Genomic DNA, 57,671 nt, shown 5'->3' with positions numbered 1-57,671 from the left:
TTACTTTGTCCAATAATTGAAAAGATTATTCATAGCATCTTTAGTATAAGATCTTCCATTAACTCCCGAGGGATATTTTTCCATTAAATAATTTTTTAATCCATTCAAACTAGATGAATTAAACACCCCCTTTTCTAGTTCAGTAATTTCAAACCCTTTCACCGCATCACCACTGGACACAACTCCATTTTTCTTTTTATAGTCTTTATCACCATCAATAAGATCTCCGAATATAGCAGTATATGTCTTATCATAATTATTATTCGCTGGCGAGCCATATTTTTTTTGAGTGAAAAAGTCCTCTACCCCCCTTGTATAGGTATTTCTAAACCCACTGGGTAATTTAAAAAAACTCCATAACGACTTCGATGTATTCCAATAATGAGAGGAATGGGCAACCTCATGTATCGTCGTTGAATATATCTGCTTTGACGTTTGTCCATACGCAAGAATACAAATATCCTCCACTCCCAAAGTCCCGTCATAGTTTCCTACGGAAGACTCTCCTCCATCAACAAGATTATCATAGTAATCTTTTTTATTCCTATAATACACCTCAATATCCAAACTCCAATTCGTCGCTGTATTCTGCCTCGGTCGTTTTAGGCCATAATTATCCCCGTACCAATACTGGTATGCGGCAGTCCAAACAACACACCATTTGGCAGTATCTCCTTTAAACGTTTGGTTCCAATCAGAATGCTTGCCATTCTTCTCAACCTCTAAATCTTCTCCGTAGAATGAATGTCCATCTTCAAGCAAAAACTCATCAGAATCAAAATTTGCTTCATAATCAATGTCAAAGCTCCACTTTTCCGGAATCGAGAAATGGCCATTTGCATCAGTATGGGCTTCGCGCCAATAATAGGAATATCCACCCGTTACACGAACACCAACCAAAGGCTGCTCTCCAAGATAATCATCCTGAAATTTCAGCGTTCCACCTAATTTTTTTGCACTGCTGAATAGAGACCACGCAGATTTCGTTTTTTCACCTATCATACTTTCATCGTTAAGGGATTTGAGGCGCTCGGCAAGATTACCAGTCATTTCCAAAGAATTCCATTCAACTTCGTGAAGAGATATTCCTAATTCATCCATCTTGGCAGAAGTTTTCTTTGCAAGTCCCTTCACAGCATTATCGCCCTGCACTTCGTCGGGTTCTACAAGAAAAAGTTCCTTAATAATTTCATATTTAGTTGGTCCAAATTCATAATCTACCGGAACAGTAGCAAAATAAGGAATAATAGAATCGGGCAGCGAGGGATCCTTATAAACGACAGGTTTCTTAATGGGTTTATAGTCCAAAGGATGCTTAAACAATACCAAGGAAGAGTCATACTTTTTTAATTCGTATGCGCCTTTCTTGCCTTCCGAAAGAAATCTTACATACAGATAATTCGGTTCAAAAGATAGTTGACTCGCTTCTGCCGAATCAGTAGCACTACGACTCTTTGTCAAGGCGGTCTTGCGTAGAGCCTCACTCATGTTTTCCACGGAATAAGGATCCTGGGCAGGATTACTGACTATAGTGGAAGAAATTACATTAACAGAAGAGTAACCCTCATCTCCCTCGGAATAGGAAACCTGAGGATTGGACATTTCAGAACAGGCGCAGAGCATCAAAGATGCTGCGCCAAGGCAGAATATATTTTTCAACGGATCCTCCTAACGGACCAATATACTTTGTATAAACTATCTCATACAAGTTATCTAGCAATATAAAAAAAAAAAGACCAAATGTCAATATAGAATGAAAATACCTTTATAAAAAAGAAAAAGCGTCCGAGTAAAACCGGACGCTTTATTCTTTAATGTAATACCATGTATTACTGTGCTTGAACTGCAGTCAGGGCGATGGTATAGACGATGTCTTCCACCAAGGCGCCACGGGACAGGTCGTTCACGGGCTTTGCGAGGCCCTGGAGCATGGGGCCAATAGCGATGGTGCCCTGAGCGGAACGCTGCACAGCCTTATAGCCGATGTTACCGGCAGAAAGATCCGGAAACACAAACACGGTTGCCTTGCCAGCCACAGCGGAACCCGGAGCCTTCAGGGAGCCCACGCTGGGAGTGGTTGCTGCATCGTACTGCAGCGGGCCATCCAGAGCCATGTCGGGGCGAGCAGCCTTAGCGATAGCGGTAGCTTCCTTCACGAGATCTGCGTCGGGACCCTTACCGGAATTGATGGTGCTGTAGGAGAGCATTGCCACGCGGCTGGGAAGTCCGAAAGCCTTTGCGGTATCATCGCACTGGAGGGCGATACCTGCAAGTTCTTCTGCGGTGGGGTTCAGATTAATAGCGCAGTCACCGTACACATAAGTCTGGCCGGGGAGGCACATAAAGAATACGGAGCTCACGGACTTAACGCCAGGAGCGCACTTGATGATCTGAAGAGCCGGGCGGAGAGTGTCTGCGGTAGAGTGGATGGCACCAGAAACGAGACCGTCCACTTCACCCATCTTTAACATCATGGTAGCAAGCATCACGTTGTCCTTAAGGGCTGCGCGGGCCTGTTCTTCGGTCATGCCCTTGGACTTACGGAGTTCCACCAGAGTGGGGACGTACTTTTCGGCAAGAGCATCGGAAGGTTCGATAATTTCGATGTTAGCGGGAAGCTTTACGCCCTTTTCTGCGGCGACGGCTTCGATTTCAGCCTTTGCGCCAATGAGGACGGGAACAGCAATGTTACGTTCTACGGCGATGGCTGCAGCCTGAACGGTACGAGGTTCAGAACCTTCGGGAAGAACGATGCGCTTGACAGCCTTGGAAGCCTTCTGGAGAAGACCTGCGCGGAACATAGCCTGAGAAGTCTTACGTTCGGCGGCGGGTTCCTTCAGGCTCTTGACGAAACAATCTACGCACTTCAGGAGGCGGGTGCAGCAGTAAAGGTCAGCATCTTCGTCCTTGCAGAAGATCTTTGCGTCCAGGGCGGTGGCCAGCTTGTCGTTGTACTTGTAGGCGGCAGCGTCACTCATGTCCTGAGCGCCTTCCACGATGACAACATCCACTGCGTTAAAATCCTGCTTGAGGAAGTCTGCAGCGATCTTTTCCATAAGGACAGCGCTGTTGCCGGACTTTAACATTTCCACGGCAGCGGCGCCATTCACGGACGGCTTGTAGGTTGCGGTCTTGAGGCCTACGGCGACAACTGCGTCACTAGCTTCCTTAACCTTTGCGGACATGTCCTTAGCGGCCACGAGATATACACGATTCATTTCTTAGCTCCTTGTTTAATCACTAGCTTATTCTGCCTGATTAATCAATTAATAACTTCGTGGTAAAAATTAGGATTTTACCTCGCCAAAGCAACCAAAGCCTTCACTTTTTAAACAAAAATTTACATAAGTTCAGAACATACAAATTTATCACGATGAAAAACCATAACTTCTTGACTGTAAACAAAATATTTCTATTTTTGCGCTCGGTGTTTCTGGAAATGTCTGGTCAACAGGAGAGAACGGATGAGGTATTCAAACCTATTCCGGGGCTTGGGATTATTCCTAGCTCTGTTTGTGTCTTGCGCTTATGCGCAGACAGTCGCAATCGCACACGTCATTTACGATGGCGATAATCTTTATTATGCCGATAATGAAGAGAATTTAAAGTTTCAGGCTCTGGAGAAAGAGCACGACGGCACCTACACAATCAAATTCAAGAACGAACGCTTTAAAACCGATAGAAGGTTGCGCTTCGGCCTGAATTGTACAGAAAACTCAAGCAACTGCGATACTTACCTCTACACCGCAGAAGAACAGCTTTCCTTCCTGAAGGACATCTTCCCGGGTTATGTCTATATCAAGGACGGCGAGAAGGATACCATCAATACCTCCGTCCCCGAAGTATGGATTGAATTGACCAACTCCGGCTACAAGGTGCTGGACAAGATTCCCGACGAGTACGTTCTCCCCGATTCCATTACCGCAATCGTGAGAGTTCTCCCGCCCTGGAACAACACTTCCGTACTGATGTATGTGGACGGCAACAAGTATTCCATGGCTCCCATTCGCGAAACTTACTGCGGCTGGTTCGTGGACACTCTTAGAATCATCCCGAAGAACGCATACGTTTCCTTTAAGCAGAGCATCGGCGATACCTACCTTGGCAAGGACGGCATTTCCCATTCTGAACTTTCCATCTCCGAAGAAATCAACCTGGACTCCATCCTGGCCATCAGTAACGAAGTATGGATTTCCGCAAAGTACGGCTATCCGGAACTTTACACCTCTTACCCAGGCGACCTGGGCGATTGCCCTGTAAAGAAGCTTCCGGTGATGATGTTCGACTGGCTTCACGGTAACGGCAACGGCGATAAGGATTACAGAATGCGCGACGCCGGTGGACCGGACTCTCTCAACGACGACAGAATCAACGAAATTACCCAGGCGGGAACCACCAGCCAGGATTTCGGAACAAGTGGCTGTGTAGCTCTTGCCAAGGGTATGGTGGAAGAGACTCTGGGCGCTAACGGCGTTCCCGTACGTGCAAAGAACTTCCCCGAAAACTGCAAGCTTTCCGAACACATCAACGACTGGTTCCTTCCGGAAGTGGTCGCCAAGGATGCCAACGGCAAGGAATACACCAACGTCACTTGCCGCACCCTGGATCTGGAATTGGACAACAAGGGCTTCTGGCTGGGCCAGAAGAATAAGCGCAGTCCCGAAAAAGGTCTGTTCTTCCTGGATGACTTTGAATATTTGGACAGCGCAAAGACCGTCAAGAACCCTTACTTCGACTGGATTAGCGGTGGCAGTTCCATTGGAACTCACAACTACGGCTTTACCATGAAGATCCAGGCCCAGTTTGAATACGTGAAGGGTCAGTACTTTGAATTCCTGGGCGATGACGACGTGTGGGTGTTCATCAACAACAAGCTGGTGGTGGATATCGGCGGCCAGCACGGAGAACAGACCGGCACCGTCGACCTGGACGATCTGGGTCTGACAGAAGGTGAGACTTATCCGTTCCACATCTTCTATGCAGAACGTCACAAGGACGAATCCAACTTCAAGATGCGTACCTCCATCGACCTGCGTACAGACGCAAGCATGTTCCTTACGGAACTCTCTGCCGACACCACCGTGAAGAAGATCAAGGACGTGTGGCAGATCGTTCGCGAACGCGAACTGGCTTGCGACTTCTCCAGCAGTCCGGAAAAGGAAACCACCGAACACGGTCCGTCCAACTTTACCCTCTTCGGTAAGGGCGTTGCCAAGGGCGGCGTTGCCCTGAAGACTCTGGACTCCGCCTACTATGCAGGCATTACCGTTAGCGAAAACTACACTCGCCTGACCATCGACATCGAGACCCTGAGCAAGGCCATGCTCCTGCCTCCGGGAACTTACTACGTTCGAGTGGCCCTCAAGAGCAATCCCGATGAATACATCGACGTTTACTTCACCGTGGATCCTCACGAACTTCCCACCTTGGCTTTCGGCAAGTACGTAAAGGATTCCAGCTACTATAACATTGGCTACAACATCGAAGACACCTTGTACTTCGACCAGTACTGGAGCCCCTTCGGTAACGAAATCACTCGCAACATTTCTAGCGACACCTTGCCCATCAGCCAGGACAAGAGCGAGAAGATGTGGGCCGGACGTTCCTACCCGGTTTACGTGATGTACGCCGAAGAATGGGCAACCATGTACAGCGGCATTCCTGTAACCATCACTACCAACAACCCCATGCTCCAGCCCTGCGACTCCATGGGCGATCCCATCAGCGAAATCCTGCTGGAACAGGGCCGAGCAAGCTTCTTCGTGAAGGGTCTTGGCGAAGTGGTGAACGGAACACTGACCGTATCTAGCCCCGGCGCAGAAAACAAGAGCGTGGATTGGATTAAAATCAACATGGCCGTCCCGCCTGTCCCGCAGATTGAAACCGCCTACATTTACGACCGCACCGGTGATGGTCGCGCAGACAGTATCTGGGTTCAATTCACCAAGCCTCTTGGCGTAAGGGATCCCAACGATTCTGGCATCAGTATTCTTGACTCCGCAAAATTCATCTTCGGTGCAAACTTCGATAGATCCTACAAGGCCGTATACGAAGCTGGCAGTACCACCGCATCCATCTTTACGGACGAACCGGGCTTTGGCTCATCTATCTTTACAGGTGGAACGGGCAAGGCTTACTCGGGAAAGATAACAGTCTACTACACCTATACGGATGACGCTGGCAAGGTGACCTTGTTCCCTGTGGAAGGCGCCCTGACAGACCATGTAGGCCCCGTGATTATCGCAGCCGAAGTGGAATACCTGAACGACGGCAACACCCAGCTGAAACTTTCCTTCAGTGAAGGTCTGGATTACACTCAGGCTAATACGGAAATGTTCCGATTCCATTGCTGGAGAAACAATGTTCTGGATTCCATCGTGAAGCCGGCCAGCGACATCGGAACCATTCCCTTCGACCAGTGGACTCTCGTATTCCCCAAGGGCAGCGACCTGGATCTGATTCCCGCAGTAGGCGACTCCGTCCGCTTCACTCCGCCTTCCCAGAATGGCGAAGCAAGGGACCTGCTTGGAATCGGCCCCCACGAAAACAACCCCTGGGTTCGCGTCACTGGCGAACAACGTATTACGGTCACAAGCCCTGCCGTGGTAACTCTTACTCCTGGTTCCGAGGCCTTTGAAAAGTCCAAGGAAATTGTACGAAGCGACAGCGCAACCGTTCCCAAGATCCTTACTGGCGGAAACATTTCTGCAGAAGCCGCTGCAGCAGAATTCGGCACCCAGGGCCACTTCCTGGGAGACCTGGATATGGCTGAACTGGTGGAAAACGAAATTGCAGAAATCGTCAAGGAAGTTCAAGGCACCTCCATCTATCACGACAAGGACGCCGTGAAGAAGGATAGCACCAGCGCCGCAGCTCTTGCAAGCTACACTCTGGAAGAAATCCTCAACAAAGTTGCCGCAGGTGAAATTTCCATCGAAAAGGCCCAGAAGAAGTATGGCGTCAGCGAAACCATCGTCGATGCCTACAAGAACGGACTCCTGACCAAGGAAAACCTGAAGAACTACGCTCACGGCACCGAAGCTGATATCAAGGACATCGTTTCCGCCGTGGCAGACCGAACTGAACTGCGCTACAAGACCACTTACTACACCAGCCTGGGCCACTTCGTCAATGAGGAATCCGGCTCGATCAACTGCAACGCTGATATCTACAAGGTGGGCGGTGCGGAAAATTGCCTGGGTAGCGAAGGTCGCCTGTTCCTGGCATGGAATATGCGTTCCGCCGGCGGTAGACTGGCTGCAACCGGCGTCTACATTGCCCGTATCCAGATCATGGTGAAGGTCAACACCAAGGTCATTACCGACCGTACCCAGGACTTCCTGTGGGGTGTCCGTCGCGGTCAGGTCAATGCGGTAGATTTCGGTCTCTAACCCATTCTCTCCCATAGTTTTAGGGGTATTTCATCTTTTTGGGGTGAAATACCCCTTTTTGCATGTTTTCGGGGCAAAAATTCCCTTTGTAAACCACAAATTAACGTCCATACGAAAGGCGGGGTATTGAATTTTTAAGCAAAAAAAGGTATTTCTAGGGAGTATTATCAAGGATCTAGGAAACCCGTAGGTTGGTTTGGGTCGTTTTTGAACGCGTTTTCTAGAAGGAGATTCGGATGAGGTGTGGAAATATCTTTAGGAGCGCTGTACGCGCTCTGACTTTGGGCGTCTTCATGTGCGCCACTTCTGCTATTGCTGCAACATATACCGCAAACGTCACTTATGAGGGCAATGGCACCTTATACTATAAGGTGGTTTCTTCCAATGGCGGAAGCCAGAGTCAGTCCTGCAGGGCGGCAACACCAAGCCTATCATACACCAACAGCACGATCAACACCCGTAATTTCGTGTTCTATACAGATAAGGACTGTAAGAAAAGAGCCCTTGCCGAAGTGAAGGGAAGTGTTTTGTTCTCTCAAGGCGAAAGCGTTACCATCACCATGAAGGCTGATGGTACATGGCAGTATAGTGCGGCAAAGCCCGGTGCAGAACAGCAGCCAGGAACTCAGCAGCCCGGCAAGCAAGATCAGGTGGCTGCAGGCAAGAAGGTCATCGCCTTCTTTACCCCCTGGTCCAACACCAACGCAGTCCTTTACATGAACGGCGACTCCGTTGCCACCATGACCGCCATGAAAAACTATTGCGGCTGGTTCAGGGCCGTGGTAACTCCTCCCTCCAGCAACTTTACCGTCTACTTTAAGCAGACCGTGGGTCTGAACTACGTGACCGCCGAAGGCCTCGTCAATAAGGAACCCACCATCGCAACAGAAATTTCTCTGGACTCCGTAGCATCTCTCGGTTCTGACACCATCTGGATCCAGGGTTACAAGAACGACGTTCCTTCCGTATTCTCCAGCTATCCCAAGGTATTGGGTGACTGCCCCTTGAAAAAGTTCCCCGTAACCGTGTTTGACTGGCTTCACGGCAACAAGGGTGACGGAGAAAAAGGTAACGGCAATCCCGAAAACGGTGTTAGTGCAGACTTCGGTTCCGGTGGCTGCGGTGGCAGCAATAATAACAAGGGTTTCATGGAAGGCATGGTGGAATACAACCTGGGCGCCAATGGCGTGCCTGTCCCCGCCACTCCGTTCCCCGAAAAATGCCAGCTGACCACTCACCTTGCAGACTGGTTCCTGCCCGAAGTGGTAGCCAAGGATGCCGCAGGTAACGAATACACCAACATGACCTGCCGCGACTTGTACATTTCCATGGATGATGCCGGTTTCTGGCTGGCAGAAGTTTCCAGCAACAAGATTTCCGAAGGCAACGAAGCCAACAAGGGCGGCATGTTCCTGGTGGATGACTTCAAGTACCTGGATGACGCCCAGACAATTCTCAATCCCTACTACGATAATTTGAACGGTAGCGGCGGCTACCACAACTTCGGCTTCGCCGTGAAGATCCAGGCTACCTTCGAATACGTTCCTGGCCAGTACTTCGACTTCTACGGCGATGATGATGTTTGGGTCTTTATCGACAACCGCCTGGCAGTGGATATCGGTGGTCAGCACGGTCAGGTAGCCGGTGCAGTGGACCTGGATACCATCGGTCAGAACAACGGCAAGAAGCTGGTTCCTGGCGAAACCTATAACTTCCATATTTTCTATGTGGAACGCCATGTCAGTTCCTCCAACTTCCGTATGCGTACCTCCATTGACCTGCAGGTGGACGCTTCCATCTTCCTCACCTCTGACAAGCGCGGCACTGTAACCAGCTACGACGTCTGGCAGGTCTCCAAGAAGAACAAGCTGTCCTGCGGCTACGATGCCTCCAATACAGAAGTGGATACCACTGGCGGTGCATCCAAGTTCAAACTCACAGGCGGTAACATTGACCAGGAACTTACTCCGGGCAAGACTTACTACGAAGGCCTGAAGATCTTGACCGACTCTACCTTCAGCATTGACTCCGCACTGATTGTTGACAAGGCAACTCTCCCGCCGGGACACTACTTCCTGGAAATCACCTTGAAGTCCGATCCTTCCCAGATGACCAAGGTTGAAATTGTGGTTCCCACTTATGCAGTTCCCAGAGTAGCTTTTGCCAAGGATGACTGGACCATCCTGGGTACAGAAGTTTCTGGCGATACCCTGCAGATTGGTGAATTCGCCTACGCCACCTACAAGGTGAACATTTCCTTCTTCGAAGACTTTGCCGTAGTCACCAACTACAATAAGAGAGTCGGTCTATCCTTCGATAATCCCAACGTGGATGTGCAGGATTCTACCGGCAGAAAGATTTCCTATGTGAACCTGGACGAAAAGGGCCGCGCTACCTTCTACATTCATGCAAATGCAGCCGTTCAGGGCGTAACCCTGATTGCCAAGGGTTCCGCAGCAACACCCACGATCTGGACAAACTTGAACTTCAAGGATCCTCCCATTCCCCATGTGAAGAATGCTATCATCGTGGACCGCAATGGCGATGGCCGCGCAGACAGTATGTACGTTCAGTATGACGCAGCCTTGAATGGTGAAAGCAAGCTAGACTCCATCCAGTTTACCTTTGGAGAAAGCTTCGCTACCACAACCAAATACAAGATTGTCAATAACACCGACTTGATTGTTACCGCAGAATCTACCGGCAAGCCCTGCAGCGATGAAAACTGCGGATTCGGCAGCAGACAGATTACGGGTGGCAACAAGGATGTGTATTTCGGACAGTTGAACTCCTGGTTTACCTACACGAAGAACGGCAAGTCCACTCAGTTCAATACCGAAAAAGAAAAGATTACCGACGGCGTTGGCCCCATCGTGCTGAAGGCCGTAAAGACCAAGCTGAAAGACGGCAACCGCGAACTTGAAATCACTATGAGTGAAGCCATCTCCGATGAGTCCCGTAAGAACTTTGCAAACATCTTTGATCTGATGTGCGTACGCAACAGCATTCCTGCCACTCCCGAAAATCCGGTGCAGGTTGCAGGTAGCGGCAACACTCTGATTCTGATCTACAGCCCTGCCGACGACGACGCAGTCCTGCCGGATAACGGTGACCAGATTCGCTTCCTCTACAAGGATGTAAAGACCGTAGACCTGTCCGGAAATGCCCCCCACTGGAACAACCCCTGGGTAACCATCACCGGCGACCAGGAAGTAAGTAACGAAGCTCCCGGCGTTGTGGCTCTTGGCGAAGACCCTTACGGAATCATCTCCAATCCGGAAACCACACAGCCCACCTTGATTACCAACATCAATCAGGATGTTCAGAGCATCGGTGACTCCCTGGGCGTGCAGGGTCACTTGATTGACTTCGACATTTCCAAGATCATGCAGGAAGAAACTCAGAACGACATCGACGCTCTTGAAGCCTTCATCGAGACTCGCCTGGGTAGCACCACAACTTATGATACCGTAATTACCGCCATGACGAATGACGAAGCTCTGGCCGAAATCTTCAGCGATATTAAGAACGGCATCATCGGCGATAACTACATGATCAGCGAAGAAACGGTGGCTGGTGTCATGAACGGAACCATTACCGCTTCTAACTACACTTCCAAGATGAGCAAATCCGAAGTCGCAACCATCAAGGAACTGGTGAACAACAGTGTGGAAGCAAGCCGCGACACCGCCATCACCATCAGCAACATCTCTACCACCACTCAGGCAGACATGTTCGACCAGATTCGCAGCGGCGCTCTGGATGAAAAGCTGAAGAAGGCTGGCGTCAGCGCCAACATGATTGAAGCCATCAAGAACGGCACCTTGAACGAAAGCAACATTGAAGACTACCGCAGCGGCGCCAAGACCCTGGTGGCAGACACCGCCGTGGTTCTCCACTACCAGACCCGCTACTACAGCCAGTTTGGCGAATACGTTGGCGGCGCCTCCAAGACCATCAAGTGTTCCGACGAAAGCGTATACGGAGCTGGTGGCTGCTTGGCAAACAAGGGCAAGCTGTTCCTGGCCTGGAACATGCGTTCTGACAGCGGTCGCCTGGTAGGTACCGGCGTTTACATCGCCCGACTCCAGATGAAGATCAAGGTGAACGGCAAGACCACTCTGGACCAGACCCGCGACAAGCTCATGGGTGTCCGCCGCGGTTCTACCGCAGGTCTGGATCTGAATTTCTAGCCTCTAGAAAATCCTTTTTCAAAACTTTTGTAGCGCTCTTCGGAGCGCTACTTTTTTTACACGGAAAGCACATTTTCTAACACGCATAAAAAGGCCCCAGAAGGCGTTTTGCGTCTTTTTCTCCAGATTATAGATACCTTTGGATAAAACCAGATATTTTGGGAGACGATAGAATGTGGTGTGACAAAAAAATCCTGGCAGCCTTGGTTGGTTTCCCCCTTATTTCAGCAGGCGTGTTTGCAGCAGATTATGCAGGCAACATCAATTACGATGGCGAGAGCCTGTACTTCAAGGTAGATGGCGGACAGCAGTCCGGCTGTAGCAATGCCGGAAGCAAGGGATCCTACTCCTACGAGTTCAACACCAGCAAGCCCGCCCAGCGAACCATTGCCTTCTTTAGCGATGAAAGCTGCACCAAGTCCGTTTCCGACGAACAAACCGTAGCCGACCTTCTCGGGGCTACCGGCGGCACCTTTGACATTACGATCTCCAAAAGCGGAAGCCTGAGCGTAGGTTCCCCTAGCGCCCAAAGTTCCAGTTCATCCAAGACGAATTCTTCCAGCAGCGCCGTCAAAGTATCGGGCAGCAAGGTCCTGCGTTTTTTGGCACCCTGGACCAACACCAACGCCATTCTCTATTTGAACGGGGATTCCACGGGAATCATGACCTCCGTGAACAATTACTGCGGCTGGTACGAAAAGAAGATTACCAAGCCCGCAGGCGAGTTCAGCGTGTATTTTAAACAGACCGTGGGCAACAAGTTCTACGGCATGGAAGGAGTGGTCTTAAACCAGGTTTCCGCAGAAAGTGAAATCGCCCTGGACAGCATCGCAGCTCTCAGTGACACCCTCTGGATTCGCGCCTACAACGGGGATGCCCCCAGCCTCTATACGGAATATCCGGGTATCCTCAGCGATTGCCCCACCAAGAAACTGCCCGTCATGATGTTCGACTGGTACGACGGTTCCTACGATAACGTCGCCAAGTACAATCCCAAGACCCGTGCAGACTCCTTAGGCGGTAAAACTGCCCGCGGGGGTGACGGTATCAGTTCTGACTTTGGCGGAGACAACAACAATCTCTGCTGGCCCAACTCCACTCCCACAGGGGCCAAGGGAACCAGCGTTACGGAAACGGGAAACTGCAAGAACGATGGAACCTCCGTGATTCACGGCATGGTGGAAACGACCTTAGGAAAAAATGGCGTACCCGTCCGTAACGAACTCTTTGACTGGGAAGGCCAATGCCAGAATGCGGAATATCTCAACCACTGGTTTATTCCCGATACCATTACTGTTAAGAACGGCAAGGCCTATACCAACGCCACCTGCCGCGACCTGACCTTGGTCATGGACGATGACGGAATCTGGCGCGGACAGATGGATAGTAAATCCGCGGAATCCACAGGGGAAGCTCGTGGCGGCATGTTCCTGCTGGATGACTTCCAGTACCTGGATGATGAAAAGACCATTCCCAACCCTTATTACGATTCCATTCCCTCGGGCTTCTCTGGCATTGACGGAAGCGGAAAAACTTCCAGCAAGGCATACCATAACTACGGCATGTCCATGAAGGTGCAGGCCAAGTTCGAATATGTCCGCGGTCAGGAATTTGAATTCCTGGGCGATGACGATGTATGGGTTTTCATCGACAACAAATTGGTAGTAGACATCGGCGGAGTTCATGACCGCAGAAGCGCCTCCGTCAATCTGGACACCTTGGGACTTACCGAAGGCCAGGAATACAACTTCTACATCTTCTACACGGAACGCTATAGGGTGCAAGGCAATTTCAAGATGCGCACGTCCATCGATCTCAAGACGGATGCCAGCATGTTTGTTTCCGCCGACCAGAAGGGAACCGTAAAATCATATGAAGTCTGGCAGGTCACCAAGAAGGATGCGCTCAGTTGCGACTTTTCCGCCAAGGCCAAGACCACTATGGACACCACCGGAGGTGCTTCCACCTTCAAACTCACAGGAGGCAACCTGGGCGCCGAAGGAGAATCCTTCCCTAAGGTTGGTACCTACTACGAAGGTATTGAAATCACAAGCGATTCCACCTTCACCATCGATTCCGCAAAGATTGTAGACAACTACACCTTGGCTCCGGGACACTACTTCCTGGAAATCACCTTGAAGTCCGATCCCAGCCAGGTGACAAAAATCGAAATCATTATTCCTTCCTACGCCATTCCCAGCATCGCCTTTGCCGACAGCAGCTGGAAAATTCTGGGAAAGGAAGTTTCCGGCGATACGTTGCAAATTGGCAAGTGGGCCAACAAGGATTACGACGTCTACATTACCTTCTTTGAAGAATGGGCCCAGGTTTCCAACTATAACCGTAAAGTCAATCTTTCCATTGTAGGTGGCGACATCGACATTCTTGATACCAACGGAAACTCCATCACCTCCATCAACCTAGACGAAAACGCCCAGGCCCATTTCAAGGTCCATGCCAACGGCGCTGTAGAAGGCGCTACCCTCATTGCAAAGGGCTCTGCGGCAACGGCCTCCTACTGGACAAATCTTGTATTTATTGAATCTCCGGAACCCAAGGTAATCGCAGCCTCCATCTACGATCGCAATGGCGATGGACGTGCCGATCGACTTTACGCCAAGTTTGACAAGGCCATCAATTCCACCAACATCTTGAACAGCCTGCAAATCAGCTTTGGAGAAGACTTCCCCAGCACAAGCAAGTTCGACCAGATTAGCGATACGGAAATTGAATATCTCGCAGCGGACTGCAGTGACGAAACCTGCGGATTTGGCTCCAAGGTATTTACCGGCGGGGAAAGCGAACCTTACACAGGATCCATCCACACCTGGTTTACCCACAAGGAAGGTAAAGTCGAGGAACATTTCGACTCTCAATACCAGATGGTAGCGGATAGCGTAGGCCCTGTCATGAAGAAGGCGGTAAAGAGCAAGAACAGCGATGGCAACCGCCAGCTGGAACTGACCTTTAGCGAAGCCCTCTCTGACGAATCCCGAAAGAACTTCAAGAGCATTTTCAACTACACCTGCATGAGAAACGGCGAGGCCGCAGATCCCGAGAAACCCGTGTTGCAAAGCGGTAACGGAAACACAATGATTCTCGTGTTCAGTCCCTCCACAGAGAACGCGGTTCTTCCGGATAACGGCGACAGGATACAGCTGGCCTACAACATCCCCGAGCCGGCAACGGACCTTTCCGGAAATAAGCCCCACAAGGACAATCCCTGGATTACCATTACCGGACAGCAGGAAGTATCCAACGAAAGCCCCAACCTGGTCACCGTCGGAGAAGACCCCTTCGGAATCATTGCCAATACCCAGGCAACCACACAGTCCATTCTTGAAAAAGATGCCTCCCTCTCTGTGGAAGAGATGGGCAGCAAGTATGGCGTTCAGGGTAGCGTAATCGACTATAGCATCGCGGACATCCTGACGCAAGAAACCCAGAACCAGGTGGATCTGCTGGACGCCTTCATCGAAACGAAACTTGGTAAGACCACCACCTACGACACCACCATCACTGCCCTTACCGAGGACCAGGCATTGGCCCAGCTGTTCGTAGACATTGCAACAGACGTAGTTGGAGAAGCCTATTTTGAAGGGGCCGATAGTGCAAGTATCGCAAGTTTTATTGAAGGCGTTAAGGACGGATCCATCACAACCGAGAATTACGAATCAAAAACATCCAAGACTATACTCACCGCGGTGAATAAACTGACCCAGGACAACATCGAGATGAGTCGCGACACAAGCATCACCGTGAAGGAAGTGACCACCACGACGTCTGCCGATGTATTCGAATCCATCAGGAACGGACAATATGATGAAGTCCTGAAGGAAGCGGGTATTACAGGCGCCACCCTGGAAGCCCTCCACAACGGGGATCTGAACCAGTACAGCATCGAAGAATATCGAGGCGGCACAAAGACGCTCCTTTCCGAGGATGCGGTAGTCATGACTTATCAAACCCGCTACTACAGCCAGTTTGGCGAATACGTGGGAGGCGATCACGGAACCGTCACCTGCAATAGTGACCTGTACAAGGACACAAATGGACAGGGGAACTGCCTAACCAACAGCGGCAGGCTGTTCCTGGCCTGGAACATGCGTAGTGACAGTGGCCGCCTGGTAGCCACAGGCGTTTACATCGCCCGACTCCAGCTGAAAATCAAGGTCAACGGCAAGACCACTCTGGACCAAACCCGCGACAAGCTCATGGGCGTCCGCCGCAGTTCCACCACCAAGGTAAACCTAAGTTTCTAAAACCTCATCCGACCAACAAAACCCAAGGATACCCCAGAAAACTGGGGTATCCATTTTTATAACGACAACCCGACAAAATTGAGGAGGAGGTTCCACCTCCCCTCAACGAAAAAAGGAATGCGCTGAACAAGCTTTGCTTGTGATAGCACATTCCTTTTTTGGGGGAGTCCAGAGGGGGGCACCCCCTCTGCATCTCATTACGCGAAGTTATACAGTTCTGTAATATCTTCGTTATTCTTGTCGTACATCCAGTACTGATTTACGTGAGCGTGGCTGTCTTCCACCAAGTTGATCTTTATGAAGTGCTTGGATTCCAGATAGCGATAAATGTTGCAATCATTCTTGCACAGTTCATCTACCACAGCCGGGTTCACTACCAGGGTAACGTCGCGGAGACGGCCCTTGTTGTGAGCACGGGACATCCAGCGGTCGATCATGCCCAGAGTGCCGTTGATGGTACCGATACGGCCACCGCCACAGCAGACAGAGCAGACTTCCGTCTTTTCAGTCATGAGGTTCACGCGGACACGCTTGCGGGTCACTTCCATCAGGCCGAACTGGCTAACGGGAGACGGACTAATGGGAGCCTTGTCACGACGAATAGCCTTACGGAATTCGGTGTACACCGTTTCGCGAACAGATTCGTCAGCGAATTCCGGGAACTTGATGATAATCAAGCCGCCCACGTCACGGAGACGCAACTGCTTTGCAATTTCCTGGCAGACCACTGCAGCGCAGTTGTTGGTCATCTCAGGAACGTCCACCTTGATAGAAACCAGAGCTTCGGTCTGTTCCAGAATCAGCCAGCCAAGAGGCTTGCCGTCGCTGGACAGGGGAACCTTGCGCTGCAGGGAGCGAGCGTAATCGTTTTCAATCTTGAAGTTTTCGAACAGGCTCACGTCTTCGTTCCACAGCTTCACCTTGTTCAGCTTGTCCGGAGACAGGCGCTGCAGGTAGTCGCGGAGGGCAAAGTACTCGTCGCGATTATCGATGTAGACTACATCGGTATTGTCGCTGAAGTATTCGCGAACCGTCTGTTCGATAGAATCAGATTCTTCGTAGATGCAAGTTTCTGCGGGCTGATTTTCGAAGTTGAACTTCGTTTCTTCCCACTTGGCTTCCAGTTCACGCATCTGCTTGTTGATTTCAAATTCAGATTCGTTCAGGCCGTTGGTACGGACGATATAGCCCACATCGCGACCCTTCAGGCGGCGGACCACCTTCTTGAATTCACGACGCTTGGCCGGGTCACGTTCACGCTTGGACACGCCAATGAAGTTGGTGCCAGGCATGCAGACCAGGAAGCGGCCAGCAAAGCTCAAGTGTGTGGTCAGACGGGCACCCTTGGTACTGATGGGTTCCTTCACCACCTGCACCATGATTTCCTGGCCTTCCTTCAGAATCTGGTCGATAGGAATTTCCTTTGCGGAACCGCCTTCATCATCATCGTCACCGTATTCACGGCGGAGAAGTTCTGCGCGATCCATGGCGTCTTCCTGATGGAGGAAGCCGGCCTTTTCCATACCGATATCAATAAAGGCAGCCTTCAGTGCGGGGAGCACCTTCTGGACAACGCCCTTGTAAATGTTACCCAGAACGCGGTTGGAAGAAACACCTTCCACTACCAGTTCCACCAGCTCACCGTCTTCCATGATAGCGATACGCTTTTCATAGGGAGTCTTACTGATGAGGATTTCACGCTTTGCCTTGTTGCGGTTGTCGCGACGGTTGCGCTTCTGGCCAGGCTGCTTGGGAGCCTTGGGCTTGGCAGGCTTTTCCACCTTTTCCACGTCGGCAAAGTTGTACTGGTCTGTGATGTCTTCCTTATTCTCGTTGTACATCCAGAACTGGTTCACATGGGCATTTTCATCCTGGATCAAGTCGATGGTCATGCCATGCTTGTATTCCAGGTAGTTGAACATGCGGCTGCGGTCCTTGGCAAGTACATCCACCACGAAGGGGTTGGTCACCAGAGTCACCTGGTTCATGTTCCCCTTGGCGCTGGCACGAGCCATCCAGCGGTCGATCATACCCAGGGTGCTTTCCAGAGTAGCAGTACGTCCACCACCAGAGCAAACCGGGCACACATGAGTCTTGCCGCCAACCGGTTCTACATGAACACGCTTGCGCTTGATTTCCATCAGACCAAACTGGCTAATGGTAGCCGGGGTCACTTCCGCCTTGTCGCGGCGGATTGCCTTGCAAAATTCGTTATAGACCGTGGTATTGTCAGCCTCGGTTTCCATATCGATAAAGTCCACGATGGTCAAGCCGTCTACGTCACGGAGGCGCAGCTGCTTGGCGATTTCGCGGCAGGCATCGATGTTGGTTTCCAGGATAATCTTGCCCTGATCCTTACCATGGACCTTGGGACCGGTATTCACGTCGATAGACACCAGAGCGGCGGTCTGTTCGATGACCAGGTTACCACCACGGGGCAGAGGTACGGTACGCTGCAGGGAGCGGGCGTAGTCGTTTTCCACCTTGAAATACTCGAACAGGCTTTCGGCGGAGCTCCAGAGCTTCACCTTGTCCAGCTTATCCGGAGAGAAAGACTTCAAATCGTCGCGGACAGCGAAATACTCATCACGATTGTCGATATAGACATAATCGGTGTTTTCGTTGATGTATTCGCCAATGGCGCGCTTGGTAGAACTGGATTCCTCGTAAATAAGGCCAGCACCATTCAGGTTGGCATAGTTTTCCTTGATGCCTTCCCACTTGGTTTCCAGACCACGCATTTCCTGGGTCAGTTCCACTTCAGAAGCATTCACACCTTCGGTACGGACAATGTAGCCCACGTCGCGAGCCTTGGCATGATTGATAAAACGCTTGATATCGGCACGTCGACCCTGGTCACGTTCACGCTTGGAAACGCGAATCAGGTCGGTACCCGGCATGCAAACCAGGAGGGTTCCTGCCAAATTCAGGTTCATGGTAAGACCGGCACCCTTCTTGCCCTCGGGCTCGGCGGACACCTGTACCATCACCTCGTCACCTGCGCGGAGCACCTTTTCGATGCTTACAGCAACATCTTCGCGATCGAACTTGCCACGGGGAGCGCTACGATCCACTGCATCTTCCTGCAGCAGGACGCCATCCGCATCAAGACCGATGTCGATGAAAGCAAGCTTTCCGGCAAGGACCTTCTTGACAATACCCTTATAGATATTTCCGAGAATCTGGGTAGCAGAGCCACCATCTACGATCAGTTCCACTAATTCGCCATCTTCCATGATGGCATAGCGCTTCTCGTAGGGCGTCTTGCTAATCAGAATCCCACATTTACACTTATTCGTCATTAAAAACCTAAGTAGTCAAAAATACAGGATAGTCGATAAAACTTCCCCCTAGAAAACTAGGGACCATAAATATATATAAGTGGTTCAATTTGTTTTTTGAGAATTGGACCTTTCGGGGCCTAAAAAGCTTGTATTTTTTGTAATTTTAGGGGAAATGTCCCTAATCCTTACCGTCATATTCTTCGCCTGGTTCATTACCGCCATCGTACGGGGTAAGGTTTCTCATCAAGGCAGTGATTTTGACTTCAGGGAACACCCGGTGCAATACGTTATCTTGCTCGTTGCCATCCTGGGATTTGCGTTATTTTGTCTGAATAAATTCCTGAACGAAATAGGGATATACTTGCTCTAAAGAGCACTTGGGGGATAAAGAGTGACTTTAAAAATTACACCAGAGGAAGATCCTTTCCGTAAGTTCGATCCCATCGATCCAATATTCGAAAGCTTCCTCTTGAGGAACTGTACGAGATTCTGGACATCATTCAAGATGATCCTACCCCAGGAAGAATCAATATCGTCACCAGACGTATCCAGCAAATAGAAACAGACGGATTTGATCCTACACGAGATAGCTACCTCCGCGAAATGGAAGAGGCTACGACCAAAGAAGAGCCGACTGTCCAATATCCCGATATTGCGTTTACCAGGGATGAGACAGTAAAGAATTCAATATCCAAAAAGAAAACAAAGCCCATTATCCCCGCAAATCCCGTTGACGAGAAACAACAGGAATTATCCCGCAAGGCAAAAAGCCGTAACGTATCCGAAGCAGAAATGTCCGAGATTCTCCAAACATTAGACGAACTTGAGGAGAAATACAAAGATTACACGCCCCCAAGCAAGTGCGACATCGGAAATATGAAAGATGACGATATCGCATTATTCGTCGCCATTCCCGTAGTGATATTACTGGTAGCGATCTTGATCTCTTTCTTTAAATCGATGCTTTAGTTCAAGTGTGTGGGAGGAGCGCCCGCGCTGTTCTTGATGGCGGCCTGCTTTGTGGCGACGATCTGATCGGCAATGGCGCGGGCCTTTTCCGTAAGCCACATCCAGGATTGAGTGGCAGGGCTGTAGTCCGCTTCACCAAACATCTGGACACGTCCATCGCGACGAAGGGCGTCCACCTGCTTAAAGCCCTTTACGTCACCCTTGGGATATACCGCAAATGTGCTGCCACCGTTATTGTTCAAAATACTGAACGCAGGAACATCGCTGGGTCCGTCGGCAATATACACCATATTCTGGAAAGGCACGCGACGGACTTCCCTTGCGATGGTGGAATTGACGTCGATGGTTTCGGGATACTTGTTGCTTCCCTTGTTGATTTCAAAGATGTAGCGGGTCTTGGAAGTGTTATCCAGGGCGCAGGCGATCTGGGAGATTTCCTTGGATCCTATCGCTTCGCTCAGGATGACAGAGGGACGGCTCAGGATGACGAGGGGCGCCATCCTCACCGGCGTCTAAAAAGCCGGGCTGGAGAACGTCCTCGATGAATTCGCAACCGAACACGCCGTCCACATAGGGGGCGATAGCGCTACCGCGGATGGTTTCCGCGAAGCCGGTGCTCACCACATAATGTTCCACCCGGATATCGAAGGCCTTGTACTTGGGGTCTTCTTCAATGAGGCGCTTCACCTCCCCAAAGAAATCAGGAAGGCCGGGGTAGAATTTCAGTTCCTTGCCGAACTCACGAAGGAGCTTATTGGAAAGTCCCTTAAAGAGACCAGCCTTCACATAAGTCAAAATGTGGTTCAGATAGCTGGTATCCGCATTGACATGAATGCCCTGTTCCTTATAGCGATCCTTCAGAGCGTTGACTTCCGCCCAGAACTTGCCGCCATCCACATTGAAGTAGCGGAAAAGAGGTTCCTGCATGTAGGAGCTGATGAGAGTCTTATCGCAGTCCCACACCAGGGCAATGACGTTCTGTTCAAATGCGGAATTCGACATATTTAAGCCTCTTTTTAGATCCTTCGACTACGCTGCGCTTCGCTCAGGATGACAACGCGAGCATCACTTAGTAATGAAGAAACGTTCGGGATTGATGGAATTACCCGCCAGGCGGATTTCGTAATGCAGGCCAATGCTAGAGCCGCGACCGGTATCACCTGCGAGGCCAATGGGCTGACCGCGGGAAACCTTACTGCCACTGGTGACAAAAGATTCCGCCAGATGGGCATAGAAAGACCTGACTCCCTTAATGTGCTCGATCTTGATGGAAAGGCCAAAACCGCGATGTTTCTGAGATTCAATCACAGTGCCGTCGCCCGTGGCGTAGACCGTATCGCCCTCAGCAGCCACATAGTCAATACCGCGATGAGGCAGCATGCGATCTGTGAACGGGTCGTAAGCCATCTCATAACGCTTGCGGACAGGGTGACCGTTTTTCATGGGATGGAGCACAGGAACCTTTGCGGCCAATACGGAATCCTTTTCCAGGGCGTCCACCAGCTTCTTGAAGGTCACTTCCATTTCCATCAGGCTCTTGCGACGGGACTTGTCCGACTCGTCATCACTGACGGATTGTTCAAGCTTGAAGCCCATGCCGCTATGCTTCATGGTACTGTCTCGCAAAATTCTTGTTTCTTCCGCCTTCAGAATCGATTCATCCACGCTCTCGCGGATTTCCTTCAGTTCCTTCTTGATGGTAGAATTCTGGCGGTGCATTTCCGTAATGTCGCCACTCGTTACGTTGTCTATAATCTTACCCGGTGTAAACAGGATAAATCCAGCCACGCCGGCAATCACGAGAAAGACCGCAAACACCGCGCGTACGATAGAGAACTTGTAGCTCTTTCCGCTATCGGTCTTATTGGGGAATACATGTACTTCGAGTTTTTTCACGTCGTCTTAGGGATTTCGTTTGTTCAAACGGTTCTTAAGGTCCTTGATGACCTTCGTTCTTTCTTCAATCTCGCCCAGGAGTTCAACCATGGAAGGATCGTTTTTCACATCGGTAAAGAGCTGGGTCTTGATGGATCCGTGGAGCTTTTGGCCCAGGCGGGTAAAGCATCTGCGGAGCTTGGATTCCTCCATGGCCAGGTCAACTCGCGTAAGCATAGCGGAGGCGCAATCCATACCCTTGTTTTTCAGCTTATTTAGAGGTGTTTCGCTCATTAAGTTATTCCTTACTTCTATAAAAAAATTAGTTTTTTATCCGTAAAACAAAAGAGGTTTTCTATGAGTCGTCGCGATCGTAGACACGCAAAGCAAGATGCTAAGAAATTTGTACCCAGCAAGAAGAAAAGCTTGAATACCTGGGTTATCGTCGCACTGGCAGTTGTTGCCGTGGTTTTCTTCGTAGGAACCACACTTATTCAGAGAGGCTAATCCATGAAGTTTGAGATCAAGAAGTCCGTATTGCAGGAAGCCTTGCAGACTGCAATTACTGCAATTCCGAACAAGTCCACCCTTCAGATTCTGAACAACTATTCCCTCCGTCTGGAAGGCAATATTCTCGAAATCTGCGCTACCGACTTGAACCTGGGCATCAGGACCAAGATTGAAGTGAACGGCGAACGTGACGGCGAAGTTGTCGTGAACGCTCGTAAGTTCTCTGAACTCATCAAGGCTCTCGTGGATCCCTCCATCGAAACCATCAGCATCGACGTTCAGGACTACCTGACCAAGATCAAGTGGAGCGAACGCGGCCAGGCTTCCATCATGGGCTTCGACGCAAGCGACTTCCCTCCGTTCCCGGAAGTGGAAGGCGACAGCATCACTTTCGCTGCCTGCGAACTTGCATTCCTCGTTGAAAGAACCGCATTTGCAGTTTCCAACGACTCTACCCGCTTGAACTTGAACGGTGTTTACCTGGAAGCTACCGACGGTAAGATTTCCATGGTTGCAACCGACGGCCACCGCATGGGCCGTGCAAGCATCGAACAGGAAGGCGTAAGCCTGCCCGGTGGCATCATCGTCCAGCCCAAGGTTCTCCAGCAGATCCTCCGCATGGCAAAGAGCGACGACCAGATCGAAGTTCGCACCACCGAAACTCACATCCTGCTCTCCACCGGTTCTACCCAGATCATTTCCAAGCTGTACGACGGACCATATCCTAACTACCGCGCAGTGATCCCCCAGAGCTTCGAACGTACCGTTCAGGCCAACACCACCGAACTGCAGAACAAGGTCCGCAGCATCCTGCCTATGGCTAATCCCCGTACCCACCAGATCCGTTTCCAGATCGATGGCAACATGGCAGAAATCAGCGCTACCGACCCGGATGTAGGCGGCGAATCCCGCGAAGCACTGGCTGTAACCCATAGCGGCGAAGGCAGCTTCAGCATCGGTTTCGACGGTCGCTACATTTCCGAAATCCTCGGCATGTGCAAGAGCGAAGAAGTGGTTCTCAAGATGAACAACCCCATCGGCGCTGTAATTATCGAACCGGTTGGCGAAGGCCTCAACTTCAGCTTCCTGCTGATGCCCCTGCGCTTAACTGATTAAGATGCCAGCATAAATCGCGATATTAAAAGTCCCGCCTTGTGAGGCGGGATTTTTCGTTTTATGAAAATGAGCCGCGGGGGCAGGACCGCCCGTGATTACAAATTACGTATAAAGTAATTAGACTTTAAAGAGCACGCGGAACTTCTGGTTGCCGGTCACGTCACAAATGAGCTCGATGTAATTCTTCTGGGCAAGAAGGTCAAAAAGCTTGCCTTGAGAATTGACCTGATGGTCTGCGAACTTGAAGCCGGGCAAGCGCCTGGTAAGACGCTGGCCGAAAGAGCTCGAAACAACCCAGCTGCCTTTTTCGTAAGACAGGAGGATATCTACAATCACAAGAATTTCCTGTTCCGAGAAGCCCAGGGAAGAGAGGTACACCGCCACTTCGCGGTTGCTGTTAAACTGCACCACACGTTCTTCCAGGACCGCCAGGAAATCGGAGGGATTGAGAATCTGGGTAATGCTCTTGCGGGAACGCTGGAGCGTTTCCTTATCCGCCGCCACATCGTTTTCAGCCTTTTCCACCACCTTCTGGACTTTCTTCAGGCGGGCAAGAGCCTTCTTGCAGGAATCATCAGAAGCAAGATCGTACTCGAAGGCGAAATAGTGGGACAGGTAATTACGCTTGCTGACGAAGGCGTCCAGGGACTTGCTACGACGGGCGCGGTTACGTTCACCCACTTCCAGATTTTTCTCAACCTTGGGGCCATACACCAAATCCAGATAAGTCTGCTTAAAGCTGGCGAAGGAGCCAACCTTACCGGCGGACTTGCCTGCGATTTCGGAGTCGCTGGCATCCTTATCTACAAGACGTCTCATCTGCCATTCAATACGCTGGCAGCGGAACTGCAGTTCCCCGAGAAGAGTGTAGACTTGTGATTTCATATTGCAAAAGATAGAACATTTGTCAAGTGTGGAGTTCTGCAGGGATACCATAAGCCATAGCCTTGCGGTAAATGGCGGCGGCGCAGGGATTCTCCCCTAGGGACCAGAACACCAGGGAAGCGGAACACATGGTCGTCAACTGGCTGCAATATCTGTAGGTAGAGTATCCCCAGCGAGGCTTCCAGAAACAGGACACCACCAGAAGGCGGTTCTCGTAAATGGCCTTGGCGCAGTCCGCATTGAACTTTTCCGGAAAGGAGCGACCCAAAAGCCAGATAGCGCGGCCACCATGACGTAAGTGCAAGCGAAGGATTTCCTGTTCCGGATAGGAGAAGAACGTTCCCACCAGGCATTTGCGCTCCGCCCCCATCTTGATCGCCCACTGGCAGCGGGCAATATCCAGAGTCCCATCCCGATGTTTGATGGAACCTTCGTTGGCGAAAACGCCTATACGATTCTTGCGGCCCATGCGCCAGAGGGAAACGTTCCCGATCCAGCTCATTCCTGTGAGAGTCAAAGCCCCATTGCATTCCGCCTGCTGAAAATCCCGACGATGCATTTGAGGAACCGGCCTGTTGGGAGACTTATAGGGACGTTTCTTACGAGACATGCTGAAAATAAATTTCTTTTCTGCGGGTTTGATTTCGGGTTGGTCCATCATTTTTTCGGGTTGGTTCATCGCGGACATTAGAACACCTCCACTTTTTTACCGCAGGCTTTCGCACGATTGTAAATGGGATGGATCAGCCCTCCCGCCTTCATAGACCAGATGGCGAGACTGCTAGAATGCATATCCACCATCTGGGTACAATAGCGGGCCGTCGCCAGCGAGTGATGCTCCTGGTTGAAACAGGAGATAATCAGCAGGTGCCCCTTGCGGATGGCGCCCTTGCAGAAGTCCGGCAGCTTTTCCGGAAGGGAACATCCCATGAACCATACGGCAGACCCGCCGAACTTCAGGACAAAGTAAAGCAGCTCGCATTCCGCCTGGGAATGAAACGTCCCGACGACAACACTATGGCGGCGTCCCTTAGACATGCCCCACTGTTCCCGCAGGAAATCGATGGCATGATCTGTGGTGCGAGAAGCAAACACTCCAATTCGCGGCCAAGGCAACGTAAGGAGCGTCGGGTCCCCGATGTATTTCCCGCCTGCCATTCCCAACTTTTCAACGCTCACCTCATGAGGCAGCAACGCTTTCATTTTCTTATTTCTATTCATTTTACAGCCTTTCTGTTGCAGTTTTAAAAAAGCGCAAATTCAGGACATAAAAAAAGACCGCCTCTGCGGTCCACTGGCACAATCCAGTTTCTGGCAGGAAGCGATCTAATTAACTCTGTTGAATTTGCGGAAGACAAACAGAAGTTCATCTTCCTTGCAATGAATATAGCAAATTCTTTCCGCTAGTTTTTGACACAACGTACGGAGCGTGCGTCTGTGGCGCTGAAGGAACTAATTCGCGCGGCATCGCTGCTGAAATCCAGATAGAGATACTGCGCGAAGGCGGATTCCTGAGGGTCTGCGGTTTCGCTCCAGAGATGAGCATAACCGCCAATGCCGTCGAATTTGCCCGCAGTTTTTCCTTCGGAAGGATCCGCCGCAGTCATATAACCTGCGGGAAGAGCCGCAAATCCCAAGGCATCCTTGCCGTCCCCCTTCTTGAACCACCCGCTGGAAGCTTTCAAGGCGGAGCCCGCCTTGTTGCCGGCGGCTGCGAGATTTTCGCTGGCGGGATCCGCAGCGGCAATCAGCTTTTGGAAATCACCGGCGGTCGGGAGGCGCCAACCTGCGGGGCACGCAACCTTGGCGGCTTCCCAAGTGTATAGGCGGCCATACTTTTTACAATTGCGATCGTCCCCGTCGGGGCAGAAACTTCCAGCGGCAACTTCGCTGCCAGCGTAGTTCAAATTTTCAGCCATCCAGAGTTGGCCCGCGATTTCTACCACACTATAGCTTTGTCCATCTCGATCGTCTGTAAAATTACTAGAGCATGATACCAGCGTACAAAGGGCAAAGACCATGGAAACCGCATAAACTATCATTGAAAGCTTTTTCATTTTAAAATCATTCCATTTTTATACTACATTCTATATAGAATTTTTCGTCTTTCGGGATTGTTGAGGAGAACTGCGCCACATGTTTAGCGGAACTTTTATTGCCTTTATGATAACTGCTGCGGTCATTATCATAGGAATTAATTTAGCAGTCAAACAGTTTCAAACAGCAAAGACAAAACAGCTACAGGAAGGCCGCGCCAAAAGGGCTCTGCAGGAATTCGCCAAGGATTTAAGTGTCAAGCAGGTGGAAACCACCAAGGCTGCCGACGGCTCTCAATCATCCACCGCCACCAAGGTAGCGCCGGAAGCAGTGATTGATCCGAAGCTAGCCAAGTACATGCAGAAGCTGGAGCCCACCGTTTCCAACATGGTGAACTTCTTCCAAGATTTTCTGCTGTTCAATGGCGTCAGCGACAAACTTCGCATGCATTTGACCGACCAGAATGGAAGCAGTCCCTCCGACGAACTGTCCACCATTTTCCTTACGGACCTGGCTTACATTTCCGAGAAGTCCGGACATCCCGTAAGCATGCAGACTGCGGAATCCTGCGGTTTCATTTCTTTGATGTTGCGCTTGCGTTCCTCCACACCTTGCGAAATCGACTGGAAGCGTTTGACCTTGCAGACCATCGTCAACAACGAAATTGACGTGGACGCCTTGGTCGCCGAACTGAAGCAAAACCGCGCCCCCCTGGAAAGAGCCGGGGACACATTCCTGTTCCCCTCCGTCTTTGCAGATTTCTCTCCAGACGCCACGAAAAAATACATGCGCCTGCTCTACGACTTTTCCGCAGCCCTTGCAAACATCGACGGCAAGCTGACCTTGGCGGAAATTCAGTGGCTCCAGTTCATGGAAAAGTACATTGGCGGCAACCGTTTCGCCAACCGAGCGAAGGATGTTAAGTTCAGTCCCAGAACCCTCAAGTACAAGGACGCTAGTGATTCTACAGACGAGATGGACGGTGCAGCCGTTACCGCAAAGGTGACCAAGCTTTCCGCAGAACAGTGCGCCGAGGATGCCGAAAAGAAACTGAACGAATTGATTGGACTTTCTTCTGTGAAGCAGGAAGTGATTACCTTCCGCAACTTCCTGAAAATTCAAAATGAACGCCGCAAGAAGGGCTTGTCCGTTCCGCCCACGTCTTACCATCTGGTTTTCTCCGGAAATCCCGGCACCGGCAAGACCACCATCGCCCGCATTATGGCTCAAATCCTGAAATCTCTGGGCGTCATTTCCAGCGGGCACTTGGTGGAAGCTTCCCGCAGTGACTTGGTGGCAGGCTACATGGGACAAACCGCCATCAAGACAAACAAGGTGATTGACAGTGCGTTGAATGGTGTACTGTTCATCGACGAAGCCTACACTCTTTCCCGCAGCTCCGAAAATGATTTCGGCCAGGAAGCCATCGACACGCTGTTGAAGCGTATGGAAGATGATCGCGACCGCTTGGTTGTCATCATCGCAGGCTACACCGACGAAATCAAGAACTTCGTGAATTCCAATCCGGGCCTCGCCTCACGTTTTAATCGCTATATCAACTTCCCGGATTATACTGAAAGCGAACTAGAAGAAATCTTCAAGGCTTTAGTGGATCAGTACGATTACACTCTGAACGAATCCGGTCGCAGGGCCTTGCAGGATTGCATCGCCAAGGCTGTCAGCGAAAAGGACAATCATTTCGGCAACGGACGTTTCGTCCGCAACCTGTTTGAAAAGACCATCGAACGTCAGGCAAACCGCCTAGCTCGAGTGGAACATCTAGGCGCCGTAAACATCAGCGAAATCGACGGAAAGGATTTCTAAAGCGCGCATTTTTAGCAGGCAGGAATATTGCGACAATAGGATTAAGTAAATACAAACAGCCCGCAGCGTTGAACTGCGGGCTGTTTTTGCTAGATCCTTGACGGAGCTAGATCCTTCGACTTCGCACCTTCGGTGCTTCGCTCAGGATGACAAATCGCAAGCGATTTGTCACTTAGTGAATGCGGCGTAGATAGCCTTGATAGCCTTTTCGGTATCGGCTTCGTCCACACCGGTAATGATATTGATCTGGGAAGAACCCTGGTCAATGATACGGACGTTCACGCTGCTTTCTGCAAGGGCGGTAAAGAGCTGAGCTGCAACACCGATCTTGTTGGTCATGCCATGACCCACGGTAGCGATGAGGCTGATGCCCTTGAAGATCTTAATGCGGTCCGGGTGCATCTGCTGAGTGATATCTTCGAGAACGACGTGTTCAACGGCTTCCAGCTGCTTGGTATCCACAACGATGCTCATGGAGTCGATAGCGCTGGGGCACAGTTCGTAAGAAAGGCCTTCGCCTTCGAGGACGGCAAGCACGCGGCGACCGAAACCAACTTCCTTGTTCATCATGGACTTTTCGATGTAAATCATGGAGAAGCCCTTACGGCCTGCAACGCCGGTAATGGGAAGCTTGGTGGATTCCGGAGTGGGACCGATAATGGTGCCAGCGTCTTCCGGACGGTTGGTGTTACGGATATTGATAGGAATCTTCTTGGCGCGGCAAGGAGCGATGGATTCGTCGTGAAGGACGCTTGCACCGGAGTATGCCAGTTCGCGGATTTCGCGGTAGGACACGTATTCGATGGGCAGCGGATTTTCCACGATGCGGGGATCAGCCATCAGCATGCCGGAAACGTCGGTCCAGTTTTCGTAGACTTCGGCGTCGATGGCGTTAGCGAGGATAGCGCCGGTAATGTCGGAGCCGCCGCGGCTGAAAGTCTTCAGTTCGCCACGGGTGTTGGAACCGTAGAAGCCCGGAAGCACATAGAGCTTGTTTTCGTCGGAAAGGGCCTTGGCGATGGTTTCGTAGCTGGAGGGGAGAATGCGGTACTTTTCATCGAAAGTGATGATGGGGAAAGTATCCACGAATTCTGCGCCCAGGTACACGGACATAACGCGTGCGCTCAAGTATTCGCCACGGCTCACCAGGTAATCGGTGGTGATGGATTCAACATCATCGCGCAGCTGCTTTTCCAGAAGATCCAGGTCTTCGGCAACCTTAGGTTCAATGCCAAGGTCAGAGCAAATTTCGAGATAGCGGGTACGGATCAGATTCCAGGGCTGGGAGAAATCCAAGTGCTTGGAAGCCAGATCATAGGTGCTATAGAGGAGGTCGGTCAGCTTAGTTTCCTTGGGGTTGCGCTTGCCCGGGGCAGAGACCACAACCACTTTGCGCTTTGCGTCAGCGGAAACGATATTCTTGATCTTACGGAACTGACCTGCGTCGGCGACAGAAGAGCCACCGAACTTACATACGATTCTAGACATGTTTTTCCTTTAGGCTGCCGGCCCCTGGGTCCCAAGCCTCGCGCCCCACTCGGAGCGACAATCCATCGACTCGAACCTACTTGCCTAAGCCAGCCTTAGTGCCCTGAAACGCCTCCATTCTACGTACTCGAATGTAAAATTTTCAAGGCGGGTGTAAAAATAGCAAGAAAAATCGTACAAATCAACCCATTACAACGTGTATAGGAGAGAGGTCCAAATGAAACAGACAGAAAATCTCCTTCGAATCGCCTCCAACTCCAACATTTCGGTGCTGCTCCAGGGGGAATCCGGCTCCGGAAAGGAAGTGGCGGCGCGATACGTACACGATCACAGCAAGCGGTGCAACGGTCCCTTCGTGGCATTGAACTGCGGTGCCATCGCCCACAGCCTCACGGAAAGTATCCTGGAAGGTTCCCGAAAGGGGGCGTTCACCGGAGCGGTAGGCGACCAGCTGGGCGTGGTGCGGGCGGCCAACGGCGGCACACTTTTCCTGGACGAAATTGGAGAAATGCCGCTGGAAGCCCAGTGCAAGTTATTGAGGATTCTCCAGGAACGATCCGTCATGCCTCTTGGCGCAACCACAAACATCCCGGTGGACTTCCGGCTGATTTGCGCTACGAACAGGAACCTCCGTCAGGAGGTCGCCTCCGGACGCTTCCGTGAGGATCTGTACTTCAGGCTGAACGTCTTCCCCATAAAAGTCCCCGCCCTACGGGAACGTAAGGACTTCGCGGCGCTGGCACAAGACATCTGGCGAGAAGCGGTCTATAGTCAAGAAGCCGCAGGACTGGCGGGCGGTTTTCATCCCGACGCCGCGAGCGGTTCCATCCCGCAGACTTCAGGCAGTTTCGTCGCGGCACCGCTGTCGCCGCAAGAGGTGCAGTCTCTCGCAGTAAAACCCTGGCCGGGAAATGTCCGTCAGTTAAAGAACGTGCTGCAGCGTTACGCCCTGCTCGGACCCTACGGAACCTCCCTAGGGGAAATCCTTCGGGACGAATTCGCGGAGACGCTCCCGCCAAACACCACCTGCGAAACAAACCCGCCAGAAGAAATCAAGCTTTACAACCCCACACCTCAATGGAATATCCTTCACGAGGCATTGCAAAAGAACAACTGGAACAAGACGGTAACCGCGCAAAAGCTAGGCATTAGCAGAGGCAGCCTCTGCTATCATGTGAGGAAACATCAGGACACCACCCCGCGGGCGGAACAATCCTGATATGTTACAGGCGGAAAGATCCTGAAACATTTTGATGTTTGGAAATTAGAACTTCAGACCCACGGTAATGTGGTGGTCGCCGCCGCCAAAAGCAGGGCGCGGGCTGTAGCCGTAGTCAAATACGATCATCCCGAAGTTCAGGCCCAGACCGCAGCTGATACCATCTTCGGTATCGGGGCGAATCGCGTAACCTGCGCGGAAAGAAAGCACATCCATATAGTTGACTTCACCGCCAAAGAGCCACTGAGCGTCTGTATCGGCGCGGCGGTAAGCATCCGCAGAAAGATGAAGATTCCACTTATCGGCAACGGGCAGGATTCCAGTAACACCAGCTTGCACGGCCAGCGGGGCCACTTCATCTTCCCCGTCATAATCGCCCATATAACCCAAGTTGGTAAGAGTGGCTGCGAAGGCAAAATATTTGTTCACCCTGAAAGAGCCACCCACATCAGCCAGAAGGGCAATGGCGGATTCATCGTCAATAGTCTGGCTTGCAAAACGGGCAGCGGCTGCCCAGTTGAAAACCTTACCGCGGCTACCAAGACCGGCCTGAACGCTCCAGGCGTAGGCGCCATACTCGTAAGTTTCGTTGCCGTACTCGTCGCGACCTTCGATGTTATCGTAACCCAAAAAGTCTACGGACATGGTCAATGCCAGGGGGTACTTCTTGATTTCAAAAGGAAGGCCATAGTAGGCGGAAACGAAGTTGTCCGCGCTGTTCTCGTTAAAGACCAGCTGATTCAATCCCAGTTCGGCTTCGCTTACAGCGCTTGCAGCCAGGGGATTGCGGGAAGCTTCGGCCACGCGGGCAACATCCGCCACACCGGCGCCAGACATGGCAGCACTGCGGGCAGACACCTGCATGGAAAGATACTTCATGGAAACGCCACCACGATCCACATGCCAATATTCGCCAGCGAAGGCGGTGACAGCGGTCGAAAGCAAAGCAGTTGCAAGAAGTTTCTTCATCATAGGGCTTAAGATACAAAAAAAAGAGGCGCCCCCGCATGATGAGGCCGCCAGTGATACAAAAAAGACGGGCAAATCCCGAGGATTTACCCGTCCCTTTATCCTTTACGCTTTAAACTACTTGCGCCAGCCTTCCATGAGCTTCATGCAGTCTGCCAGAAGTTCTGCGGAGCGGTCCTTGCCTTCGGTTTCCACATAGCAGCGGAATTCCGGAGCGTTGCCGCTGGGACGCAGGTGAACGATGTCGCCAGAGTCAAATTCCATGCGGTAGCCGTCCACTTCGTTGAGAGAGACCATCTTGCCCTGGAATGCAGCACCCTTGTTGAACTTGCTGGGCTTTGCAGTAAACTTGCCGAACAGCTTTTCACCCAGGTTCTTTTCCTTGATTTCAGCAAGCTTTGCCTTGGAAATGTCGGTGGGGAATTCCTTGAGGCGGTCACTTACGGTAAAGCGCTTGGGAAGCTTGCGGAGCAGATCCACCACGCACATCTTCTGTTCGCGAACCATGACCATCACGGCAATCATAGGCAGCAAGGCATCACGAGTAGGCAGAGCCTTCAGGGTGCGGGTAATGCCATCATAAGCGGTGCGCTTCAGGTCGGTCTGCAGCAGGAAACCGCCATTAGCTTCGTAGCCCGCGACGGAAGCATCACCTTCCACCAGGCTTTCCATGCCGGCGATAACATACGGAGAACCGATGCGAGTACGGCAAATCTTTTCAAAGCTTTCGGACTTTTCAAGAGAAGTATTGCAGCTAACAGGAGTTGCAATGCGCTTGATGCCAAGAGCCTGTGCAGCCAAAATACCCAGCACGTCACCGCGGAGCCACATGCCCACGTCATCAGCCAAAAGCGGGCGGTCGGAATCGCCGTCAGTACTGAACACGGCGTCCACATAATCCTTGTGGGTAAATTCGCGAGCCAGTTCTTCATCTTCGGGGCGGATCGCTTCGGTATCCACCGGAATAAACACTTCACTGCGGGCGAAAGGCTTCACGCAGGCACCCAGGCTCTCGAGAACGCGAACCACAATATCGCGGCCAACAGCGGAATGCTGGTAAACACCGATAGTCAAACCCTGCAGGGCCTTTTCACCAAAGAATTCAGGATAACGCTTGCAGTAGTTTTCTTCCGCTTCAGTTTCAACAGCAGGCAGTTCCGGAGCATTCTTCAGCATGCCGGCAGCGTCAAACAGAGCTTCGTCAAAATCCACAGCCTGAGAAACAATGCCCTGCTCGTCAGCCTTGGTAATTTCACCATTGGGATGGTTGAACTTGATGCCGTTACGGTCAGCAGGAATGTGGGAGCCGGTCACCATGATGGTAGGCAGCTTCTTGTCCAGGCCATAGAGGGCGATTGCCGGAGAAGGAATGCGACCGCAGTAAGTCACCTTCCAGCCAGCATCTTCACCAGCCTTTACCAGAGCCTGCAAAATGCGACCAGTACTGGGACGAAGGTCACCAGCAATAGCGATATTCTTTTCGCACTTGTAGCTAGCTTCGCAGTACTTGATAAAGGAACATGCGTAAACATAGCACACACGGTCGGTCATTGCAGAAACCAGGCCGCGGGCACCGCTAGTACCGAAAGCCACACCGGACTGCTTCATTACATCTTGCATTGCAACAGACATTTAAACCTCAATGTTCTTTTTGATCACAAGCGGGCTGAACCCGCATTTTTATCGGCAGGAAAAATAACAAAATAACCGCCTGGAAATTTCCCAGCGGCCACTTTTTAAGTTTCTTCCTCGTGCAAGCCGTCCATTCCGTCTAGACTCTTGGAAAATTCCAAGGCATCCGGCGACCCGTTTTCATACCGGATGTCCGAAATGTTGCCCCCGTTGGATAGGAACATGCCGCAATCTTCCCCGGCAAAAATGGAACCGTAGTAAAGCGAGATTTCAATGGAGGGGAATTTCTTGGCAAAGGCCGTCCAAAATTCATAATCAATTTGAAAGAGCCAGAATTCGTCGGTGGTCTTGTACTGAAGACCGCCCGCCTCGTCAATGACGGTCGGCGCCCCATCAGCAACGGAATGAGTAGCGGGAGCCTTACTTAAGACATCGTCAAAATGCTTGCGAAGTACGTAGACAGCATCGTTAAACTGCACCCTATTCTCGGCGGGTGTTTCCAGAGTAAAAATTCCATGTATAACTGGTTTCATCTAAACCTATCTTCCTAAGAATCCTTAATATAGACTTGTTTCTCGAAAAATGAGGATTATTGGAGATTCAATAAGGAATATTCCAATTTGGAGTGTGGGCGGTTTTTATATAGATTTGTCCATATGTTCAAGGATATTGCACTGGTATTAGAAGGTGGCGGCATGCGCGGGGCTTATACCGCAGGCGTGCTGGACGCATTCCACGATGAAGGATTCAAGTTCGGCGGTTACGCGGGAACTTCTGCAGGGGCCACACACCTTTGCAACTACCTGTCGGAACAGCGGGAACGAAACCTGCGCCTGGACACCATCCACTCTAAGGATCCCCGCTACATGAGCCTTGGAAACTGGCTCAGGACCGGCAACTACTTCGACCTGAAATTCTGCTACCACACCGTGCCGGAGAAAATCGATCCTTTTGATTACGATACTTTCCGCGAGAGAGCCCAAGCTTCGGAGTTTTTTGTTGCGGCCAGCAACGTGGAGACAGGCGGTGCCGAGCATTTCCGAGTCCGCGACTTGCGTACGGATATGGACGCCATCCGCGCTTCTTCTTCGCTGGCACTGGTCAGCAGTCTTGTGGAATACCAAGGCAAGAAAATGTTTGACGGAAACACCGCCGACAGTATCCCCTTTGAGTATATGGACTCCATTGGCTACAAGAAGCAGGTAGTGATCACCACACGGCCTATGGGATACCAGAAGTCTCCCAACTCTCTCCTGTTCCTGTACAAACTGGCGTACCGCAAGTATCCCAACTTCATCAAGGCTGTAGGCAATCGCTACAAGCGATATAACAACTGCCTGAAAACTCTGGCGGAATGGGAAAAGCAAGGAAAGGCATTCGTCTTGCGCCCCACCGTGAATATGAAAATCAGCCGCGTGGAGAAGGACACCGCCAAACTGCAGGCCCTGTACGCCCTGGGACTGAAAGATGCCCGAGACCGCATGCAGGAACTGAAGGAATTTTTAAAGTAACCTCGTTGACCGCAGATTCATTACAGGATGAAACAGCCCGCGGATTCATTATTCTAAATTTGTAATTATGGATAGAGCACGTCGTCGTAAATTTGGCCAGAACTTTCTGGATGTTCCCACCGCCATAGCAATTGCAGGCGACCTGCCGGCAAATGAAGGCGAAGCCGTTCTTGAAATCGGCCCCGGTCATGGCGCCCTCACAGAGCACCTGCTGAACCGCGGTGTGGACCTGACCGCAGTGGAAATTGACGAGCAGTGCGTCGAAGTTCTGAATGGTAAGTTCGGCGACCGCAAGAATTTCCATATTACCAACATCGACTTTTTGAAGTTTGACCTGCAGGGTTTCTTAGACTCTCACGAAAAGCCCTGGGTTACAGGCAACCTTCCCTACAATGTTTCTACTGCGATTATCGCAGGTCTCATGCCCCGACTCCACTTGACAAAGGGCTTTATGGGAATGGTTCAGCTGGAAGTTGCGGAACGCATCTGCGCTGACCCTTGCAGCAGCAATTACGGAAGCCTTTCCGTGCTGGTATCCGCCTTCGCCAATACACAGATCTTACGTAAGATCGGGCCGGAACATTTTACGCCCAAGCCCAATGTGGATAGCGCCACCATGCTGTTGACACCACGCTCCGACGCATTGTCCGCTCCGGAAGGCTTCTTCGATTTCGTTCGTGCGGCATTCACCCAGAAGCGTAAGACTTTGAGCAATTCCTTCGGGAAGGCTTATGACAAGAAGAAAATCCAGGAAGCCATCGAGCTGCTGGACTACCCTACTACCGTTCGCGCGGAAGAATTGTCCCCCGAACAGTTCCTGGAATTTTATAAAGTAATTGTGGGTTAAGCAAAGGGAATATTATGAACTTTCTTGAAGAAAAGATTCTCCGGGACGGCGTCATTAAGGAAGGCAATATCCTTAAGGTCGACAGTTTCCTGAACCATCAAATTGACGTGGATATCATGCGCCAGATGGCATACGAATTCCAGCGTCGTTATCGCGATGTGGAAATCAATAAGATTCTCACCATCGAGGCAAGCGGTATTGCAATCGCAACGCTGTTGGGACATCTTTACGACGTACCCGTAGTATTCGCCAAGAAGAGTCAGACCGCCAACAGCACCGACGACAAGTACGTGGCTCAGGCCTACTCCTTCACTCACAAGAAGATGAACAACGTGTTCATTTCCAAGCCCTACATGAGCGCTTCCGACAAGGTCCTCATTGTGGACGACTTCCTGGCAGATGGCGCCGCAGCACACGCCCTTATCGACCTGGTTCATCAGGCAGGCGGCACCGTGGCAGGCCTGGGCATCGCTATTGAAAAAGGCCAGCAGAAAGGCGGCGCCACCCTCCGTTCCGAAGGCTACCGCGTAGAATCCATCGCTATCGTAGAATCCATGGACTGGGAAACTCAGACCATCAAGTTCCGCGAACAGCCGGAAATCCCGCTGAAGAACACCAACTTAAAACTTGGCTAGATCCCCGATCAAGTCCGGGATGACAAAACGCATGTCATTCCGAGCGCACACACACGTCATTCCGAGCGAAGTCGAGGAATCTAGATTCTTCGACTTCGAGCCTCCGGCTCTCCGCTCAGAATGACACTTAAGAGGAAAACATGAGTACTTCATCTGAAAATATCTATCAGCTGGACGGTCGCGTCCCGGTGATGAAGGCGGTACCCTTCGGCCTGCAGCATGTGCTGGCCATGTTCGTCTCGAACATCACCCCCATCATTATTCTCGCAGGTGTCGTAGGTCTTGAAAAAGGCCTTACCGCCTCCCTCATTCAGAACTGCATGATCATTGCGGGCATCGGCACCATGGTGCAGCTCTATCCCGTCTGGAAAATTGGTTCCCGCCTGCCCATCGTCATGGGCATTAGCTTCACCTTCCTTTCCGTTTCCATCGGTATTGGAACCACACAGGGCATGGGCACCTTGATGGGCGCCGTCATCGTAGGCGGTATCGTAGAAGGTCTCCTGGGCCTTTGCGCAAAATACTGGCTGAAACTCATCCCCCACATTGTGGCAGCTACCGTGGTGACCGCCATCGGTTTCTCTCTGTTGCCCATTGGCGCAAATTCCTTCGCCGGCGGCATGGGTTCTCCCGACTTTGGAGCAACCCAGAACTGGATCGTTGGATCCGTAACCCTGTTGACCTGCTTACTCACTCAAGTATTCGCCAAGGGCTTCCTCCGCTCCCTCTCCGTTTTGGTGGGCCTCGTCGTAGGCTACATACTAGCCCTGTGCATGGGCATGGTGGACTTCTCTGGACTTGCAGGCTGCAGCATTGTGGCACTTCCCAAGATCCTCCCCTTCACTCCGGAATTCCACTTGGGACCCATCCTTTCCGTCATCGCCATCTTCCTGGTTTCCGCAACTGAAACCGTGGGCGATTCCAGCGCACTGGTCAGCGGCGCTCTCAAGCGTCAGATTCACAAAGTCGAAATGGGCGGCGCCATCTCCTGCGACGGCTTCGTCAGCACCATCTCCGGTATCTTCGGCTGCACCCCCATCACCTCCTTCAGCCAGAACGTGGGTCTCGCTTCCCTCTCCGGCGTAGTGAACCGCTTCACCATCGCCACAGGCGCCATCATCATGCTGTTGGGCGGCATCTTCCCGCCGGTGGGCACGCTACTCACCACCATCCCCCAGGCTGTGCTTGGCGGCTGCACCATCATGATGTTCGGTTCCATCCTGTTTGCAGGTTTCGGCATGATGGCCAAGAGCGGCTTTAGCCAGCGCAACATGATCATCGTGAGCCTCTCCCTCAGCGTAGGCCTAGGCTTCACTCAGGCAACAGGCATGTTCAAGGCATTCCCCCAGATCATCCAGACCATCTTCGCAGAAAACTGCGTGGCCGTGGTGTTCCTGCTAGCCGTAATCCTGAATTTGGTATTGCCCAAGGACAAGGAATAATGACGCAAGGGGCTCCGCCCCCCTGGACCCCCATGTAAAACTTCAGACCCATAAGCGTTGCTTAAGGGTCATTTGTTTTACAGTCTTAGGGGCACTAAAGTGCCTCCTAAGTTTTTCAAGATTCAGCAGTTTTATATTTCAAGAAGAAAATCTTCTCGCTTTAGGTTGTTTTCTTCATAAGGATGTTCTGTGGGATACCCAACAGGATTGCAAAGCAAGAGATGGGATTTACCCAAGCTATCGCGAACCACCCGCTTGATGGCAGAGTGAGTGTGTCCCGCCTGCCAGATGGAACCCTCGTCCAGATTTTTCAGGAATTCATCTCCCTGAAAGAAGAAGTAGGTGGAGTTGGGATTGGTCAGGTACATTTCCGCCATGCCGAATTCCATAGGCAGAAAATGAGTCATCATGATTTTCGGGCGAGCCGCCGTCAGGTCATTCATGACGGACTTATAGTGAGCCCAGAGAGCAGCCACATCATTGCCCTTGTAATTCCAGTGGCGTCCATCAAACCAGCGAACTTTCCACATTAACTTGTAATCTTCAATGCGAGCATCCGGATTGTGCTTATAGCTGAAATCGCACATCCCCATGCAACCCGCAAATCCGCCCAACGCACTATTTTCCAGCAGGTGGACGTTGGGAATTTTTGCAGCCTCCTGCAAGTAGAACGCAATCTTACTTTCGGAAGTAGGAAAGTCACGATCTGCCCCAAACACACCCTCACGTTCCGTAATGACATCGTGATTGCCCAGGCAGATATAAACTTGGCTATACTTTTCCGAAATAAACTTCAGGAACTCTACATAGGTGAAGTAATTATTCGCAATGTCCCCAGCGATACAGCAAACATCCGCCAGCAAAAAATGTTTCTCAAAGAAATCCTCAAAGCAACGGCGCAGCAAAGGCACCGTCCTTGTCAAAGGCGCATAAAAATCAATATGCAAATCACTAACGAAGAAACAGGTCACTTATCCAACTCTCCAGCCTGCGTTAAAACCATATTACGAACACCTTCGCTAACATAAAAAGAAAGACGATTCATCTCATCCATAATAGGTTTTACTTCACCGATAATTCCATTTGATTTCGCTTTAAGCAAGACTCCTAATGTTCCAGTTACAGTTAAACCTAGAAATTTGGCAGTTTTCTTTGCCGTTATCTCTCTAATAACGGCCTGCGGAACAGACACCACACCATACAAACGGTGAAGTACGTTCAAAAGGTTTAAATTTCCAAGAATGATTAATGGGGTAGAATTAATTACAACTCTACGCATTTTTCAGTTCTTCCATAAACTCATTTTCGTTTTCAAAATGGAATATGGAAATGCCCTTGCTACCGAGATACTTTACAAAGTCCTCTTCGGTCATTCCCGCAATCTCAGCGCAATACCCAACAGAAACTCCAAGATTTCTATAAAATTCCAGAGCAACGGCACACTTTGCAAAAGAAAGTGCACGTTCCTTGTTCATGTGGGTATCAAACAATACCTCTTCTGGAATATTCATGGATATTTGGCACACGGGAAACCTCTGGCTTACAATATACCTTAAATTTACATCTTTTGCAACTTTGACCATACAGTCTCCTTGTCTACTTTTTCCGTTTTCCTCCAAGGCACAATACACCATTAAAGGAAAAACACATAACAGAAAAGCATCCGATTCTTTTCGGATGCTTCGGAGACTATTTCGTAGCGCTCGGGATGAATATAGCATTACGCCATTTCTTGGCAAGCGTTAATTTGTAAATAATCAGTAAAAAATCACAGTTTATACTTTGCGAGTTTCCGCAACCCAAATCTTAACAGCGGTGTTGCTTTCCACAACAGCCTTTACATAATGAAGGCCGCTTGTCAAATGGCCACCGACATCCAACTTCAGGCAGACCCCATAAGTATCGAAACACACCTTCTTCATCTGGATGGCCGTAGCATGAACCCTGGATTCCACAGGAGTCTCATCGCCCACATAATTTGCCATCAGGCAGCGGGCGGTTTCGGGATCGATTTCTTTAAGGGATCGGGTACGTCTTGTTGCCATGAGGGAAAATGTGGAAAAAAAAATTGATAAACAATTGGGAAAAGAAACACCTAGGTCGCTACCCTTTTCCCTCCCGAAATGAATCGGTCAGCCTCTCTACAGTAATGCTATCTTCAACTCCATTTACAAAACGAGTAATTTGCCATACATCTTCTTTTAAAAGAGGCATATAAAAAAAGTGTCCCGTCTTAATAGAAGCATACTTATAGCAATCCTTCAATGCACAAATTTTTTCTTCATACTGATCACTGTCAACAGCAAGAGATGAAGATTTATTCACGCTTTTGACCTCAAATAAATGAATCCTACCAAAACCGTCTTTCATTACAAAATCTGGATATGAAAAATGGGAGCCATTTGAATAATATTCAAATTTGATTTCAGACATTTCAATAAAGTTCTTACCCCAAAGATGCTTGAGTTCCACCTTTTTGTCGTTAAACAGCGCCGGCTCCAATTCTTTTGCAATGTCAACACTTGCAGCAAAGCCCTCTTGAGCAAGTTTCCGCAAAACAGAACACCATTCACGTTCGGCTTCACTATCAAAAGAGAATTTATTTGTATTTTCCGCTCGTTTCCATACCCAATCATCAATATTATTGAAATTGCCATTTTCAACATAAGATGAACTCGACGGGAAAGAAGATAAAACTTCATTTCCTTGATCATCCCTGCGAAGATCCATACTTTCGTCATAGTTACAAATGAAAGTATCGTATTCCTTTTGAATGGCATCTAGATGTTCACAGAACTTATTCCATCTTTGAACACTGCTGCCAGCATAGCTATAACACAGTCTTTTTATTTCCTCGTTACAATTCCGCAGTTTTGAATACAACTCAAAAATGCTCTTGAATGCAACAGGGTCTTTTTGATTGGCTAAAAATGATTCTATATCAAAACCTTTTCGCTGAGTAAGAGGTTTTAACACGGTTGTTTTTACTTTTAATTCGGAAACAATCGCAGAACCACCATCTCCATACAATTTAACACGTCGTGTTGTTGCAGTTTCCGGAACAATCCCCCAGACCCAAGCGGTCATCGCCAACTCCTGAGCTTCCGCAGTAAGTGTTTCAAAATCCATTAGCCTTGGATTTCGACGAACACGCCCCATGACCTGTTCATCCAGCTGCTTACTTTTCACATCGCGAACCTGATACAGCATGCAAGCTCGAGGAATATCCCATCCCTCAGATATCACCATCTTGAAGATGATTACATCAATTGTTGATGCTTTTGACTTTGCATAGTCTTTCCATTTATCAAGAGAGAGTTTGCCAACCTTATCGTTAGTCTTGCAATTCTCCTTTTTATCTACAATACTCATCCACTTGAGATGCTGGTATTCAGGCTTATTCAAAATGGATTCTATATTGGTCCATTCCTCTTCTGCCTTTTCCTTATTTGAAATCTGGATGATGAGGCAGGGATTTACTCCCAACAAATTGCGATACTTTTCTTTAACCTCTTCAAATTTTTGAAATGCATTTTCAACAGTATCTTCTTCAGCTCCCCAAACAACTTTCTTGATCAGTTTGACATCTTGAGCATCTTCATCCGATATGACCACATCCGGTTTTTGTCCACGTTTAAGATTGGGCGTGGCAGACATCATGATGGTCTTAGAAAAGTATTCCGAGGACAGCGAATCCAAATTATTGGTCGCTTGATGACATTCGTCCTTAATGAGGTAAATTTTCTTGTTTAAGCCCTGACCCAGAAAATACGCGGTCATTGTCCTTAGAAAATTTTCCAATGCACCCTGTTTTAGGCGGCTACCATCTTTGTACAGATCTCGAGCCAGCACATATACGTTATAATCCGTAGGGATAAAGACACTTTCTTCTTCACCCGCTTCCGAAGAAATCAAAAAAGGATTCAAGTTCGGAAATACGCCTGTATCCGCACATTCCTGAAACACGTCATAATTTTGCTTTGCAAGATTTCCCTTGGAAAGGGTACTGACTAAAAAGACAACATCGTCATTATTCGCTAATACCCGATTCATGAAATCGGACATCATTCTTGTTTTGCCACTTCCCGTAGGCGCCCTGAATGTAACAACATGCTTTTTGTCAACAACATCCATCAATCTGGATACAGCATTGCACTGGAGGTCTTTGGCTTCCTGAAGCATACCTTAGTCCTCCCCTTTTTCACGGAGAACTTTTTGCGTATTCTGGAAATTTGAACAAACCCACTCCGTTTTTTCCTGTAACGTAGAGAACTTTTCCTTTCCGTACAATGTTTCGTCAATTACATCGAAAGGAGTCTTTCCTTCCGTGAATTCAAAATTTGCGACAGAATCGATTTCGTAAACATCAAGGTTTCCGCCATAAGGCTCATTTTCCTGAGCCCACTTGAAATTCTTAGAGCCGTCATAGCACTCACCGGTCATAACACGCTTCAAGCGCTTGGTAGTAACATCGAGAGCGATTCCATTGGGATTGGTCGGATTAATTTCATTGACCTGACACAGGATGAAACTTCTCTTGCCACCATCTTGTTTATTCAAGTCAAGAACTGCATGTCCGGTAGTTCCGCTACCAGCAAAGAAATCCAATATGGTTATATCATCACCCATATTTACCATTTCAATCAAAAAATTCAATAGTGATACGGGCTTCGGATTATCAAAGGCATCTTTCTTCAAAATCTTTTCAATTTGTTTAGCTCCATCTTCATTAGTTCCCACACCAAGTTTAGAATTAATGTTATTTTGAGGTGCCTTGGTAGAATCAGTATTTTCACGTTGGAATCTCACAGAAAACTTTTCCGATTTCACAAGAAAATAAGTACCCTCTTTTACTTCATCATCAAGAGTTTCCTGATTCCATTTCCATGGTCCTGTAGCATCAAATGAATTTTTATTCAATCCGTCTTTTACCACAACGGATCCATGTAGTTGCACCTTTCTATTTGAATTCATGGAGTACGTTCCATCCGGTATATTAAACCGAACAGTTCCTGCAGGGAAGGTTATTTTCTTTTCAGCATTTCCTGAATTTAAAAGCGGCGCATCACCGCCATCTATTTTTCCCTGTGCGAATTTATGGGACTTGCTTACGCCATTTCCATAACATAGCACATACTCATATTTTTTTCTAACCTTCTTGGACAAAGACGGAGGTGTATCTGTTTTTTTCCAAAGATACGTTGCGATGAAATTTCGTTCTTCAAATATTTCATCAAATAAGCATTTTATATAAGCCTGATTTCTATCATCAATACTACAGAAAATTACACCACCTTTAGAAAGCAATTGTTTCGCCAAAACCAGTCTCGGATACAGCATCGAAAGCAAGTTATCCCTAGTAATTGCATTCTGGTAATTGGTTTCCGCAGAAACACCCATGCTATCCTTTCCATACGGAGGATCAATGTAAATGACATCGACCATCCCTCTATACTGGATTAGCAAATTCTGCAAGGCTTCATAGTTGTCCCCAATAATCAACTTATGTATCGGGCCATCGTCCGTATGAATACTCAAATCTTCGTTTTTCTTGAAGTACTTTATATCGTTGGTGCACTTGACATCTAAACGCTTATCAAAATGGAATCCCGTACGTTTATAGGTGGTTCCCAATTCAGCGATGGCAATGGCTTCGTCTAAAGAATCCGCGTTACTGATTAACTTTTTCAAAAGTTCCGCATTTGTCGGCTCAAGAATTTTATCAACGACTCTTTTTTCGATATCGTCAACCAAACACTTGATTGTTTCACCAATATTGCCAGTTGTCTTTTCCATCGCTCCCACTCCTTGAGGATTAAAGGTTGAACCTGAGTTCAGCCCGTATTCAGAGCAACCTGGCACATCATTTTCAAATCATAAACAAACGACGGAAGTACCCCTAGGAAACAATCCGCCCAGGGTACAATACGCCCATGACATCCATAGGCTTCCGAGATTTGTCTTATTCTTCGTGTTGAAAGTGTCTAAGTTCCAGGTAGAGAACAAGAGCAAAACTCACCAAGAGTCTTGCTCGTTCTACATTACCAAACCACGATTAAATTGAAAAAAAGGGCGGAGGGGTTGATGCATCTATCTACCTGGGGCCTTAGACTGCCTTACACAAATAAATACAAACAACCCGCGCCCCATAAAGGCCGCTTGCAAGCACGCAATGCGTGCAGCAAAACGTTGCCGACATAAAAGCCGACAGACGCGAGCGTTCGTCCCATTCTCTGTGTTTTGAAAAGTGTCTAAGTTTCCAGGTAGAGAACGAGAGCAAAACTCTCTATTTACCTTGAATATAGCTTAAAAACCTTATTCAAGTCAATAAAGAAGCATGTTTATTTGATTTAATTCGCCTAAATCTCCTCACTAAGCGATTCCAAAACCTGATCGCCCAAGCTTGTTAAACGATATACTTTTGTACTACTATTCGGCTTGTCTGGAGCAGACGCTTCAACATATCCCAAAGAAATAGCGGGATTCAGGTACATTTCTCTAAAATTCTTACGATCACTCAAGTACAAAGCCCGCATTATTTCCTGACGGTTCATAGAACCTTTCATAACTTTCATGAGATGCAAAATACGTTCATCAATATTCTCCGCATCATGGGGGGTGACTTGGGGGGTGACTTGGGGGGTGACTTGGGGGGTGACTTGGGGGGTGACTTGCTGGGTGACTTGCTGGGTGACGCCTAAAGGCAGGGTCAATTTGAAGCCGTATTTGGTTTCCTCAAAGATTGGCAAAGCTCCTTTTGCATAGATGGGCAGGTATTTCCATGTATTACGTACTCCAGATCCAAGGCGTTCAAAACGGCCCATCTGAACCATGAAATTACAGATAGTTGGATTACGGGCGAAAGGTTCCAGATTCGCCGGAGTAATTCTATCAATGTAGTACTGAACACAGGGATTGGTAAATTCTACACGGTCCTTGTAAATCATAATTCTTCCAGGCGACCCGTGCATATACTCCCGATGAGAAATGATGTTAGACACCGCCTCACGGAAAATTTTGCCACGCAAACTGATCCGTTGATCCCCTTCCAGGTAGAATGGATCCGGCAAATGCTTGGAAATGAAATTCATGACTTGCTCATAAGTCTCAATTAGATTCGTACGAATCATGACGCGGTCATCGTAACGGATTTCATCTTCACGGCGTAACAGGCAATCAAAAAGTAATGCGGGATCGGCCCTGAAAATAGCCTCATCCGTTCCAAACATTAAGATAGCGGCAAGGTTTAAGCAGCGCTCATTTGAATCTCGATCTACGGTATAGAAACCGCCATATTGCAATAGTTCTTCAAAGGTAAGATCCGCCCATGGGTGATTATTGAACGTTACTGCCATCAGATTTTGCGCCTTACGGCAAAGTTCCGGACGTAAATCATTCATGTCGAATCCGTGCATGGGGCGTTTCTCTGTAAAAAGTCCCAACTTACGAGTCAAAACACCTGACAAAACGTTAGTATTGCGGGTGACGAAATCACCATCATCACTACGCAGGTAAACCTCCCCATTGCAACGATGAATTTCAGAACTTGTTTGAACTTGGCAAACAATAATCGTTTTCCCTTCAACAACACATTCCTCTGGATAAAGATTGCATGCTGGATTTATTTTCGTTGTGTTATGAGCGAGATTGACCAAATCCTTTTTCATTTGAGGAACCGCCAAAGGGTTCACGCCCACAACCGTTCCTTCATCATCAACACCGAGGAAGATGAACCCACCTATTGAATTGAGAAAAGCACAGACAGTTTCAAAGATACTATTAGGCAACTTATCTTTGGCCTTTTTATACTCCACACGCAAGCCTTCCCCTGCATGGAGCATTTCCAGTACATGCTCGTTTATCATTTTGATATAGTACTCCTTAAAAGAAAAAACACCAGTTTTAAACTGGTGTTTCAGAGCACTATTCCGTAACGCTCGGGATAGAATATAGCATTCGTCTATTTTCTGGCAAGCGTTACTTTGTAAATAAACAGTAAAAATCCCCCGCGGCATTCACCGCGAGGGACTGGAGTGTTTGGTACATCTATCGTTATCAGCAAGCGATCCGCACTTCTCTCGCCTTGGTTATATTTGGTACATTCGTGCGTCTAACGTTATTAGCGTTCGGCCTGGAACACCATGCGGGACATGGTTACGTGGCCGCCCATGTTGGCGCGGACCATGTAGACGCCGCTAGGTAAGCCCTGCATGTAAGGCTTTGCGTTCAGGACGCCGCCAGCATATTCAGCGCTGAAGGTGGCGACACGATGGCCCATAAGGTCAAACACCTGGACTTGTGCCATACCGGATTCGACAACGTGCAGGGTATTTGTGAAAATTCCGTCCTTATCTTCAGAGCTGCTGGAGCCCGGGTTTTCGCCGCCGTTCTCTCCCGAGTCAGAGGAACTGCTTGCGGGTTCACCTGCGGAACTGCTGGATTCAGGAACGTCACCGCCTTCTTCAGGATCAGAATCCACGATGGACTCATCTGTAGCAAATACAATGCCTGCCACGTCAAATTCCAGCTGGTCGATGTTGGGGCCGCCCAGTTCAGAAACAGACTGCAGCTTCAGAACGTTCACGCCCTTCTTAAGATTGACCTTGATGGCAATGGAATCCCAAGTCACCCAATCCGCGGTGGGCGGGAAGGTAGCTACACCATAGCTAGTGCCCTCAACGAACAATTCCATCTTGCGGGTATCGGTCTTGCCATGAGCATAGCGGATTACCAGAGTTGCATTTTCGTGGGCAGCGGGAGAATAAAGGTCCCAAATGCCGTAGCTGGTGACTACGTTTGTGAAGTTGAAGAATCCTGTATCTAGGAAGCCTCTATTGTCGCTATCGCAAGAGCCCACGCCATCGGTAAGGACGCATGCTTCCAAGCTAGAGAGAATATTGACGTTAGCGCTTACAATTTTTGCTTCTGTAAGAACCGTAATGTTTGCGGTGCGAGTTGCGGCTTCCACTTCGGTGCTGCCGCCCTTGGTCACGATATTGATATCATAGACGCCAGCCTTGGTGGGAGTGCCGCTAATGACGTAGCGAGAGTTTGCTGCATCCAGAGTTGCGGTAACGCCGGCAGGCAATCCAGTAATGGTAAGGCCATCGCAGTTGCTGTAACCGAAGGCGTATTCCGTAATGGCGTCGCCCAGCATAATAGTCTGGAAGCTGGAGCCTGCGCCCTGCTTTTGAATTGCAGGAATCTTGGGTCCCACTTCGCCACCCACCAGCATGATATCCGGTGTGGGCGCCTTATCGATGCCTGCACCCAGCCAGAAGCCCAGATGAGGCGGCTGGTTGTAAGCGGTATTCTGCCAGCTCATGCCGTTGCGGTAAATGGGGTCATGAGCCAGAGTGTAAAGGCGATGTGTGGTAGGAATAGTGGTAGTGTAAACATACAGCTTGGAGGCGCCATCGTGAAGGATAACTTCTTCGCGCCAGTCGCCAAAAAGGTCGCCGCTAAAGTTGGGAGTTGCCTTGGTGGTGTTGCAGCTGTTGCCTTCCAAAGTCACCAGGTCACCAAACTTCTTGGAAGAATAATTCCACTTGCTAATCTTGTTTCCGTCCAAGAGTTCGTCCTGAAGGTCGCCGTCCCAATAGATGCGGAAGTTTACGGAGTAGCGGCTGCCCACAACAGTACCCTTTGCGGAGTAAACGTTACTGTTGGCGGTACTCCACATTTCGTGACCGCGGCTAGTGCTGTCCACATCGGCGGCAAGGCCACGACCGTTATCGCTATCGCTTGTAGCACGCCACAGAATAGTTCCGGTGCGGGCGTCGTGCAGTTCGTAACCGTAAGGCTTGTCTTCGTGAACCTGCCACACTTCCAGGCCTTCGTGATCCGGATCCAGGTCGCCAAAATGAATGGCATCGCCATGACCCAGGCCTGTGCGGTACATGAACTTTCCGTTATGGTCAATAGCGCAAGCTCCTTCGATAATTTCATCGAAGCCATCTTCGTCAACATCGCCGGCAGAAAGATTGTGGTCGCCCTGGCCGTAGCATTCACTGCCCTTGGTGGCGGCATTATAATACCAACGCTGGCTTAAAGTTTTTCCGTCCCAGTCGAAGGCGGCAACGGCCATACGGGTGTAGTAACCGCGCTGGAAAACCATGCTGGGTTTCTGGCCATCCAAATATGCGTTGGTAGCCAAGAATCGGTCTACGCGGTTGCCATAGGAATCGCCCCAGCTAGAAACGGTTCCGCGAGCGGGATTGTAATTGACAGTAGCCATTTCCACACCGGTTTCGCCGTTGAAAATGGTCAGGTATTCGTTACCACTCAACACATAGCCACTAGAATTGCGGTAGTCTTTAGTGTGGTTTGTTTCGCTGGCGGCTGCACCCTTGCTAATGTACTTGCCGGAACCATCCTTGGTGCCGGGGGCAGTCTTCATGGCCACTTCGGCCTTACCGTCGCTATCGTAGTCGCCCACCAGCATCTGAGTGTAGTGAGCGCCAGCGCGAATGTTCACGCCCAAGTCAATGCGCCACAGTTTCTTGCCGTTAAACTTGTAGCAATCCACAAACACATTGCCGGTATAACCCTTCTGGGAATTGTCCTTGGAATTGCTCGGGTCCCACTTCAAAATCAGTTCATATTCGCCGTCGCCATCCACGTCACCTACGGCAATATCGTTGGGGCTGTAAGTGTAGCTGCCGCTAGCGTTTGAACCACCTGCGGGACGATCCAGATTGATCACCAGCTGTTGGGAACCCCACACAGAGACGGACTTGTCTGCGGACTTTTCCGTGCCGTTTACTACCGGACGAACTTCATACTTACTGGAACTTGTTCCCTGAGGATCCGTATAATTGGACGCAGCCTTTCCATCAAAGCTTGCAATTTTGGAACCATCACGATAAAGATTGAATCCGGTTGCGTTGCCATCGGTGCCCAGCACACGCCAGCTCAGGTATACACCGTTACTGACTTTTACTGCCACCAGGCCTCGATCCAAGGCTTCCATCTGGCGAGTCGCATTTGCCACTCCAAAACCCATTGCAAGCGTAAGGCCTGCATACACCATAAGCTTTTTCATAAACATCCCTTGAACAGCCTAACACCACATTACAACTGTCCATTCTAAATATAAATATGGACGCCACAATTATCACTGAACCAGACATTTTGCTGTTGTCCACCGACAACGCAGGATTTTGTGCGTTTTTACGCGTTTTTTTATTATTTTCAGTAAAAAAGGACCATTTTATGCGAAAAAATCTCGGCGCCAAACCCTATTTGTACCCCCAGCCGGTACTTGTCATCGGCACCTATAACGAAGACGGAACCCCCAACGCCATGGTGGCCGCCTGGGGATGTGTCAGCGATGTGAATCAGGTAGCCATTTACGTAGCCAACAGCCACAGGACCATGGACAACATCAAGGCCCGCAAGTGCTTTACCGTCAGCATGGCCACCGCCGCAAACATCAAGGAAATCGACTATCTGGGACTGAATTCCGGTCATAAGGTCACCGAAAAATTCGCCAAATCCGGCCTTACCGCCGTAAAGAGCGAAAACATCGATGCGCCCCTGATTGCGGAACTGCCCCTGACCCTGGAATGCAAAATGGTGAGCTACGCCGAGGAACCGGAACTGCTTTTAGGCGAAGTGGTGAACGTTACCGCCGACGAATCCATCCTGGACGCAAGCGGAAAAATCGACATGAAGAAGTTAAACCCCATCTGCTATGACTCCGCAGGCCATGGATATTACGAAATTGGCGAAAAAGTGGGTAATGCCTTCAGCGACGGAAAGTCCATTCAATAACATGTAATTAAATTTGGGCGCGATGGCAGAAACATCCAAAAAAAACGGAACTGACGGATCGTCAGCGGGAGATTTTGAATCTCGTACGCAAAGGGCTAACCAATGCGGAGATTTGCTACGTCCTGAACATTTCCGCGAATACGGTAAAAGTCCATCTGGCCAACATCTACAGGATTCTGGAAGTAACTAACAGAACGGAAGCGGCCACTGCCGCCACAGAAATGGCGGACACTCCCCCCGAAAAGAAGGACGTGACTCTCGCCATCACCTACAGCGATAGCTATAGGAATTCCCCCTTAGCTCACGACCTGTCCCACTCCGTGATCGCAGCGCTCCGTAGTTTTGAAGTATTCCAGATTCAGCTCTGCACCGAAGATTCCATTCCCAGCAATGTTACCTATCAGGTAAGCCTTACGACGCCCCAGGATGAAAGCCAGGGTTTATTCGTAAGCCTCCATCTTGGCAGCAACAATTCCCTGCTATGGTCCTGCGTGCAAAAAATCGAAAGCAGCGATCAGATTCCACTTCTTTCCGATCAGATTGCCATCCAGATTTATCGCAACGCAATTCTGTCCGCCACCGAAGTCTATACCAATAATCCTAATGCAACTCCCAAGTGGTGGTACGCATCCAGTCACACCATCGTGAGGATGGAAAACCGCAACAAGGAATATCTGGAAAAGAGCGAAGCCACACAGCAATCCTTGCTGGAAAATCCAAACCACAGAGATTTCGTCGTATGCGCCTTAGCTTGCGTCTACTACGCTTCCCTAACAGAACATTGGATCGGTTCAGAGGAATGCGCTATCAAGCTGGGTAAAATCGCATGTCAAACCATGCAGGAAAATCCTTCCTCGATTTACTCCCAGTACACCAGCGCGCTGTACAACATGTTCCTGGGGAAATGTAACGTAGCAATTGCCACCTTCGAAGATCTGCTACAGACCAAGAGCCCCATCAGTATCGTTTGCCGCAGGCTTCTGGCCCAGCTATACGCCATCGTAGGCCGCACGGAAGAATCCAGAATACAGCTGGAGGAATACGATCAGCGCGTTCCCAAGAACATTCACCAGCCTTTCCAATATGTAGCGGACGCATACCTCGCATTTATCAAGAGAGATTATGATAGGTGCGCCACTATTTCCGAACAGTTGCTCATGTTCCATCCCGAGGCAATCTTCGGAAGATTATTCATGATCGCCTGTAGCTACAGAGTAGGCAAGATGGACGAACATCAAACCCATGTGGATGCCCTCTTTGAACACCATCCCGGGTTCACCCTGAAGGACATGAGTCCCTTCCTGGACGTTTTCCCGCCTACGGAAAAAGACCATGTTCTAGACTGCTTGACGGCTTTTTTAGATATTTTCCGTCAAGAATAATCCTTCCTTATTCCAAATAAAGAACTTCACCCATTTGCGGGGTTAACAAAGGCTTGCCTGATTCTTCGGCGGCCTTTTTTGCATTTTCCAGAGGTTCGTAGTAGCTGTGCTTGGAAAGGCAGAATCTGGAATTATGCACGGTCATGTAGCGGGCCGCATTCAGTTCCTTCATCTCTGTTCCCAGATATTCGGGCATGGTGTGAATCAGAGCCCAGTCCTCATTGTACTGGCCGTTTTCCAGAATGCCAAGGTCAATGCTAGGAAACTTCTTGCCGATTTCCGCAATGTGTTTTCCGTAGCCGGTGTCGCCGCCAATCCAGATGGTGCGCTTGGGAGATTCCACCACGTAGGAAGCCCACAAGGTGCGATTCTGTCGCAGGTCTCGGCCGGAGAAATGGCGGGCGGGTGTTGCGGTAACCTTGAAATTCTGACTCGAGTCTGCCGCGATCTGTGTAGACAGCGCGGGAGACAACTGCGCGGATTCCCACCAGTCCAACTCAATGAGTTTTTCTTTTGGGTAGCCCCAGTATTCAAAGTGTTCGCCTACGCCCAGGCCAAGAATCACCTTGCCAACGCGAGGCTCCAGTTCCTTCACCGCCTTGTAATCCAGATGGTCCCAATGGTCGTGGCTAATCACCAGGAAATCAATATCCGGAAAATCATTGGGCTTGTAAACGTCGGTTCCCTTGAACATCTTATTCACGAAACTGACCGGAGAGCCGCTGTACAAAATGGGGTCGATAAGAAATTTCTTACCGGACAGGTTAACGAGATAACTGGAATGCCCGAACCATACCAGCCAATCTTTGTCCGCGGGGAGTTCACGCAAGTTTGTTTTGATGACAGTAAGGGCTGTATCGGGTATTTTCTGCGCCGTATCCTTGCTGAAGAGAAACTCAATACCGCTGGCGACGAAACCCTTCTCGCTGACCATAGTTTTGGTAGGCTCCAGATTGACGAACTGCTTTAAGGATTTGTCATAGTTGGGTGACTTCTTGATGCGTTCAAGGCGCTCGCCCTGAGGCAAACGGCCAAAACTTTCTTGACTGAAGAACAACACTCCAATATCTCCTAATGCGAAAAGGACTGCTAGAACGATTGCGGTAACCATAAATTTTTTCTTCATTAAAATACCAAATTTATGAAACGCAGTTTTTTACAGCGCGGCCAGGACATCTTCTGTAATTTGATCCGGGTTCAGGCGGTTGCGATGGCAGAGATCCGCAAAGCTGACCTTGTCGTAGAATTCCTTCTTCAAGCCCTTCACAAGCACCTTCATGCTGCTGGGACCGTAGAAGGCTGCGATCTTTTCGCCGAAGCCGCCTGCGGTAACGCCGTTTTCCAGAGTCACAACAACCTGATGGTTTGCCTTCAGAGATTCCAGAAGTTCTTCGTCGACGCCGCTTGCAAATCGCGGATTGATGATGGTTGCATTGATTCCCTGCTTGGCAAGTTCTGCGGCAACGGCAATACCGCGCTGGTAGAAATCGCCCAGAGCGATAATTGCCACCTTGGAACCTTCCTTATCAACCTTGTAAGTGACCTTGGAATAGTCGGTGTCAAATGCAACATCGCGATGGGCAACGCCATTGGGAATGCGGACAGCCATGGGGCACTGCACCTGATCCACTGCGTAATCCATCATGGCCTTTGCTTCTTCTACGCAGGTGGGGCAGAGGTAAGCCAAGTTGGGAATGTTCACCATCATTGCAATATCGAAAATGCAAAGATGGGTGGTGTCGTTCATGCCGTCGGCTCCGCTCATGGTAATGAGCAGGGTGGCGGGATTGTTATTGGCGCACAGGTCCTGGGAAAGCTGGTCGTAAGTGCGCTGGATAAACGTACTGTGAGTGCTGTAGATGGGTTTGGCGCCACCCTTGGCCAGGCCACTGGCCAGAGCCACGGCATGCTCTTCTGCAATACCTACATCAATAAACTGCTTGCCCGCTTCCTTACGCTGGGGCTCAAAAAAACCAATGCCTGCAGGAACCGCAGAATGAATCACAACCACCTTCGGGTCCGCCTTGATTTTCTTCATCAAGTAGTCGCCCAAGATGCCGCCCCAGGATTCGCCATCGCCCCAATCCTGATAACCCGTCTTTGCGTCAAAAGGAATGCTCCAGTGATAGGCTTCCTTGTTCTGCTCCGCGAAAGAAAGGCCCTTGCCCTTTAAGGTATGGATGTGAACAACCACAGGCTTTTTGGAATCCTTCACCTTGTTAAAGGCTGCAATCAAAGTCTGGATGTCGTTACCCTGTTCCACATACAAATACTCAAAGCCCAGAGACTTGAAGTAATTGTTTTCGGACTTGCCTTGGGAGGCACGCAGTTCCGCCAAACTTCCGTAAAGGCCGCCATGGTTTTCAGCAATGGACATTTCGTTGTCGTTCACCACAACGATGAAATTAGTTGCGTATTCGCCTGCGTTGTCCAGACCTTCAAAAGCTTCGCCGCCGCTCAAGGATCCATCACCAATCACAGCAATCACATTGCCGCTCTCGCCCTTGATATCGCGGGCAGTTGCAAGGCCCAGCGCAAGGCTTACAGAAGTAGAAGTATGGCCAATCATAAACTGGTCATGTTCACTTTCGCAAGGCTCCGTGTAACCCGTAACGTCGTCATACTTGCTTTCATCCAAGAAGGCCGCAGCACGGCCGGTCAGCATCTTGTGGGCGTAAGACTGATGGCTTACATCGTAAACAATCTTGTCCTTGGGGGATTCAAAAACATAATGCAGCGCGATGGTGGCTTCTACCATGCCCAAGTTAGGGCCCACATGGCCACCGTGCTTCGAAAGCTTTTCAATCAAAGTGCCGCGAACTTCCACGGCCAAATTTTCCAAAGAAGCTGCATCCAGTTTTTTCACATCTGCAGGGGACTTGATATTTTCGAGAAGCATATTTTCTACTCCAAACTTAATGTAATCTTGACATTTCCCTTTCCTGCATTCAGGAAAGTTTTTAGTTCCGCTTGCGACTTACCGTCCACACGCCCAATGCGGGTGAAATCCCACTGGTTGGTATCGTAATAAATCACGAAGTTCTTTCCTAGATAGAGAATCAAATCGCCAGGAACTGTAGTAATATTTTCGTCATTGCGAGGAAGGCTCCAGGGCAACTCACCCACCTTTTCAAAGTCGCCGTAATCGTGGGCCTCGTAAGTGATAGGGCCTGCTGCCAATTTTTCCACCAACGCCCTTGTAGAAGAATTCTCCACCAAGGTGGCGCTAATCTTTTTGCCATTCACCGTAATGTACAAGGTTTTTGCCATAGGCTCCTTCGCAGTTTCATTCAAAGCATCGCTGGACTGCGCGGCAGTTCCCTTCGCGGGCTCATTGCCAGTAGCGCTGCTAGCCTCCGCCTGCCCGCAAGCGGATAACAAGAGCATCAGAAAAAATATTGCTAACCATTTACGCATTTTTACTTCTTTAAATTTCTATCCAAGACTTGCATGCCTTTGTTGGCTCCGCAAATGGGATGCGGCTAACCTTAATGTCAGTGTTCCCTAATGTCGTGTACTTCATCGTCTGTCCGATCGCTCTAGTTTTTTAAACCTTGCGCTTCATTATACTGCTTATCGCTAACAGGTTCAAGCCATTCGTTGCTTTCGGGGCCGCCGGTTTTTACGTGGGTAGCGATGTGCTGGAACCATGAATCGGAAGCGGCTCCATGCCAGTGCTTTACGCCTTCAGGAATTTCGATGACAGTGCCAGCAGTCATGGGAATTGCGGGCTTGCCCCATTCCTGATACCAGCCCTTACCGGAAACGCCAATGAGAATCTGACGTGCGCCGTGATGAACGTGCCAGTTGTTGCGGCAACCCGGTTCAAAAGTTACATTGCTCATGGGCATCAGGGACTTTTCACCCTTGCTCAAGTTGGCGGGAGTGAGGGGATTCAGATAACTTTCACCAACAAAATACTTGGCGTAATTCACGTTGCTTGCACCCTTTTCAAAGTCGCTCTTCAGGCTATAACCTTCCTTGTCAAGCCATGCGCAAAGTTCATCCACCAACTGCTGCGAGTTACCCATATTCACAGCGCCGCGTTTGTGGGCAGCTAGCTGAGGTTCAACACCCTTAAGGCCGCTCAACGCCGCCACCGTCACGATTTCGCGATCGGCGGGAGTCAACTGGTTGCCGGCAAAAATATCGCCGAAGAGATGTGCCTTCAGGTAGTAATCATCCTGGGGGCAGAATTCATAATTGAAAGGCTTGCCAGAAAGCTTCGTCTGGGTCTCTGTACCAACCTTGAGCGCTTCCGATGCATTGTTCCAAAGTGCCGGGCGTTCAAAAGGCTTACCTTCCTTCCATTCCTTCTTGGGTTTTGCAATTACCTTCTGCAAAACGCCTAACGCATTCAAAGAGCGTGGAAATCCTGTGTAAGCGTAAAGCTGAGAGAAAGACTCCTTCAGTTCATTGATGGTTACACCTTTGTCAAGGGCATTCGTCACAGCGGTTTCAAGCCGTACAAGATCGCCCTGCGCTTCAAGTGCCGCACATGCAGCCAATGCCTTCTGTCTTTCTGTCAATGCCTGAGCCATAGTCGTCATAGAGATAAGTCCTACAATGAGAAATTTGACAATTCTTTTCATGGGGTCCCTACTTCAGCAAGCCTTCAACGTACTTCTTGATTTCGGCTTCGGAGCCGCGGTTGAATTCCTTGCCGCCCTTGTAAATGGCGCCCTTTGCAGCCTTTGCAAGTTCCTTGCCGCTTTGACCAAAACCGCTGCCGCCGCTGGTGCAAATGCCGATCACATTCTTCTTTTCGAAGCTCTGGCTTTCTACAAAAGTGTACATGATTTTGGGAGCCAGGCCCCACCAGATAGGATAAGCCAGAATAACAGTTTCGTAGCCAGCCAAGTCAATCTTGTTCTTGATGGCCGGGCGACTCTTGGGATCATTGCTTTCGATGGAAGAACGTGACTTTCTGTCGTTCCAGTTTAAGTCAGCGGAAGTGTACAACTTTTCGGGAACAATTTCAAACAAGTCGCCACCCACTGCCTTGGCGGTAGTTTCTGCGACTTTCTTGGTGGTGCCGGTAGCACTAAAATATACGACTGCGGTTTTTGCGTTTGCCATTCCAAATACTCCTAGAATTAATGCCATGATAAACTTTTTCATTTATTACTCCTAAGGTGACCTCTAAGCAGATTCCTGCATGACCTTGTCAAAGTCGCTGGGCGAATCAAACAGCTTCTTTTTCAAGCGCTGGATTTCCTTCTTGTCGTGAGCCGCTTCCAGACTGCCTAACTTCAACGCTTCGGCGTACAATGCTTCCTTAAAGCGAACCTTATTCAATACAACATTCAAGCGTTCCATCTCTTCTTCCACAGCCTTGCGGCGTTTTACGAAAAGATCCAGACGCTGTTTGAGGGTGGAATCCCCTTTGCGATACCAATCGATATACTGGCGGATTTCCTTAATCTGCAAGCCCGATTTCTTGAGGCATTCAATCATGGAAAGCCACTGCAAATCCGTATCCGCGTAAACGCGAATTCCAGAACTGCTCTTTGTAACAAAAGGCAGCAGGCCTTCCTTTTCATAATAACGCAAAGTGTGGGCCGACAAACCCGTCTTTTCAGTCACTTCGCCAATAGAGTAACCCATAAAATCTCCTTGAATACCCCAATAATATAACACCTAGAGTTAACTCTAGGTCAAGGGGTGAGCGCAAGAAAATCAATTTTTTTTCAAAAAAAGTTGAAAAAACTATTGCATTAGAGTTGGCTCTAAGTCTTATCTTTTACTTTGATAAGTTATAAAGCCAAGGTTCAAGACAATGAATAAGTTACTTACAGCAATGGTGGTGTCGGTTCTTTCAGCTTCGGTGATTGCCCAAGCGAAAATGGTAAAGATTCCGGCAGGTTCATTTAAAATGGGAAGCCCCGCCAGCGAAAGGCAGCGCAATATGGACGAAAAACAGCACAACGTTTCTGTTTCCTCATTTTATGCAGATGCCTACGAAGTGACGCAGAAAGACTTCCAGTCTATAATGGGAAAAAATCCCAGCTATTTTAAAGGCGACAATCTTCCTGTAGAAAATGTCACCTGGTTTGACGCCATTGAATATTGCAACCGCCTTAGCGAAAAAGAAGGTCTTGAAAAAAGCTACATCATTGACGGCAAAAATGTTTCCTGGATTCGCGAAGCCAACGGCTACCGCCTTTTAACAGAAGCGGAATGGGAATACGCCTGCCGCGGCGGCACAACCACCGTATTCAATACCGGAAACTGGAACAATCCTAAAGACGCAAACTACGAGGGCGAGTATCCTTATTTAATTGAAGAGAATTACGTTCACCACACAAACGAAAATGTACAAGCCGGACAGAATCGCGGCAAGACCATTGCAGTCAATTCCCTTGCGCCAAATAAATTCGGCCTGTACAACATGCACGGAAACGTCAGCGAATGGGTTTTCGATT

At 49.6% G+C, this 57,671-nt stretch carries 44 protein-coding genes and 1 pseudogene (2 of these 45 cut by a window edge); 16 read left to right on the top strand and 29 right to left on the bottom strand.

Annotation, left to right across the window (positions count from 1 at the left end):
- Nucleotides 1-13, bottom strand: partial view of a hypothetical protein gene (locus BUB59_RS15500; protein ID WP_200778818.1) — the 5' portion only. The gene continues 389 nt to the left of window position 1, outside the view; the window shows 13 of its 402 coding nt (coding positions 1-13); its start codon is at nt 11-13; its stop codon lies off the left edge, out of view.
- The gene (locus BUB59_RS08220) at nt 1-1,659 is read right to left on the bottom strand and encodes a transthyretin-like family protein (protein WP_143160292.1); all 1,659 of its coding nucleotides are present in this window, start codon (nt 1,657-1,659) and stop codon (nt 1-3) included. Before BUB59_RS08220 ends, BUB59_RS15500 begins: the two co-directional genes overlap by 13 nt.
- A gap of 170 nt (nt 1,660-1,829) precedes the next feature.
- The gene (gene pta / locus BUB59_RS08215) at nt 1,830-3,218 is read right to left on the bottom strand and encodes a phosphate acetyltransferase (protein ID WP_073228347.1); all 1,389 of its coding nucleotides are present in this window, start codon (nt 3,216-3,218) and stop codon (nt 1,830-1,832) included.
- 273 nt (nt 3,219-3,491) lie between these two features.
- Between pta and BUB59_RS08210 the strand changes: the two genes are divergently transcribed.
- The 3 genes from BUB59_RS08210 to BUB59_RS08200 all read left to right on the top strand — a co-directional run bounded on the left by BUB59_RS08210 (nt 3,492) and on the right by BUB59_RS08200 (nt 15,846).
- Nucleotides 3,492-7,391 (top strand): fibro-slime domain-containing protein, encoded by a 3,900-nt coding sequence (locus tag BUB59_RS08210; RefSeq protein ID WP_234980002.1) that lies wholly within the window; start codon nt 3,492-3,494, stop codon nt 7,389-7,391.
- A 236-nt stretch (nt 7,392-7,627) separates the two neighbouring features.
- Nucleotides 7,628-11,584 carry a fibro-slime domain-containing protein gene (locus tag BUB59_RS08205; RefSeq protein WP_234980001.1) on the top strand — a complete coding sequence of 1,319 codons (3,957 nt, stop codon included), beginning with the start codon at nt 7,628-7,630 and terminating at the stop codon, nt 11,582-11,584.
- 173 nt (nt 11,585-11,757) lie between these two features.
- The gene (locus tag BUB59_RS08200; RefSeq protein ID WP_073228342.1) at nt 11,758-15,846 is read left to right on the top strand and encodes a fibro-slime domain-containing protein; all 4,089 of its coding nucleotides are present in this window, start codon (nt 11,758-11,760) and stop codon (nt 15,844-15,846) included.
- Between the two features lie 197 nt (nt 15,847-16,043).
- Here BUB59_RS08200 and BUB59_RS15625 read toward each other — a convergent pair whose 3' ends face one another.
- Nucleotides 16,044-19,148, bottom strand: coding sequence for an Rne/Rng family ribonuclease (locus tag BUB59_RS15625; protein ID WP_073228339.1), 3,105 nt, complete (start codon nt 19,146-19,148; stop codon nt 16,044-16,046).
- A 154-nt stretch (nt 19,149-19,302) separates the two neighbouring features.
- Here BUB59_RS15625 and BUB59_RS08190 point away from each other — a divergent pair, with 154 nt between their 5' ends.
- Both BUB59_RS08190 and BUB59_RS08185 read left to right on the top strand, forming a co-directional pair.
- Nucleotides 19,303-19,500 carry a hypothetical protein gene (locus BUB59_RS08190; RefSeq protein WP_073228338.1) on the top strand — a complete coding sequence of 66 codons (198 nt, stop codon included), beginning with the start codon at nt 19,303-19,305 and terminating at the stop codon, nt 19,498-19,500.
- A 233-nt stretch (nt 19,501-19,733) separates the two neighbouring features.
- Nucleotides 19,734-20,099, top strand: a complete 366-nt coding sequence (locus tag BUB59_RS08185) for a hypothetical protein (protein WP_073228335.1) — start codon at nt 19,734-19,736, stop codon at nt 20,097-20,099.
- Here BUB59_RS08185 and BUB59_RS15805 read toward each other — a convergent pair.
- From BUB59_RS15805 to BUB59_RS08170, 3 genes and pseudogenes are all read right to left on the bottom strand, one after another.
- Nucleotides 20,096-21,101 (bottom strand): annotated as a pseudogene (locus tag BUB59_RS15805) (haloacid dehalogenase-like hydrolase). The gene BUB59_RS08185 and the pseudogene BUB59_RS15805 overlap by 4 nt on opposite strands.
- Nucleotides 21,102-21,164: 63 nt before the next feature.
- Entirely contained in the window at nt 21,165-21,995 is an 831-nt protein-coding gene (locus tag BUB59_RS08175) for a M23 family metallopeptidase (protein ID WP_073228332.1), read from the bottom strand.
- Between the two features lie 6 nt (nt 21,996-22,001).
- A complete protein-coding gene (locus BUB59_RS08170; protein ID WP_073228329.1) occupies nt 22,002-22,268 on the bottom strand; it encodes a hypothetical protein in 267 nt (88 codons plus the stop codon).
- A gap of 63 nt (nt 22,269-22,331) precedes the next feature.
- On the opposite strand from BUB59_RS08170, the gene BUB59_RS15360 reads away from it, so the two are divergent.
- Both BUB59_RS15360 and dnaN read left to right on the top strand, forming a co-directional pair.
- A complete protein-coding gene (locus tag BUB59_RS15360) occupies nt 22,332-22,481 on the top strand; it encodes a hypothetical protein (protein ID WP_159433350.1) in 150 nt (49 codons plus the stop codon).
- Between the two features lie 3 nt (nt 22,482-22,484).
- Nucleotides 22,485-23,600 (top strand): DNA polymerase III subunit beta, encoded by a 1,116-nt coding sequence (gene dnaN / locus BUB59_RS08165; protein ID WP_073228326.1) that lies wholly within the window; start codon nt 22,485-22,487, stop codon nt 23,598-23,600.
- Between the two features lie 117 nt (nt 23,601-23,717).
- On the opposite strand, the gene BUB59_RS08160 is transcribed toward dnaN, so the two are convergent.
- The 4 genes from BUB59_RS08160 to BUB59_RS08145 all read right to left on the bottom strand — a co-directional run bounded on the left by BUB59_RS08160 (nt 23,718) and on the right by BUB59_RS08145 (nt 26,542).
- On the bottom strand, nt 23,718-24,485 hold the full coding sequence (locus BUB59_RS08160; protein WP_073228323.1) for a hypothetical protein: 768 nt from the start codon (nt 24,483-24,485) through the stop codon (nt 23,718-23,720).
- A 22-nt stretch (nt 24,486-24,507) separates the two neighbouring features.
- Nucleotides 24,508-25,173: a hypothetical protein gene (locus BUB59_RS08155; protein ID WP_073228320.1), complete on the bottom strand. Its 666-nt coding sequence runs from the start codon at nt 25,171-25,173 to the stop codon at nt 24,508-24,510.
- Nucleotides 25,173-25,706, bottom strand: a complete 534-nt coding sequence (locus BUB59_RS08150) for a hypothetical protein (RefSeq protein ID WP_073228317.1) — start codon at nt 25,704-25,706, stop codon at nt 25,173-25,175. Before BUB59_RS08150 ends, BUB59_RS08155 begins: the two co-directional genes overlap by 1 nt.
- Nucleotides 25,707-25,888: 182 nt before the next feature.
- Nucleotides 25,889-26,542: a fibrobacter succinogenes major paralogous domain-containing protein gene (locus BUB59_RS08145; RefSeq protein ID WP_073228314.1), complete on the bottom strand. Its 654-nt coding sequence runs from the start codon at nt 26,540-26,542 to the stop codon at nt 25,889-25,891.
- A 79-nt stretch (nt 26,543-26,621) separates the two neighbouring features.
- Between BUB59_RS08145 and BUB59_RS08140 the strand changes: the two genes are divergently transcribed.
- A complete protein-coding gene (locus tag BUB59_RS08140) occupies nt 26,622-28,346 on the top strand; it encodes an AAA family ATPase (protein WP_073228311.1) in 1,725 nt (574 codons plus the stop codon).
- A 168-nt stretch (nt 28,347-28,514) separates the two neighbouring features.
- On the opposite strand, the gene BUB59_RS08135 is transcribed toward BUB59_RS08140, so the two are convergent.
- Nucleotides 28,515-29,834: an aspartate kinase gene (locus BUB59_RS08135; protein ID WP_073228308.1), complete on the bottom strand. Its 1,320-nt coding sequence runs from the start codon at nt 29,832-29,834 to the stop codon at nt 28,515-28,517.
- 217 nt (nt 29,835-30,051) lie between these two features.
- Here BUB59_RS08135 and BUB59_RS08130 point away from each other — a divergent pair, with 217 nt between their 5' ends.
- Nucleotides 30,052-31,053 carry a sigma 54-interacting transcriptional regulator gene (locus tag BUB59_RS08130; RefSeq protein WP_073228305.1) on the top strand — a complete coding sequence of 334 codons (1,002 nt, stop codon included), beginning with the start codon at nt 30,052-30,054 and terminating at the stop codon, nt 31,051-31,053.
- Nucleotides 31,054-31,098: 45 nt separating this feature from the next.
- On the opposite strand, the gene BUB59_RS08125 is transcribed toward BUB59_RS08130, so the two are convergent.
- The 3 genes from BUB59_RS08125 to BUB59_RS08115 form a co-directional block, all read right to left on the bottom strand.
- Nucleotides 31,099-32,025, bottom strand: a complete 927-nt coding sequence (locus BUB59_RS08125) for a PorV/PorQ family protein (protein WP_073228301.1) — start codon at nt 32,023-32,025, stop codon at nt 31,099-31,101.
- A 114-nt stretch (nt 32,026-32,139) separates the two neighbouring features.
- Nucleotides 32,140-33,654 carry a phosphomannomutase gene (locus tag BUB59_RS08120; protein WP_073228298.1) on the bottom strand — a complete coding sequence of 505 codons (1,515 nt, stop codon included), beginning with the start codon at nt 33,652-33,654 and terminating at the stop codon, nt 32,140-32,142.
- Between the two features lie 104 nt (nt 33,655-33,758).
- Complete coding sequence (locus BUB59_RS08115; protein WP_143160291.1) at nt 33,759-34,187, bottom strand: hypothetical protein; 429 nt, start codon at nt 34,185-34,187, stop codon at nt 33,759-33,761.
- Between the two features lie 123 nt (nt 34,188-34,310).
- Here BUB59_RS08115 and BUB59_RS08110 point away from each other — a divergent pair, with 123 nt between their 5' ends.
- The 4 genes from BUB59_RS08110 to BUB59_RS08095 all read left to right on the top strand — a co-directional run bounded on the left by BUB59_RS08110 (nt 34,311) and on the right by BUB59_RS08095 (nt 38,089).
- Nucleotides 34,311-35,165, top strand: coding sequence for a patatin-like phospholipase family protein (locus BUB59_RS08110; RefSeq protein ID WP_073228295.1), 855 nt, complete (start codon nt 34,311-34,313; stop codon nt 35,163-35,165).
- A gap of 67 nt (nt 35,166-35,232) precedes the next feature.
- The gene (rsmA, locus tag BUB59_RS08105; protein ID WP_073228292.1) at nt 35,233-36,012 is read left to right on the top strand and encodes a 16S rRNA (adenine(1518)-N(6)/adenine(1519)-N(6))-dimethyltransferase RsmA; all 780 of its coding nucleotides are present in this window, start codon (nt 35,233-35,235) and stop codon (nt 36,010-36,012) included.
- Between the two features lie 14 nt (nt 36,013-36,026).
- Entirely contained in the window at nt 36,027-36,647 is a 621-nt protein-coding gene (locus tag BUB59_RS08100; RefSeq protein ID WP_073228288.1) for a xanthine phosphoribosyltransferase, read from the top strand.
- 140 nt (nt 36,648-36,787) lie between these two features.
- Entirely contained in the window at nt 36,788-38,089 is a 1,302-nt protein-coding gene (locus BUB59_RS08095; protein WP_073228285.1) for a nucleobase:cation symporter-2 family protein, read from the top strand.
- 131 nt (nt 38,090-38,220) lie between these two features.
- Here BUB59_RS08095 and BUB59_RS08090 read toward each other — a convergent pair whose 3' ends face one another.
- From BUB59_RS08090 to BUB59_RS08055, 8 genes are all read right to left on the bottom strand, one after another.
- The gene (locus tag BUB59_RS08090) at nt 38,221-39,060 is read right to left on the bottom strand and encodes a metallophosphoesterase (RefSeq protein WP_073228282.1); all 840 of its coding nucleotides are present in this window, start codon (nt 39,058-39,060) and stop codon (nt 38,221-38,223) included.
- Entirely contained in the window at nt 39,057-39,368 is a 312-nt protein-coding gene (locus tag BUB59_RS08085) for a DUF3368 domain-containing protein (protein ID WP_073228278.1), read from the bottom strand. Before BUB59_RS08085 ends, BUB59_RS08090 begins: the two co-directional genes overlap by 4 nt.
- On the bottom strand, nt 39,361-39,672 hold the full coding sequence (locus BUB59_RS08080; protein WP_200778815.1) for a UPF0175 family protein: 312 nt from the start codon (nt 39,670-39,672) through the stop codon (nt 39,361-39,363). Before BUB59_RS08080 ends, BUB59_RS08085 begins: the two co-directional genes overlap by 8 nt.
- 192 nt (nt 39,673-39,864) lie before the next feature.
- Nucleotides 39,865-40,134, bottom strand: a complete 270-nt coding sequence (locus tag BUB59_RS08075; protein WP_143160290.1) for a hypothetical protein — start codon at nt 40,132-40,134, stop codon at nt 39,865-39,867.
- A gap of 58 nt (nt 40,135-40,192) precedes the next feature.
- Entirely contained in the window at nt 40,193-42,271 is a 2,079-nt protein-coding gene (locus tag BUB59_RS08070; protein ID WP_073228272.1) for a DEAD/DEAH box helicase family protein, read from the bottom strand.
- A 3-nt stretch (nt 42,272-42,274) separates the two neighbouring features.
- Nucleotides 42,275-43,885 carry a site-specific DNA-methyltransferase gene (locus BUB59_RS08065; RefSeq protein WP_073228268.1) on the bottom strand — a complete coding sequence of 537 codons (1,611 nt, stop codon included), beginning with the start codon at nt 43,883-43,885 and terminating at the stop codon, nt 42,275-42,277.
- Nucleotides 43,886-44,448: 563 nt separating this feature from the next.
- On the bottom strand, nt 44,449-45,954 hold the full coding sequence (locus BUB59_RS08060; RefSeq protein WP_073228395.1) for a Fic family protein: 1,506 nt from the start codon (nt 45,952-45,954) through the stop codon (nt 44,449-44,451).
- Nucleotides 45,955-46,208: 254 nt separating this feature from the next.
- Nucleotides 46,209-49,133, bottom strand: coding sequence for a rhamnogalacturonan lyase family protein (locus BUB59_RS08055; protein ID WP_234980000.1), 2,925 nt, complete (start codon nt 49,131-49,133; stop codon nt 46,209-46,211).
- Nucleotides 49,134-49,303: 170 nt separating this feature from the next.
- Here BUB59_RS08055 and BUB59_RS08050 point away from each other — a divergent pair, with 170 nt between their 5' ends.
- On the top strand, nt 49,304-49,864 hold the full coding sequence (locus tag BUB59_RS08050; RefSeq protein ID WP_073228265.1) for a flavin reductase family protein: 561 nt from the start codon (nt 49,304-49,306) through the stop codon (nt 49,862-49,864).
- A gap of 11 nt (nt 49,865-49,875) precedes the next feature.
- Complete coding sequence (locus tag BUB59_RS08045; protein ID WP_083540238.1) at nt 49,876-51,246, top strand: LuxR C-terminal-related transcriptional regulator; 1,371 nt, start codon at nt 49,876-49,878, stop codon at nt 51,244-51,246.
- 7 nt (nt 51,247-51,253) lie between these two features.
- On the opposite strand, the gene BUB59_RS08040 is transcribed toward BUB59_RS08045, so the two are convergent.
- The 6 genes from BUB59_RS08040 to BUB59_RS08015 form a co-directional block, all read right to left on the bottom strand.
- Nucleotides 51,254-52,372 carry an MBL fold metallo-hydrolase gene (locus BUB59_RS08040; RefSeq protein WP_234979999.1) on the bottom strand — a complete coding sequence of 373 codons (1,119 nt, stop codon included), beginning with the start codon at nt 52,370-52,372 and terminating at the stop codon, nt 51,254-51,256.
- Nucleotides 52,373-52,402: 30 nt separating this feature from the next.
- Nucleotides 52,403-54,145, bottom strand: coding sequence for a 1-deoxy-D-xylulose-5-phosphate synthase (locus BUB59_RS08035; protein ID WP_073228260.1), 1,743 nt, complete (start codon nt 54,143-54,145; stop codon nt 52,403-52,405).
- A gap of 5 nt (nt 54,146-54,150) precedes the next feature.
- On the bottom strand, nt 54,151-54,633 hold the full coding sequence (locus BUB59_RS08030; RefSeq protein WP_234979998.1) for a cyclophilin-like fold protein: 483 nt from the start codon (nt 54,631-54,633) through the stop codon (nt 54,151-54,153).
- A 152-nt stretch (nt 54,634-54,785) separates the two neighbouring features.
- Nucleotides 54,786-55,838, bottom strand: coding sequence for a carboxymuconolactone decarboxylase family protein (locus BUB59_RS08025; RefSeq protein ID WP_073228257.1), 1,053 nt, complete (start codon nt 55,836-55,838; stop codon nt 54,786-54,788).
- 7 nt (nt 55,839-55,845) lie between these two features.
- On the bottom strand, nt 55,846-56,325 hold the full coding sequence (locus tag BUB59_RS08020) for a flavodoxin (protein ID WP_200778814.1): 480 nt from the start codon (nt 56,323-56,325) through the stop codon (nt 55,846-55,848).
- A gap of 63 nt (nt 56,326-56,388) precedes the next feature.
- Complete coding sequence (locus BUB59_RS08015) at nt 56,389-56,853, bottom strand: MerR family transcriptional regulator (protein WP_073228251.1); 465 nt, start codon at nt 56,851-56,853, stop codon at nt 56,389-56,391.
- 172 nt (nt 56,854-57,025) lie between these two features.
- On the opposite strand from BUB59_RS08015, the gene BUB59_RS08010 reads away from it, so the two are divergent.
- Nucleotides 57,026-57,671, top strand: partial view of a flavodoxin gene (locus BUB59_RS08010; protein ID WP_073228248.1) — the beginning only. Its footprint extends 737 nt past the window's final position; only the first 646 of its 1,383 coding nucleotides appear in the window; it begins with the start codon at nt 57,026-57,028; its stop codon lies beyond the right edge, outside the window.

The organism is Fibrobacter sp. UWEL (assembly GCF_900142535.1).
Lineage (GTDB): Bacteria > Fibrobacterota > Fibrobacteria > Fibrobacterales > Fibrobacteraceae > Fibrobacter.
This window is presented reverse-complemented; position numbering and strand designations above follow the sequence as displayed.

Excerpts from the sequence above, each read along its gene's own strand:
- pta (WP_073228347.1), bottom strand. The coding sequence starts at position 3,218 with ATGAATCGTGTATATCTCGTGGCCGCTAAGGACATGTCCGCAAAGGTT.
- BUB59_RS08205 (WP_234980001.1), top strand. The coding sequence starts at position 7,628 with ATGAGGTGTGGAAATATCTTTAGGAGCGCTGTACGCGCTCTGACTTTG.
- BUB59_RS08200 (WP_073228342.1), top strand. The coding sequence starts at position 11,758 with ATGTGGTGTGACAAAAAAATCCTGGCAGCCTTGGTTGGTTTCCCCCTT.
- BUB59_RS15625 (WP_073228339.1), bottom strand. The coding sequence starts at position 19,148 with ATGACGAATAAGTGTAAATGTGGGATTCTGATTAGCAAGACGCCCTAC.
- BUB59_RS08190 (WP_073228338.1), top strand. The coding sequence starts at position 19,303 with ATGTCCCTAATCCTTACCGTCATATTCTTCGCCTGGTTCATTACCGCC.
- BUB59_RS08185 (WP_073228335.1), top strand. The coding sequence starts at position 19,734 with ATGGAAGAGGCTACGACCAAAGAAGAGCCGACTGTCCAATATCCCGAT.
- BUB59_RS08170 (WP_073228329.1), bottom strand. The coding sequence starts at position 22,268 with ATGAGCGAAACACCTCTAAATAAGCTGAAAAACAAGGGTATGGATTGC.
- BUB59_RS15360 (WP_159433350.1), top strand. The coding sequence starts at position 22,332 with ATGAGTCGTCGCGATCGTAGACACGCAAAGCAAGATGCTAAGAAATTT.
- dnaN (WP_073228326.1), top strand. The coding sequence starts at position 22,485 with ATGAAGTTTGAGATCAAGAAGTCCGTATTGCAGGAAGCCTTGCAGACT.
- BUB59_RS08160 (WP_073228323.1), bottom strand. The coding sequence starts at position 24,485 with ATGAAATCACAAGTCTACACTCTTCTCGGGGAACTGCAGTTCCGCTGC.
- BUB59_RS08155 (WP_073228320.1), bottom strand. The coding sequence starts at position 25,173 with ATGTCCGCGATGAACCAACCCGAAAAAATGATGGACCAACCCGAAATC.
- BUB59_RS08150 (WP_073228317.1), bottom strand. The coding sequence starts at position 25,706 with ATGAATAGAAATAAGAAAATGAAAGCGTTGCTGCCTCATGAGGTGAGC.
- BUB59_RS08145 (WP_073228314.1), bottom strand. The coding sequence starts at position 26,542 with ATGAAAAAGCTTTCAATGATAGTTTATGCGGTTTCCATGGTCTTTGCC.
- BUB59_RS08140 (WP_073228311.1), top strand. The coding sequence starts at position 26,622 with ATGTTTAGCGGAACTTTTATTGCCTTTATGATAACTGCTGCGGTCATT.
- BUB59_RS08135 (WP_073228308.1), bottom strand. The coding sequence starts at position 29,834 with ATGTCTAGAATCGTATGTAAGTTCGGTGGCTCTTCTGTCGCCGACGCA.
- BUB59_RS08130 (WP_073228305.1), top strand. The coding sequence starts at position 30,052 with ATGAAACAGACAGAAAATCTCCTTCGAATCGCCTCCAACTCCAACATT.
- BUB59_RS08125 (WP_073228301.1), bottom strand. The coding sequence starts at position 32,025 with ATGATGAAGAAACTTCTTGCAACTGCTTTGCTTTCGACCGCTGTCACC.
- BUB59_RS08120 (WP_073228298.1), bottom strand. The coding sequence starts at position 33,654 with ATGTCTGTTGCAATGCAAGATGTAATGAAGCAGTCCGGTGTGGCTTTC.
- BUB59_RS08115 (WP_143160291.1), bottom strand. The coding sequence starts at position 34,187 with ATGAAACCAGTTATACATGGAATTTTTACTCTGGAAACACCCGCCGAG.
- BUB59_RS08110 (WP_073228295.1), top strand. The coding sequence starts at position 34,311 with ATGTTCAAGGATATTGCACTGGTATTAGAAGGTGGCGGCATGCGCGGG.
- rsmA (WP_073228292.1), top strand. The coding sequence starts at position 35,233 with ATGGATAGAGCACGTCGTCGTAAATTTGGCCAGAACTTTCTGGATGTT.
- BUB59_RS08100 (WP_073228288.1), top strand. The coding sequence starts at position 36,027 with ATGAACTTTCTTGAAGAAAAGATTCTCCGGGACGGCGTCATTAAGGAA.
- BUB59_RS08095 (WP_073228285.1), top strand. The coding sequence starts at position 36,788 with ATGAGTACTTCATCTGAAAATATCTATCAGCTGGACGGTCGCGTCCCG.
- BUB59_RS08085 (WP_073228278.1), bottom strand. The coding sequence starts at position 39,368 with ATGCGTAGAGTTGTAATTAATTCTACCCCATTAATCATTCTTGGAAAT.
- BUB59_RS08080 (WP_200778815.1), bottom strand. The coding sequence starts at position 39,672 with ATGGTCAAAGTTGCAAAAGATGTAAATTTAAGGTATATTGTAAGCCAG.
- BUB59_RS08075 (WP_143160290.1), bottom strand. The coding sequence starts at position 40,134 with ATGGCAACAAGACGTACCCGATCCCTTAAAGAAATCGATCCCGAAACC.
- BUB59_RS08070 (WP_073228272.1), bottom strand. The coding sequence starts at position 42,271 with ATGCTTCAGGAAGCCAAAGACCTCCAGTGCAATGCTGTATCCAGATTG.
- BUB59_RS08065 (WP_073228268.1), bottom strand. The coding sequence starts at position 43,885 with ATGGAAAAGACAACTGGCAATATTGGTGAAACAATCAAGTGTTTGGTT.
- BUB59_RS08060 (WP_073228395.1), bottom strand. The coding sequence starts at position 45,954 with ATGATAAACGAGCATGTACTGGAAATGCTCCATGCAGGGGAAGGCTTG.
- BUB59_RS08055 (WP_234980000.1), bottom strand. The coding sequence starts at position 49,133 with ATGAAAAAGCTTATGGTGTATGCAGGCCTTACGCTTGCAATGGGTTTT.
- BUB59_RS08050 (WP_073228265.1), top strand. The coding sequence starts at position 49,304 with ATGCGAAAAAATCTCGGCGCCAAACCCTATTTGTACCCCCAGCCGGTA.
- BUB59_RS08040 (WP_234979999.1), bottom strand. The coding sequence starts at position 52,372 with ATGAAGAAAAAATTTATGGTTACCGCAATCGTTCTAGCAGTCCTTTTC.
- BUB59_RS08035 (WP_073228260.1), bottom strand. The coding sequence starts at position 54,145 with ATGCTTCTCGAAAATATCAAGTCCCCTGCAGATGTGAAAAAACTGGAT.
- BUB59_RS08030 (WP_234979998.1), bottom strand. The coding sequence starts at position 54,633 with ATGCTCTTGTTATCCGCTTGCGGGCAGGCGGAGGCTAGCAGCGCTACT.
- BUB59_RS08025 (WP_073228257.1), bottom strand. The coding sequence starts at position 55,838 with ATGAAAAGAATTGTCAAATTTCTCATTGTAGGACTTATCTCTATGACG.
- BUB59_RS08020 (WP_200778814.1), bottom strand. The coding sequence starts at position 56,325 with ATGGCAAACGCAAAAACCGCAGTCGTATATTTTAGTGCTACCGGCACC.
- BUB59_RS08015 (WP_073228251.1), bottom strand. The coding sequence starts at position 56,853 with ATGGGTTACTCTATTGGCGAAGTGACTGAAAAGACGGGTTTGTCGGCC.